Source organism: Tolypothrix sp. VBCCA 56010 (genome assembly GCF_050875635.1).
In the GTDB taxonomy this organism is placed as follows: Bacteria; Cyanobacteriota; Cyanobacteriia; order Cyanobacteriales; family Nostocaceae; genus Hassallia.
Window position 1 is genome coordinate 1 of sequence record NZ_JBPAOH010000037.1, and the last position, 55,980, is coordinate 55,980.

General features: G+C 42.7%; 49 protein-coding genes and 1 tRNA gene. 30 read left to right on the plus strand and 20 right to left on the minus strand.

Annotated elements, in window-relative coordinates:
- Nucleotides 1–110 precede the first annotated feature (110 nt).
- The 3 genes from AABK37_RS14995 to AABK37_RS15005 all read right to left on the minus strand — a co-directional run bounded on the left by AABK37_RS14995 (nucleotide 111) and on the right by AABK37_RS15005 (nucleotide 3,957).
- Entirely contained in the window at nucleotides 111–1,841 is a 1,731-nt protein-coding gene (locus AABK37_RS14995) for a DUF3352 domain-containing protein (RefSeq protein WP_432552360.1), read from the minus strand.
- Nucleotides 1,842–2,730: 889 nt separating this feature from the next.
- A complete protein-coding gene (locus AABK37_RS15000; protein WP_432552361.1) occupies nucleotides 2,731–3,357 on the minus strand; it encodes a chorismate lyase in 627 nt (208 codons plus the stop codon).
- A 517-nt stretch (nucleotides 3,358–3,874) separates the two neighbouring features.
- Nucleotides 3,875–3,957 (minus strand) — tRNA-Leu (locus tag AABK37_RS15005).
- 445 nt (nucleotides 3,958–4,402) lie between these two features.
- Here AABK37_RS15005 and accC point away from each other — a divergent pair.
- Nucleotides 4,403–5,749 (plus strand): acetyl-CoA carboxylase biotin carboxylase subunit, encoded by a 1,347-nt coding sequence (gene accC, locus AABK37_RS15010; protein ID WP_432552362.1) that lies wholly within the window; start codon nucleotides 4,403–4,405, stop codon nucleotides 5,747–5,749.
- Between the two features lie 17 nt (nucleotides 5,750–5,766).
- A complete protein-coding gene (locus AABK37_RS15015; RefSeq protein WP_432552363.1) occupies nucleotides 5,767–5,955 on the plus strand; it encodes a hypothetical protein in 189 nt (62 codons plus the stop codon).
- On the opposite strand, the gene AABK37_RS15020 is transcribed toward AABK37_RS15015, so the two are convergent.
- Nucleotides 5,919–6,209, minus strand: a complete 291-nt coding sequence (locus AABK37_RS15020; protein ID WP_432552364.1) for a YggT family protein — start codon at nucleotides 6,207–6,209, stop codon at nucleotides 5,919–5,921. The two genes, AABK37_RS15015 and AABK37_RS15020, sit on opposite strands and share 37 nt — an antisense overlap.
- Before the next feature lie 368 nt (nucleotides 6,210–6,577).
- Here AABK37_RS15020 and psbX point away from each other — a divergent pair, with 368 nt between their 5' ends.
- From psbX to AABK37_RS15045, 5 genes are all read left to right on the plus strand, one after another.
- The gene (psbX, locus tag AABK37_RS15025; protein ID WP_039747898.1) at nucleotides 6,578–6,694 is read left to right on the plus strand and encodes a photosystem II reaction center X protein; all 117 of its coding nucleotides are present in this window, start codon (nucleotides 6,578–6,580) and stop codon (nucleotides 6,692–6,694) included.
- Nucleotides 6,695–7,310: 616 nt separating this feature from the next.
- A complete protein-coding gene (locus AABK37_RS15030; RefSeq protein WP_432552365.1) occupies nucleotides 7,311–8,204 on the plus strand; it encodes a Ycf66 family protein in 894 nt (297 codons plus the stop codon).
- 47 nt (nucleotides 8,205–8,251) lie between these two features.
- On the plus strand, nucleotides 8,252–8,809 hold the full coding sequence (locus tag AABK37_RS15035; RefSeq protein WP_432552366.1) for a TolB family protein: 558 nt from the start codon (nucleotides 8,252–8,254) through the stop codon (nucleotides 8,807–8,809).
- 138 nt (nucleotides 8,810–8,947) lie between these two features.
- Nucleotides 8,948–9,460: a TolB family protein gene (locus AABK37_RS15040; RefSeq protein ID WP_432552367.1), complete on the plus strand. Its 513-nt coding sequence runs from the start codon at nucleotides 8,948–8,950 to the stop codon at nucleotides 9,458–9,460.
- An 8-nt stretch (nucleotides 9,461–9,468) separates the two neighbouring features.
- The gene (locus tag AABK37_RS15045) at nucleotides 9,469–9,639 is read left to right on the plus strand and encodes a hypothetical protein (protein WP_432552368.1); all 171 of its coding nucleotides are present in this window, start codon (nucleotides 9,469–9,471) and stop codon (nucleotides 9,637–9,639) included.
- Here AABK37_RS15045 and AABK37_RS15050 read toward each other — a convergent pair.
- Nucleotides 9,622–10,632 (minus strand): succinate dehydrogenase/fumarate reductase iron-sulfur subunit, encoded by a 1,011-nt coding sequence (locus tag AABK37_RS15050; RefSeq protein WP_432552369.1) that lies wholly within the window; start codon nucleotides 10,630–10,632, stop codon nucleotides 9,622–9,624. The two genes, AABK37_RS15045 and AABK37_RS15050, sit on opposite strands and share 18 nt — an antisense overlap.
- A 1,461-nt stretch (nucleotides 10,633–12,093) precedes the next feature.
- Here AABK37_RS15050 and AABK37_RS15055 point away from each other — a divergent pair.
- The 9 genes from AABK37_RS15055 (at nucleotide 12,094) to AABK37_RS15095 (ending at nucleotide 21,720) form a co-directional block, all read left to right on the plus strand.
- Nucleotides 12,094–12,540 carry an AbrB family transcriptional regulator gene (locus tag AABK37_RS15055; RefSeq protein WP_039747906.1) on the plus strand — a complete coding sequence of 149 codons (447 nt, stop codon included), beginning with the start codon at nucleotides 12,094–12,096 and terminating at the stop codon, nucleotides 12,538–12,540.
- A gap of 183 nt (nucleotides 12,541–12,723) precedes the next feature.
- A complete protein-coding gene (locus AABK37_RS15060) occupies nucleotides 12,724–13,590 on the plus strand; it encodes a CPBP family intramembrane glutamic endopeptidase (protein WP_432552370.1) in 867 nt (288 codons plus the stop codon).
- Between the two features lie 226 nt (nucleotides 13,591–13,816).
- The gene (locus AABK37_RS15065) at nucleotides 13,817–14,638 is read left to right on the plus strand and encodes a CHAT domain-containing protein (RefSeq protein WP_432552371.1); all 822 of its coding nucleotides are present in this window, start codon (nucleotides 13,817–13,819) and stop codon (nucleotides 14,636–14,638) included.
- Nucleotides 14,639–14,671: 33 nt separating this feature from the next.
- Nucleotides 14,672–15,637, plus strand: coding sequence for a hypothetical protein (locus tag AABK37_RS15070; protein ID WP_432552372.1), 966 nt, complete (start codon nucleotides 14,672–14,674; stop codon nucleotides 15,635–15,637).
- Nucleotides 15,622–16,578, plus strand: coding sequence for an AAA family ATPase (locus AABK37_RS15075; protein WP_432552373.1), 957 nt, complete (start codon nucleotides 15,622–15,624; stop codon nucleotides 16,576–16,578). Before AABK37_RS15070 ends, AABK37_RS15075 begins: the two co-directional genes overlap by 16 nt.
- A gap of 391 nt (nucleotides 16,579–16,969) precedes the next feature.
- Nucleotides 16,970–18,112 (plus strand): hypothetical protein, encoded by a 1,143-nt coding sequence (locus tag AABK37_RS15080; RefSeq protein WP_432552374.1) that lies wholly within the window; start codon nucleotides 16,970–16,972, stop codon nucleotides 18,110–18,112.
- 32 nt (nucleotides 18,113–18,144) lie between these two features.
- Nucleotides 18,145–20,856, plus strand: a complete 2,712-nt coding sequence (locus AABK37_RS15085) for a CHAT domain-containing protein (protein ID WP_432552375.1) — start codon at nucleotides 18,145–18,147, stop codon at nucleotides 20,854–20,856.
- 46 nt (nucleotides 20,857–20,902) lie between these two features.
- Nucleotides 20,903–21,292, plus strand: coding sequence for a hypothetical protein (locus tag AABK37_RS15090; RefSeq protein ID WP_432552376.1), 390 nt, complete (start codon nucleotides 20,903–20,905; stop codon nucleotides 21,290–21,292).
- Nucleotides 21,289–21,720 (plus strand): HNH endonuclease, encoded by a 432-nt coding sequence (locus AABK37_RS15095; RefSeq protein ID WP_432552377.1) that lies wholly within the window; start codon nucleotides 21,289–21,291, stop codon nucleotides 21,718–21,720. Before AABK37_RS15090 ends, AABK37_RS15095 begins: the two co-directional genes overlap by 4 nt.
- A 98-nt stretch (nucleotides 21,721–21,818) precedes the next feature.
- On the opposite strand, the gene AABK37_RS15100 is transcribed toward AABK37_RS15095, so the two are convergent.
- The 3 genes from AABK37_RS15100 to pyrH all read right to left on the minus strand — a co-directional run bounded on the left by AABK37_RS15100 (nucleotide 21,819) and on the right by pyrH (nucleotide 24,748).
- The gene (locus AABK37_RS15100; protein WP_432552378.1) at nucleotides 21,819–22,946 is read right to left on the minus strand and encodes a geranylgeranyl reductase family protein; all 1,128 of its coding nucleotides are present in this window, start codon (nucleotides 22,944–22,946) and stop codon (nucleotides 21,819–21,821) included.
- A 538-nt stretch (nucleotides 22,947–23,484) separates the two neighbouring features.
- Nucleotides 23,485–24,033, minus strand: a complete 549-nt coding sequence (frr, locus tag AABK37_RS15105; RefSeq protein ID WP_432552379.1) for a ribosome recycling factor — start codon at nucleotides 24,031–24,033, stop codon at nucleotides 23,485–23,487.
- Nucleotides 24,020–24,748: a UMP kinase gene (gene pyrH / locus AABK37_RS15110; protein WP_432552380.1), complete on the minus strand. Its 729-nt coding sequence runs from the start codon at nucleotides 24,746–24,748 to the stop codon at nucleotides 24,020–24,022. Before pyrH ends, frr begins: the two co-directional genes overlap by 14 nt.
- A 102-nt stretch (nucleotides 24,749–24,850) precedes the next feature.
- On the opposite strand from pyrH, the gene AABK37_RS15115 reads away from it, so the two are divergent.
- Complete coding sequence (locus AABK37_RS15115; RefSeq protein ID WP_432552381.1) at nucleotides 24,851–25,024, plus strand: hypothetical protein; 174 nt, start codon at nucleotides 24,851–24,853, stop codon at nucleotides 25,022–25,024.
- Here AABK37_RS15115 and AABK37_RS15120 read toward each other — a convergent pair.
- Nucleotides 25,021–25,575, minus strand: a complete 555-nt coding sequence (locus tag AABK37_RS15120; RefSeq protein ID WP_432552382.1) for a thioredoxin family protein — start codon at nucleotides 25,573–25,575, stop codon at nucleotides 25,021–25,023. The two genes, AABK37_RS15115 and AABK37_RS15120, sit on opposite strands and share 4 nt — an antisense overlap.
- Nucleotides 25,576–25,626: 51 nt before the next feature.
- Complete coding sequence (gene speB, locus AABK37_RS15125) at nucleotides 25,627–26,547, minus strand: agmatinase (RefSeq protein WP_432552383.1); 921 nt, start codon at nucleotides 26,545–26,547, stop codon at nucleotides 25,627–25,629.
- 238 nt (nucleotides 26,548–26,785) lie between these two features.
- Here speB and AABK37_RS15130 point away from each other — a divergent pair, with 238 nt between their 5' ends.
- The gene (locus tag AABK37_RS15130; protein WP_432552384.1) at nucleotides 26,786–27,697 is read left to right on the plus strand and encodes an alpha/beta fold hydrolase; all 912 of its coding nucleotides are present in this window, start codon (nucleotides 26,786–26,788) and stop codon (nucleotides 27,695–27,697) included.
- Nucleotides 27,698–27,909: 212 nt separating this feature from the next.
- On the opposite strand, the gene AABK37_RS15135 is transcribed toward AABK37_RS15130, so the two are convergent.
- Both AABK37_RS15135 and AABK37_RS15140 read right to left on the minus strand, forming a co-directional pair.
- The gene (locus AABK37_RS15135; RefSeq protein ID WP_432552385.1) at nucleotides 27,910–29,325 is read right to left on the minus strand and encodes an LCP family protein; all 1,416 of its coding nucleotides are present in this window, start codon (nucleotides 29,323–29,325) and stop codon (nucleotides 27,910–27,912) included.
- Nucleotides 29,326–29,603: 278 nt separating this feature from the next.
- Entirely contained in the window at nucleotides 29,604–30,035 is a 432-nt protein-coding gene (locus AABK37_RS15140; protein WP_432552386.1) for a hypothetical protein, read from the minus strand.
- 109 nt (nucleotides 30,036–30,144) lie between these two features.
- On the opposite strand from AABK37_RS15140, the gene AABK37_RS15145 reads away from it, so the two are divergent.
- On the plus strand, nucleotides 30,145–31,317 hold the full coding sequence (locus tag AABK37_RS15145; protein ID WP_432552387.1) for an AI-2E family transporter: 1,173 nt from the start codon (nucleotides 30,145–30,147) through the stop codon (nucleotides 31,315–31,317).
- A gap of 153 nt (nucleotides 31,318–31,470) precedes the next feature.
- On the opposite strand, the gene AABK37_RS15150 is transcribed toward AABK37_RS15145, so the two are convergent.
- The 3 genes from AABK37_RS15150 to AABK37_RS15160 form a co-directional block, all read right to left on the minus strand.
- Nucleotides 31,471–32,787: a serpin family protein gene (locus AABK37_RS15150; protein WP_432552388.1), complete on the minus strand. Its 1,317-nt coding sequence runs from the start codon at nucleotides 32,785–32,787 to the stop codon at nucleotides 31,471–31,473.
- 408 nt (nucleotides 32,788–33,195) lie between these two features.
- Complete coding sequence (locus tag AABK37_RS15155; RefSeq protein ID WP_432552389.1) at nucleotides 33,196–34,788, minus strand: S8 family serine peptidase; 1,593 nt, start codon at nucleotides 34,786–34,788, stop codon at nucleotides 33,196–33,198.
- A 9-nt stretch (nucleotides 34,789–34,797) separates the two neighbouring features.
- The gene (locus AABK37_RS15160) at nucleotides 34,798–35,007 is read right to left on the minus strand and encodes a hypothetical protein (protein ID WP_432552390.1); all 210 of its coding nucleotides are present in this window, start codon (nucleotides 35,005–35,007) and stop codon (nucleotides 34,798–34,800) included.
- An 85-nt stretch (nucleotides 35,008–35,092) separates the two neighbouring features.
- On the opposite strand from AABK37_RS15160, the gene rpe reads away from it, so the two are divergent.
- Nucleotides 35,093–35,800 (plus strand): ribulose-phosphate 3-epimerase, encoded by a 708-nt coding sequence (rpe, locus tag AABK37_RS15165; RefSeq protein WP_432552391.1) that lies wholly within the window; start codon nucleotides 35,093–35,095, stop codon nucleotides 35,798–35,800.
- Between the two features lie 387 nt (nucleotides 35,801–36,187).
- Here the strand turns inward: rpe and AABK37_RS15170 are convergent, their stop codons facing one another.
- Complete coding sequence (locus AABK37_RS15170) at nucleotides 36,188–38,650, minus strand: response regulator (protein WP_432552392.1); 2,463 nt, start codon at nucleotides 38,648–38,650, stop codon at nucleotides 36,188–36,190.
- 55 nt (nucleotides 38,651–38,705) lie between these two features.
- Between AABK37_RS15170 and AABK37_RS15175 the strand changes: the two genes are divergently transcribed.
- The 10 genes from AABK37_RS15175 to AABK37_RS15220 all read left to right on the plus strand — a co-directional run bounded on the left by AABK37_RS15175 (nucleotide 38,706) and on the right by AABK37_RS15220 (nucleotide 48,662).
- The gene (locus AABK37_RS15175) at nucleotides 38,706–38,828 is read left to right on the plus strand and encodes a hypothetical protein (protein WP_432552393.1); all 123 of its coding nucleotides are present in this window, start codon (nucleotides 38,706–38,708) and stop codon (nucleotides 38,826–38,828) included.
- A gap of 95 nt (nucleotides 38,829–38,923) precedes the next feature.
- On the plus strand, nucleotides 38,924–39,325 hold the full coding sequence (locus tag AABK37_RS15180; protein ID WP_432552394.1) for a hypothetical protein: 402 nt from the start codon (nucleotides 38,924–38,926) through the stop codon (nucleotides 39,323–39,325).
- An 806-nt stretch (nucleotides 39,326–40,131) separates the two neighbouring features.
- Nucleotides 40,132–40,893, plus strand: coding sequence for a peptidylprolyl isomerase (locus AABK37_RS15185; protein WP_432552395.1), 762 nt, complete (start codon nucleotides 40,132–40,134; stop codon nucleotides 40,891–40,893).
- 73 nt (nucleotides 40,894–40,966) lie between these two features.
- On the plus strand, nucleotides 40,967–41,500 hold the full coding sequence (locus tag AABK37_RS15190) for a GNAT family N-acetyltransferase (RefSeq protein ID WP_432552396.1): 534 nt from the start codon (nucleotides 40,967–40,969) through the stop codon (nucleotides 41,498–41,500).
- 699 nt (nucleotides 41,501–42,199) lie between these two features.
- A complete protein-coding gene (locus tag AABK37_RS15195) occupies nucleotides 42,200–42,709 on the plus strand; it encodes a calcium-binding protein (protein ID WP_432552397.1) in 510 nt (169 codons plus the stop codon).
- Between the two features lie 350 nt (nucleotides 42,710–43,059).
- The gene (locus tag AABK37_RS15200; RefSeq protein WP_432552398.1) at nucleotides 43,060–43,347 is read left to right on the plus strand and encodes a Mo-dependent nitrogenase C-terminal domain-containing protein; all 288 of its coding nucleotides are present in this window, start codon (nucleotides 43,060–43,062) and stop codon (nucleotides 43,345–43,347) included.
- A gap of 63 nt (nucleotides 43,348–43,410) precedes the next feature.
- A complete protein-coding gene (locus tag AABK37_RS15205; protein WP_432552399.1) occupies nucleotides 43,411–46,404 on the plus strand; it encodes a peptidase domain-containing ABC transporter in 2,994 nt (997 codons plus the stop codon).
- A 105-nt stretch (nucleotides 46,405–46,509) separates the two neighbouring features.
- Nucleotides 46,510–48,150, plus strand: a complete 1,641-nt coding sequence (locus tag AABK37_RS15210) for an HlyD family efflux transporter periplasmic adaptor subunit (protein WP_432552400.1) — start codon at nucleotides 46,510–46,512, stop codon at nucleotides 48,148–48,150.
- A gap of 60 nt (nucleotides 48,151–48,210) precedes the next feature.
- Nucleotides 48,211–48,411 (plus strand): hypothetical protein, encoded by a 201-nt coding sequence (locus AABK37_RS15215; protein ID WP_432552401.1) that lies wholly within the window; start codon nucleotides 48,211–48,213, stop codon nucleotides 48,409–48,411.
- Nucleotides 48,408–48,662 carry a ParE family toxin-like protein gene (locus AABK37_RS15220; RefSeq protein ID WP_432552402.1) on the plus strand — a complete coding sequence of 85 codons (255 nt, stop codon included), beginning with the start codon at nucleotides 48,408–48,410 and terminating at the stop codon, nucleotides 48,660–48,662. The genes AABK37_RS15215 and AABK37_RS15220 overlap by 4 nt, the downstream gene beginning before the upstream one ends.
- A 28-nt stretch (nucleotides 48,663–48,690) precedes the next feature.
- On the opposite strand, the gene AABK37_RS15225 is transcribed toward AABK37_RS15220, so the two are convergent.
- From AABK37_RS15225 to AABK37_RS15240, 4 genes are read right to left on the minus strand one after another with little or no spacing between them, the layout of a single operon-like run.
- A complete protein-coding gene (locus AABK37_RS15225; RefSeq protein ID WP_432552403.1) occupies nucleotides 48,691–49,056 on the minus strand; it encodes a response regulator in 366 nt (121 codons plus the stop codon).
- Complete coding sequence (locus AABK37_RS15230; protein WP_432552404.1) at nucleotides 49,049–50,545, minus strand: hybrid sensor histidine kinase/response regulator; 1,497 nt, start codon at nucleotides 50,543–50,545, stop codon at nucleotides 49,049–49,051. The genes AABK37_RS15225 and AABK37_RS15230 overlap by 8 nt, the downstream gene beginning before the upstream one ends.
- Nucleotides 50,538–55,358: a PAS domain S-box protein gene (locus AABK37_RS15235; RefSeq protein WP_432552405.1), complete on the minus strand. Its 4,821-nt coding sequence runs from the start codon at nucleotides 55,356–55,358 to the stop codon at nucleotides 50,538–50,540. Before AABK37_RS15235 ends, AABK37_RS15230 begins: the two co-directional genes overlap by 8 nt.
- Nucleotides 55,325–55,672: a PAS domain S-box protein gene (locus AABK37_RS15240; RefSeq protein ID WP_432552406.1), complete on the minus strand. Its 348-nt coding sequence runs from the start codon at nucleotides 55,670–55,672 to the stop codon at nucleotides 55,325–55,327. The genes AABK37_RS15235 and AABK37_RS15240 overlap by 34 nt, the downstream gene beginning before the upstream one ends.
- Between the last annotated feature and the right edge of the window lie 308 nt (nucleotides 55,673–55,980).

Below are 55,980 nucleotides of genomic sequence, written 5' to 3' on the forward strand. Positions count from 1 at the left end.
TACCCTCAAATATTCTCTTCTCTCAAAAACTATACCTATCAATGCTTTTGGCATATTTTAAGTAAGTTGTATTTTTGTTGAGAAAGATGCGGGTAATGCATAGTCTTCCCTTACGGAGTGGGTGTAATTGTCGGAGTCGGAAGAGGTGCTGGTTTATCACCTTTTTTTAATTCGAGAAAAATGTCGTAGCGGTTACTACGACTGTCGCTGACGGCAGATGTTATGCCAATTGAGCGCGTTGCTTCGAGTACAGTTTCTTGATTGGGGAACAACGTCGGTAAAGGAAAATTTTTCACGGTGCGTTCCACATCTAAGAAAAACTGACCGTTTGTCGGATTAGGATCTGAGGGAACTGTTTTTTGGAATGGGAAAGTACTAGCTAATGTATTGTTGGGTTTAGGAACAATTTTATTGGTAACAGGAGCACCCATAATTAAAAAAGCGACATCATTATCTAACCAGCCGTGGGTAGCAGTTAAGGTTCCATAAGGTGCAATCCAGTTTACAGCAGGTTTACCTGCGATTGTGTTTTGTTGAATTTGGAATTGATATTGATTTTTTATGATGTCATCCAGACGTTTTATTGATGCTTCAGCATAAGCGCGATCGCTTGCTTGTACCATGAATACAAATGCCGCACGAAAATCTTCTTTATAACCTTCTTTGGCAATCGATGGCATCACCGAAACCGAAAACTCACCACCCATCCAACTTAATAAATCTCGATCTAAATCAAGTTCATTATTGGTGAGTGATTTCACTCCACTTCTAAGTGCTTCTGGTGGTATCGGCGAAACTGGATTAGAGTGAGATGTTAAAACATAATCTGCCCACAACCGTTTCAAATTACCCCCAGAAAGCATCATTAAGGTTTCTGCTGGTAAGCGGTTTTGCATATTCCCAGCGTTGTTTTCTACCGCTAGGGTACGTTGACTATTTGGGTTAAGCCAAGAAACGCCTTTTAAGCGTATTCCTTCTGACTCTAAAGTAATTGTCCCCGCTAAACCTTGGTTATTCTGAAGTTGAGCCAAAACTTGAGCGGGCAAAGGGCGGTTTGGAGAGGCGGCTGCTATTTTAGCAGCTATTGGCACATTTACATAAAACTGGGCGAAAGGTTGGTAGTTGGCGATTTTCGGGAAATTATCTGCAAAACCACCTGTTGTAGCGAGTGTTGTTTTATTTTTATAAGCATCAATCGCTCGTTCTGTGGCTTTAGGATTATCAGTAATGACTAAGAAACGTTGATCTAGTACGGCAGCGGAAAAGTTTTCTTTACTTTGCCCTTCAGTTTGTTTGATGGTAATTCCTTGATAAGTCCGTTCGACTAATTTGCCACCTTTGAGCATTTTGGGTTGTGCCAAGATGGTTTTAGCACTTTGTGGGTTTTTTATTGGCAAAACCATCACCATCGACTGTTCTTTGGTAGCACCACTTCCATCAGTAGGTGCATTTTTTTTCATGTCTGGGGCAAGAATGGCAATTGTTACTTCATTGCCAACCCAAGGACTGATATCTTTTTGGAAATCGTAGCCGTTATTAGTGAGAAAGCGTGAGCGCAACTCCACTAAATACTTATCTAGTTCTGCTTGGGTTTCTTTTGTACCAAAAGAGCGCAATTTTTGCCATTGACTGGCATCGGTGGTTAAAGAAACCGTAAATAAGGCATCTTGAGGGATAATATTTGCACCTACTGGCAATCTGGAAAATAATTTTCCCTGAGTTAAAAGCCAGAATGCTGCACTCCCCACACCAATCAACAACCCGGCAGATGAAAGCGTCAGCACTAAAGACGGTTTCTTTTTTTTCTGCGTTGATAAGACAGATACAACAGGTAGTGCCATTGAAACCTAACACCTCATAATTGCGAACTCATTATTTGCTTGATTGGTATAGTAAACTCAAAGGTTTACTCTTCTTCAGGACACTTAATTACATTGGTTTCTCTTTACTGAGAGTTATTAATACTTTGGTAATCGACATAAAGTATTGTTTTCTCAAATTACTACTGTTTCATTAGTGGTGCTTTTGTAGCGAGTTACCCTTTTTTACAGTATGCGCTTTTGACCCCGACGATGCCCGCACAAAGCGTGAAAGCAGCACATCACCCCGACAACGGGTAGATTCTCGTAGATTGGACGGTGAGAACCATTAGAAAGTGTCCGAAAAGATAAATTCGTCACGTCAAGCACTGTGAAGATATACCTAACTTGACAAAGCTGCAAGTGTTTAGCTGCCTCACGCCCTATTTTGACATAACTTTTCGTTGGTTGTATTGGAACTTATCTGATGCTACCGGGAACTTTTACTTATAGGTCAGTTTATTGGTATTACAAAATATAAGCTACAGAACGAATATTTACCACTGACGTTTTCAAGCGAAGGCTAGTTGTTGCGAATTATTGAAATTTATATTGAGTGATCGCATATCCCAAACCAGCCTGATTTTTTTGATGATAACTAGCAATTATTTTTAAATCATCAAAAATTAAATATTCATGACTTGTAGAATAATTTTACCAGAAATAATCCTTAAATTGCTTTGATGAGTTCGTAGTGAGGACTGAAGTCCTCATCTTCTAAGATAAGGACTTCAGTCCTTACTACAAAAATCTTTTATTATCACTAATTCAAGGCGTGTATTATATTATATATTGCCAATATTCGCGCCCAAAAGAAGAAATTAGCGACACCAAAATAATTTTTAATTATTAATTCTCCACCTGCGTAGCGCTAAACCTTACCATTAGCAGTCACCTGCATCGATCCCAAATATTTTGTTAAGTAAGGCGAAAAAACTTCATAAATTAAAGTCAGAGGCTGTCCGTGATGCCAAAACAAATAGTGGCGACCCCAAAAAGGTCCATTGACACCAAAACCTGACTGTAGCGCATCTGAGTAACCGTAATAAACTCCTTGGACATCGCGATATAACTCAGTGCGCAGACGAGCCAAACTAGCCCAAATAGGTAATGAACGGTTTTGCAAATACTCATCTACATGAGAAGCTTCCCACCATGAGGTAGCATACGCCAATCTTTGACCAGAAGCAGTACGCAACCAAACTTGTCGTCGCAGTCTAGGTCCTGGGACAGCTTCAATTAAGTCAGGAGCATTATCCAAGTCCATGCCAACTAATGACATGTCGATTACATCCACTTCCGTTGGCTCACCTGTAAGCAATTCTAAGTGCCGTGTGGGGGAACCGTCACCCAAAAGTAGCATTTGCCAAGTTGGTGCTAGCTGAGTGTGAGGCAGACCTTTTTGAATGGCTTGTGCGTCACCTTGCCAAATGGGGGAGAGGCGATGCCATCCGGCGGGTAGTGTTAAGTTGTTTGTCGATTTAAAAGTAGCAGTCAACGTTTTTACAAAACTTCACCTATCTATATAAAAGCATAAAAAACACAAAAGCATAAAAAAACCACCGCCCTGGTGGGGAGGTGGGGGGAGTGGGGGACAAGGGGAGGACGAGCGCGAGTGCGTATTTTCCACTCGCCACTGCGTTGCGGAGCCAGTGCCGTGGGCGGGTTTCCCGACTTGAGGCATCTGGCGTTGAGGTTCCCTCCGTTGAAGCATGTGGCGTCCCCGTTAAGGAACGTGTCCGTGGACAAGGGGAGGACACTTCTGTGCGTATTTTCCACTCGCCACTGCGTTGCGGTAAGTCAAGGCAGCGCGGTGTCGGTTTGGGTCCATTCGTAGTGGCTCTCCCGTTGGGAGGTCACGAACGTTGAAGCATGTGGCATCCCTGCCCGTGGAACGTGTCCACTGGACTTGGAGGACAAGGGGGAGTAATAACTCCTAACTCCGCGCCTCCTAACTTTTGTACAGACGTGGGAGTGTGGAACGTCTCTACAACTCCTAACTTCATATGAAAAAATGCGGATGGTGAGACTCGAACTCGCAAGGGCATTGCCCACACGCACCTCAAGCGTGCGCGTATACCAATTCCGCCACATCCGCATAAGTTGTCTGAAGATAGAATATAGCATAAAAAAACAAATATAGTAAAGTAAGAGCTAATTTCCGAAAAATTTAATTTATTTAAGTGTACGAATTCAGAAATTTTCCGAATGCGGATATCAGACTGACAGAAATTTAGCAGTTGCACAAGAGATATTAAATGGGGTGTGACCAGAAGTGCTGCCAATCTACTTCCACCGAAAAGCAAAACCGGACAAAAAGCGCTTTTACTGCCTTGATTCGGCGAACTGACATAGATTAATAGCATTCGTGTTGCTAATCTAGTTAAGACCCTAAGAGGTAGTCAGCCTCATCGTTCAAAGCAACGCTGACTATGAATGAGGCTTGGGAATCTCTTGTCATAATTTGCAATAACACGAAAGCGTTGTTTCAAATTGAATAGGAGAGAATGTCAATCTAGTGGTACTGATATTAAAGCTAGAAGATGAAGTTTGATAAAATATTAATTGCCAATCGAGGAGAAATTGCGCTTCGCATTCTCCGTGCCTGTGAGGAAATGGGGATTGCTACTGTTGCAGTTCACTCTACAGTTGATCGTAATGCTCTCCACGTCCAACTTGCCGATGAAGCGGTTTGCATTGGCGAACCTGCCAGCGGTAAAAGTTATTTGAATATTCCCAATATTATTGCTGCGGCACTGACGCGCAATGCTACTGCGATTCATCCCGGTTATGGCTTTTTGTCAGAAAATGCCAGGTTTGCAGAAATTTGTGCAGATCATCATATTGCATTTATTGGTCCGTCTCCGGAAGCGATTCGCTTAATGGGGGATAAATCAACGGCAAAAGAAACCATGCAAAAAGCCGGGGTTCCGACTGTACCGGGAAGTGATGGGTTGGTAGAGTCTGAGGAAGAAGGATTGGCGATCGCCAAAGATATCGGCTATCCAGTAATGATTAAAGCCACGGCAGGTGGTGGTGGACGCGGTATGCGTTTGGTACAAGATGAAAGCGAATTTGTCAAGCTTTTTCTAGCAGCACAAGGCGAAGCCGGAGCCGCTTTTGGTAATTCTGGCGTTTATATAGAAAAATTTATCGAACGTCCGCGCCACATTGAATTTCAAATTATGGCGGATAATTACGGTAATGTCATCCACCTAGGCGAACGGGATTGCTCAATTCAGCGTCGCAATCAAAAGCTACTAGAAGAAGCTCCCAGCCCTGCTTTAGACCCAGATTTGCGAGATAAAATGGGACAAGCTGCCGTCAAAGCTGCCCAGTTTATTAATTTCACTGGAGCAGGTACAATCGAGTTTCTCTTTGATAAATCCGGTAAATTCTACTTTATGGAAATGAACACCCGGATTCAAGTTGAACATCCGGTTACAGAGATGATTACCGGCATGGACTTGGTTTGCGAACAAATTCGCATAGCTCAAGGAGAAAGACTTAAGATTAATCAAGAGCAAGTAGTTCTGCGAGGTCATGCGATCGAATGTCGCATCAACGCCGAAGATCCCGACCATGACTTTCGCCCAGCCCCCGGACGTATCAGCGGCTATCTCCCCCCTGGAGGTCCCGGTGTTCGCATTGATTCCCACGTTTACACCGATTACCAAATTCCTCCCTACTACGATTCGCTCATCGGCAAATTAATTGTTTGGGGACCAGACCGCCAAACAGCTATTAACCGCATGAAACGCGCATTACGCGAATGTGCAATTACCGGATTACCTACAACTATCGGTTTTCATCAAAAAATTATGGAAACTCCCCAGTTTTTGTCAGGTAATGTTTATACCAATTTTATCCAGGAGATGAATAATAGTTAGGGAATGGGGAATGGGGAATGGGGCATGGGGCATCGTCCAAGTGGTCTATGTGTGGCTGTGAAATACGTCTAGCTTCTTTTTATTGCCAATTCCCAATGCCCAATGCCCGACTTTGCCCAATTACCAATTACCTATTCCCAATGCCCCATGCCCCATGCCCAATTTTCGACTATACACGAAACATCATGGTCAGCAACCCTTGCTGACCTAGAAGAATTTCTCGCAACAAACTGAGAATTCCTACCCAAATAATGGGGGTAATGTCTACTCCGCCGATAGGTTGTACAATCTTTCGCAAGGGCACTAAGAACGGTTCGGTGGGCCAAGCAACCAGATTAAAGGGCAAACGATTTAAATCTACTTGGGGATACCAGGTAAGAATTATCCGGAAAATAAACAACAATATCATCAGTCCCAATAGTAGACTGAGAATCAAATCAATAAGGTTAACACCAGTCATCGCTTTGAACTACTCTCCGTGCAGAAAGAAAAAATTTTAAGCTTTGTAAAGCACTGTTTATAATTTTATTTCAATCACTGAGAGGGATTTATACTAAATTACTCGTAGTTTGTAATGGTAAAGCCCTAATGGATACTCAGTTGATTGCGTGCTGCTAGTCGTGTTTATGATATTTTATCTAAATGCAAAGCGCCATAACCACAAGCTTTGACTCGTCCGCTTGGTTAGATAACCGAACATCGAAGCGCAGTTGATTTAATTATTGGTTAACTTCGTCACTAAGTTTAGGAGTTAATGCTTGGAGGCTTTTCAAGGAACTGATACAACATTAGAATTATGATGAAGAGTGTAAATTCATGTTGAAATCTATGACGCCTTCTTTAGCAAATTTCCTTTGGAGTCTTGTCTTGGGTACAGTAATTGTCGTTGTTCCGGCGACTGTTGGTCTGATTTTTATTAGCCAAAAAGATAAAATCCAACGTTAAGAACACTTGCAAGAGTCGGTTTGACTCTCACAAGCGATTATTTGTTAGCGAAATACCTGGTTGCAATCGGAACATTGATTCCTTAAATGCTAGTCAAAGGTATACTTAGCTAGCAGATACATATTCTGAATGTAGAGACGTGACCGAATCGCGTCTCTACATTAATATTTTGTCCCTGATTAGAGTAGTGATTTTAATCGCTAACATAGATGTCATATTAGGAAAATAGCAGTCAACACCCTGCACTGAAGTGATAAAGCTTTCATGCCCAAGTTTCAGTTAGTTGACCCGCCTAAGTCTTAACTGACTACGTTATCGGCAAGAGTTAAAGACCTACTCCGAGATGCGATCTAGCCAGTCTCGGACTCTAGAACCGAATGGTTAAACAGTTTTACGAAGGGTAAGACAGTGCTGCGAGCGATAGTACCGACCGATAACTTTGGCAAGGCTCACTTTACTGATGTAGCAAGGCAATTCCCAGCATTAGAGGGAAAGAAAAGGATACTACATCCCTGTCCTTTTCACCCCGAAAGGGGAACAGCAGTTTTAACTGCTTGAGTCGTAATTTCATCTGCGCTTTAAAAAGACGCGGTTTCCACACATCCCACGAGGTTCTATGATAAATTTTGGGCTGAACTCAGCCAGTTTCCTGGCTCAGGTAAATGTGGGAGCAACTCCAGCCACTTTCCTAGGAATTTTCCTGGCTGTGGCTGGGGCGGCTCTGTATTTTCTCCGCTCTGTGCGTCCAGAACTGTCAAGAGACCAAGATATCTTTTTTGCAGCGGTGGGCTTGCTGTGCGGCTTTATTCTTATCTTCCAAGGATGGCGTCTAGACCCGATTTTGCAATTTGGTCAGCTACTTTTAGTTGGTACAACTGTGTTTTTTGCAGTTGAAAGTATTCGCTTGCGGGGTATTGCGACTGAGCAAGCCAAGCGGAATACGAAAATTGTCGATGATGGTCGAGATGTCAGCGATAACTATTCTTATAATCGGCGTTATAAGGCTGAGGTAGATGCAGAGTTAGAACCACTGCCTTATGATGACTATGAGCCGGAACGCCCACGCGCTCGGATTCGGGGTAGTAGGGACGATCGCTCTAGAAACGATGATTATTACAGTGATGAAGCACCACGTCGTTCGGAACGCCGTAATACTCGCGAAAGACCAGAAACCACAGACAAACCGCGTCGTCCTAGTTCGCGGCGTCCTGTAAATCGTACCCCAGAAAGAACTGATGATGAATGGGGTTCTTCTTCTCGGCAACAAGTTGATGATTGGGACAATTCTGGTGAGGTGAGAAAACCTGCGCGTCGTGGTGGTAATAGTAATTCCCGCCCGGAAAGCACTGAAGATGTAACTCCCAGAGCAAGAAGAAGGCGATCGCCTAATGACTCTCCTGTGCGTAGAGAACGCGAAGATGATGCAACGCCAACTGAATACGTAGATTACAAACCGCTGGAACAGCCAGATGAAGAGTCCGATAATTCGACTAAATTTGATGATATTTAATAAAGCTTAGGTGAATGTCGCAAAAATTGCGATGAAAAACATTTGAGGTGACAAAATTTACACCTAAAAATTGGCTCCAAAGACTGTTTTCTTTGAGTTTTATCTTTAGCTTCACAAGCTTACTTGTATCCTGTGATTCCGGCATTATCCCCGTTGCTTCCAATTCCCTCAACAGTCGCTACACTGAAGAGCAACCGACTTTGAGTGGAAATGGTCGCTTTTTAGCGTTTGTCTCAAATCGCAACGGTATTCACCAGCTATTGGTGTATGACTTGCAACAGCAACAGTTTATTCCCACACCGCGTTTAAATCGAGCAGATACCATTGCTGAAAGTCCAAGTCTGAGCTACACAGGGCGTTATATTGCTTACATTACTAGCGACCAAGGTAGACCAGTTGTGGCACTTTACGATCGCGCTACCCAACAATCACAAATCCTCACCCCAATCTATCGCGGCTGGATCAGAAATCCTCATCTCAGCCCAGACGGACGTTATGTTGTATTTGAAACTGCCAGTCGCGGTCAGTGGGATATTGAAGTACTAGACCGGGGACCAAATATTGAGTTAGATATTCCTAATGGTGCAACTGTACCTGCACCTTGAAGAGGAGGGAAAGAGGGGGCATTGGGCATCGGGCATGGGGCATGGTCTTGCGTAGGCAAAATTCGGAAACTTCTTTTTATTCCCATTGCCCATTGCCCATTGCCCGTTGCCCATTGCCCATTGCCCAATGACTAATATATGAAACGCTCTATTTTTATACCTGTGTTGGCATTAACGAGCTTGTTGAGTGGCTGTGTTGGCTATCCTCGCCTGTTAAGTTACCCTTTTGATCCGGGGGGTAGAAGTTTTAACAGTTCAGCTTCAGAATTAAATCCGCAAATTTCGGGTAGGTATATTGTTTTTACTAGCGATCGCCGGGGCAGCCAGGATGTGTATATGTTTGATATGGTGACTGGCAATTTAATTGATTTGCCTGGTTTAAATTCTTTGGATGCGATCGCTTCTCATCCTAGTGTTGACGATGATGGTCGTTTTATTGTCTTTGCGGCTTCTCGTCAAGGGCGATCGGCTATTTTTCTCTATGACCGGGAAACGCGACAATCACGCAATTTAACTGCTAATCTTCAAGCGGAAGTCCGCAACCCGACAATCAGCGCTGATGCAAGTAGAATCTCCTTTGAGTCTAGTCTCAACGGACAGTGGGATATTTTTGTCTATGACCGTTCTGGACAGCGTTTGAATATACCTTAAGAATGGAAGTGGGGAGTGGGGAGTGGGGAGTGGGGAGACTAGGAGGGGGGGAGGGGGAGAGTGGGAGACAGGGAGAGGGGAGACTAGGAGATGGGGAGAAAGAATTGTCCCCTTGTCCCCTTGTCCCCTTGTCTCCCTTGTCTCCCTTGTCTCCCCAGTCCCTAGTCCCCAGTCGCTAGTCCCTCTTCTTGAACAGCTTCGATAAGCGATCGCACTTGTTGAGTTCCTTCTGAAGACTCAAATGATAGTGGGAATTTACCTTTAGCGATCATTCGCATCCCCAAGGGTACAATACTGAGCAACCCTGTTAAGTCTTTAAAGTAATTGCCGACTACATGTAAGCCAAATTTACGTTCATCAATCCAGCCACCTTCTTTCACCAAATCTACTAATACCTTGCGGTGGCGAATTGAACGGCTGTCGGCTACTTGTTTGTGTTCGAGAATTTCTTGTTTAATTTTAGTAATTTGTTCGAGTGGCTCTACATCCATCGGACAAACACTATTGCAGTAAAAACAACGAGTGCAACCCCAAACACCTTTAGTATCTTCGTTGTAATTTTCTAATCGATTTTCAATGTCGCGATCGCGGGAGTCTGCGACCATGCGGTAAGCTTTGGCAAGAGCATGGGGACCGACAAAATCTGAGTTTACTTCACGGGCATTGCATTCAGAGTAACAAGCTCCACACATAATACAATTGCCAGTTTGATCGAGAAGCGATCGCTCTTGTGGTGTTTGCAAAAATTCTTTTTCTGGAACTTGTCGCCCTGCCGTGCTGACATAAGGAGCAACTGCCTCTAGGTTATCCCAAAAACTGCTCATATCCACAACTAAATCTTTAATCACCGGCATATTACCCAACGGGGCGATCGTGATTTCGGGAATAGAAGATGCCTTATTTCCCGGTGCTGGGATATTTTCTAATCGGGCAATTTCACTTCTGAGATTTTCCTTACATGCTAAAGCCGAACGTCCATTGATTCGCATGGCACAGCTACCACAAATAGTATTGCGACAATTTTTGCGATACGCTAAAGTTCCATCTTGCTCCCACTTAATTTGATTGAGACAATCCAGGATTGTATTGCCCGGTTCTGCCTCTAAGCGGTAAGTTTGTACCACAGGGGATGAATTTTCTGTTTGCCGAATGACCTTAAAAAGAACTTCCATTTCCACCAACCAAAGTCTTAAAATTATCTCGCCTGACTAGTAAATCATGAGTACATGCATATTCCTTGCACTCATCGACCCATAATCATATTGCCCTTAATTCAAAGCCAGCTGTTAATTGACTGATGATAAAAGAGCTACTGATTCTAGTTCAAGGATAACCAGAAAAATCTTAGTTCTCTAAATGCCGAATCGGTTGGGCGATCGCCTCAACCTCTATCCTCAAAGAGCACTCATTGAGATATAAATATATGTTAATGTCCACCAAAGACAATCCATTCATAGAAAAATCCCTCTTAGGATGGCTAAACAATATTTTTTTGGTTATATAGAATTGTTAAAGTTTGTAAGAAACATCTCCATTTGGGGATAAATTTTTTTCCAGACTGCGGCGCACAAGAAGGACAACTGCGGTGAAGCCGAGTCCCAAATCAAGAAAATGCGCTCAAGTACGTCAGTTGTCAAAAAGCCTGTAAATTAAATTAATTTTTCTAAAAGCTGTGCGGTAATAACGAATGATTGGTAATCAAGCACCATTAACCGGAGTTTTGCTCATAGCGAAAATCCGAAATGCAAACTTCCTCAAAATCCTACCATTTTTACCCGACGGTAATAAAGCGCTCCTGAAAATCCTCACCATTTTTTGCTTCCCTAGGGGAGGGATTTAAATAAAAGTAACTTCGCAACTTTAATTCAAAAATAAACAACAATTTTGCTATTATTAGTCCATGCTAGTATTTAATATAAAATTACGAGGCAACAAAACCAGTATAAATAGCCGTCTCTTCTGCGGCTATTATTATAGTTTTGTTTCTTTGTAATGTAGAGAGGTGAAATTTATCGTCTCTACTGGCAGGATAAAAGGGTGTATGCACAAAAACCGTATGCAAATACTATGCTGTTCTAAAAAACGCTCAGATGAGGAAGAGGAAACCCTTACGACTCAAGAGCAACAAAGGCTAACGCTGAAACTGAAAAGCCTGCATTTTCGATTGGTCTACGACTTCTTTCTAGTAGTAGAACCGACACAATTTGTAAAGGTGGCTTAAGATTACACCGCCATATTAGCGTCAAAAGAGAAAATTATTTCACCTCTCAATGGCAAAGAATGCTTAACAATGCCGTACACTCACCGAAATTAATGCCTGTGACAACCATAACCTCTAATCTATTGTGTGCCTTCAAAATAGAACGGCAATAAAGAAATAACTCCCAACGGCAGATGCAAGCTGTTCGTCTGTTGATGGTGAAAACAAGAGTTGAGTGTGAAGAACATCTACACCGCAAACTCTTGGGCGAATCTACACTACTTTTTCCCTCGGATCTTATGGCTTTTATAAGCAGGAATTCACCTCTTATGCTAGGGTCTTGAGTAGGTTTGGGCAGGTGTCAAAAAGCCAAATACTGGCATGAGACAATATCGTTTATCAGTTTGGAGAGACTAAGGATAATTTGAGCGTAATGACTGAAACCGCAACCGCGCCATTAACTGGAAAAGCACTGCTTGCTAAGGTAAAAGAACTTTCTACTTTACCACGACGAGAAAGAGCCAAGCAATGTGGCTATTACACAACTACTAAAGGTGGTCAGGTACGAGTAAACCTGACCGATTTCTACGATGCTTTGCTATCAGCTAGGGGAATTCCTCTCAGTCCAGAAGCACCAAAAGATGGACGTGGGCGTGAACCAACCTATCGTGTTAGCGTACATCAAAATGGTCAGATTGTGATTGGAGCCACCTACACCAAAGCAATGGGCTTAAAGTCAGGTGATGAGTTTGAAATTAAACTGGGATATAAGCATATTCACCTGATTCAAGTTGGTGAAGGTGATAAAAAATTGACCGAGGCAGATGAAGATTTAGAATTAGACGAAGATGAAGAAGACGAAGACGAAGACGAAGAGTAAATTTTTCGATCTGGAGGCATTTCAAGCTAAATGCTTGATAACTTGTTCTCTATGTAAGAAAAATTAACATCTTTTGTTTAATAACTGTGTCGAGTCAAAAAAATACGATTAGACATCTTGTAGAGATTGCCAATTTTGGTAGAAGCTTGATTAAAAAACAAGAAATCTATGTTTGCAAGAAGTATGTCGTATTTGTTTTTGTCTGTTTCGATAGCATCATTTGAGCCATCAATCAACACCTTAGTGTCATTTCTTGAAAATGCACCAGCGGTAGTGGTAGTGATGGCTTTTTTCATTGGCTGGATAGTATGCTGGTTCCCAGTAGCAATAGTATCGGCACTAGTACTGAATTTGCAACTCGGCAAAGCTTTGCAGCCAGAACAAAAATTACCTTTATTAGTTTCGCTTTATTTATTAGCACCTTTTATTCTCTGGGGTATAAATTGGCTGACTAATACATCTTTTTCAGATTATGGCTTAAGAGTGAATATTTCCCTTCTCGGTTCTTTGGGACTGGGTTTTGTGTTGGGAGTCTTGAGTTTAGCTGTTGTATTTGGTGGGCAATTTTGGCTTTCGTGGTGCAGCTGGCAAGAGTCCCAGACAAAGCAACTACAATCTATCTTGCTACCTATTTTTTTGGTAGCTTTGTTTGTCGGTGGTGTAGAGGAGTTGATTTTTCGCGGTTTTTTGTTTACTCAACTGACGCGGGATTATTCAGTTTGGGTAGCAGCAGTAATTTCTAGCTTGATTTTTGCTTTACTACATTTAGTTTGGGAACGACGGGAAACTATACCGCAATTACCGGGACTGTGGTTAATGGGAATGGTGCTGGTATTGGCACGGTTTAGCGATCGCAATAATTTAGGTTTAGCGATTGGATTGCACGCGGGATGGGTATGGGCGATCGCTTGCCTAGATACAGCAGAGTTAATTACTTACACTGGTAAAGTCCCTGAGTGGTTGACTGGTAAAAACAAAAAACCCCTAGCCGGTGCTGCGGGAATTGTTTGTTTACTATTAACAGGGTTGATTCTCTACTTTTTCTCGTAGTGAGCGGTTTACCGCTCATCCCCAGTCGGGAAAGAGGCTTTTTCCGTTTGTAGAAAAGAGGTAAATAGAACTTACGCACTCTTCAGGGAATAACGAACCACGTTCGCGAAGCGTCTCCGAAGGAGAAGACACGAAGGACACGTTCGCGCAGCGTCTCCGAAGGAGAAGGAATAAGAGTTTGAGAGAGTTTTTGCATGAGTTACATATCAATTAAGTTGCTAATCCAATGAATGATAGCCAAGTTAAAATTCTATTTCTCACAGCCGATCCTAGTGACGAATCTCGGTTACGCTTAGGACAAGAGTTGCGCGATATTAAGGCAAGGCTGGGTAAACCAGGAAGGTTTCAACTAGAACAGCGAGAGTCGGTGCGCGTTGGGGATATCACAGACGCAATATTCGATGTTGAACCACAGATTGTGCATTTTTCCGGACATGGTAAAAGTACGGGTGAATTGTGCTTTGAGAATGAAGTCGGCAAAGTTCAGCCTGTTAAACCTGATGATTTAGCAGCAATGTTTAAGTTATTTGCACAAAGCATTAATTGTGTGGTGATAAATGCCTGCTATTCTGAGATTCAGGCTAAAGCGATCGCTCAATATATTCCGTTTGTAATTGGGATGAATGACGCTATTGGAGATAAAGCAGCGATCGCTTTTGCAGTTGGTTTTTATAAGGCTTTAGCAGCAAATCGTTATATTGAAGACGCTTATGAGTTTGGTTGTGTAGAAATTCAACTATATAGTCTTCCAGAACATCTTAAACCAGTTATTTATAAAAAAAATATTTCTGTGCAACACATGATATCTAAGGACGAAGTACCGACTAACTTGACCAAAGGAAAACGACGGCGAATTTTACAGGAACTTGAGAGCCTTCAAGAACAGTACGATCAGTTCAGCGAGAAACTCAAGCGCCTAAGGAAAGATTCAGCAATTCAAGCTGGTACTAGTGTAAAGTATCAGTTGGAAAAAGAGATTGAACAAGCTGAAGCTGAAATAGAACAACTTGCTCAAAAGATTGAGAAGCTAGAAAACAAACTTCAATAATCGCAATTTCTGAATGGAAAAAGAAGCTTAGAGATGTCCTCAGTTCAACACTTACAGCACAAACGCGAAGAACTTCAACAACAGTACGATCTACTTAGCGAGAAGATAAAACGCTTGCGGAATGATTCGGCAATTGAGGCAGGTAGTTTAGTAGCTTTTCAGCTAAATAAGGAAATTGAGCGTTTTGAAGCAGAACGCGATCGCCTCGCCAACCAAATTGATAATCTAGAAAGTGAGCGAATACACATTGAACTGTTTCGCCTCAACTATATCAAGCAGGTACGCTTATTCCGAGAATTTATTGAACAAAACCGTATCGGGGCTTTTTTGGTTCATGGCTTGCCAGAACACGGGCAAATATTTCTCTTGAGACGCTTGTTAAACGCAATACCTGATGGTTCCGTAACTCCGCCAATTCAATTTCACCTCTCCCGCAAAGCATTTAGGACTGACATTAAAGCATTATGGCGTGAATTAGGGCGTCAGATAGGAGTACAAGACTTTTCATTGTCTGAAATTGCTAGAAATGTGATGTCTCAGTTGAAAAATCAGCACGTCATCTTGGTTTTTCACGATATGGATTGCATTGAGGAAGACTATTTGGACGAATTGATCCGCGAATTTTGGCTTCCCCTGGTAAACTCAACTCAACAGACGATTTATTCAAGCAACGAGTTTTTTTTATTGATGTTTTTAGTTGACCAGGATGGTTGTGTTAACAGCTGGAATATCGCGTTTGCAGATGAATTTGAAACGCTTTGGCAACCTTGTACTCCTATAAGACTGCCGATTATTGACCGTCTATCTGACCAAGTGTTAGTTAACTGGATGGAAAATGCAATTGATGCACTACCCACAAAAGTGACTAAAAAAATTGACTGCACAGTTCAGGTAATTTTAGAGAACAGTGAAGGCATTCCGGAACGGGTGTTTGCGGAAATTTTTGGTTTGTGTGGTTATAGTTGGGAACAAGGAGAGGATAGGTGGTTAAAGCTGTAGACGAGCGACTGAGATACACTGGTGACAAGGATAAACAGCCGAAACCAAAAGAACAAGATAAGCTAACAGGGCAACTTTTGTATCCATATTTGCCCGGTGAGAAATTAGTAGAAGCAGTGAATTTAGCGATCGCTCTGGAACGTCCTTTATTATTAAAAGGTGAACCCGGTTGTGGCAAAACAAAGTTAGCGCGTGCTGTCGCTTACGAGCTAAATTTACCTTATGAAGCTTGGTACGTCAAATCTACCAGTCGAGCGCGGGATGGACTGTATACTTATGATGCCGTTGGCAGATTGCGAGATGCACAACTTGCTGCTTCCGGGATAGATAAAGATGCCGTAGAAAAAGCGAAAAATGCTGATGCTTACGTCGAATGGGGACCGCTAGGACGTGCTTTTCGCAACGAACGCCGCACAGTTGTACTGATTGATGAAATTGATAAAGCTGATATCGACTTTCCCAATGATTTGCTGTTAGAGCTTGATGAGAAACGGTTTGAGGTAATAGAGGTTAAACAAACCAGCCCCATCAAGAAAGTTCAAGCGAAAGCGACACCGATAGTTTTTATTACAAGTAACGATGAAAAAGACTTGCCCGATGCCTTTTTGCGTCGCTGTTTGTTTCACTACGTCAAATTTCCGCAGCGGCAGGATTTGATTGAGATAATTAAAGCTCGCTTTTCTTTCCCCGATCCGCGTTTAGTATTACTCGATGCAATTATCGATCGCTTTATCAATCTTCGCAACCAGATGCAACAAGACAAAGGAGACGCAGGCAAAAAGGTGAGTACCAGCGAGTTGATGGATTGGATTGACATGCTACTCAAGCACAATTCCGACGAGGAAATTCTCAGCAAGTTGAAAACAGAACTTTTGTATCCTGGAGTGTTGCTGAAGAGTTGGGATGATTATCGACGTTATAGTGAAGAGCGATCGCAATGAATATTAGACAAATGCTTTGTACCGTGTTTGAAGAGCGATCGTAATGAATATTAGACAAATGCGCGTGCCGTGTTTCAAGAGCGATCGCAATGAATATTATACAAATGCGCGTGCCGTGTTTCAAGAGCGATCGCAATGAATATTAGACAAATGCGCGTGCCGTGTTTCAAGAGCGATCGCAATGAATATTAGACAAATGCGCGTGCCGTGTTTCAAGAGCGATCGCAATGAATATTATATTAATCTATTGTGCCCTCAGGCTGGAAGCCTGGGGCTACACAAACAAAGCCTGCCTCCGCAGGCTTCAAATGCAAGTTATTCTTAGTCCGCCTTCGCGGACTTCGTTTGTACAGCCGCGACTTCAGTCGTCAGGAACATCGCCAAGCATTCTATGAAAACTCCCCAAGTACAATTAGCGACTACTACCCCAGAAGAATTACCGCTACTTGACCTCTTCACGCGGCTGCGAGAGGCAGGTTTACCACTGGGCATTGATGAGTATCGCCTGATTCTAGAAGCTTTACAGAAAGGCTTTGGCACAACTAACCAAGAGGCATTAGCGGAACTTTGCCGTACTTTGTGGGTGAAATCGAAGGACGAGGAACACCTGTTTAATTATCACTTTCAACAAGTAATCAGTGCTTCATCCACCAACAGCGCTTTTACTCCCACCTCACCGGAAAAACCGGACAGTTCGGACACAAAAACTACTAAGTCCAGTTCTCAACCCAAACCCGAACAAGTCGAAAATACACCAGCTTCCGTACCGGTTTCATCAGAATTGATAGAAGTTGAAGATGAAATGCAAGTAGCTGAAGCCGTACAAATTACTACTAACAGCTATGATGAAATTCCAGAGAATCGCTTTACCCAAACCGATGAGTATTTTCCAGTAACGCGACGCCAGATGAAGCAAAGCTGGCGACATTTGCGGCGTTTCGTGCGGCAAGGTTTGCCCACATTAGATGTAGAAGCAACAATTGACCGGATTGGACAACAGGGAATTTTGCTAGAACCTGTAATGGTTCCCAGTCGAGTAAATCGTACAGAATTACAGTTACTGATTGACCAAAAAGGCTCAATGGTACCGTTTCACGCTTTATCGCAGCGGTTAGCAGATACAGCCTTGCGGGGAGGGCGCTTAGGAAAAGCTGGTATTTATTACTTTCATAACTGCCCAACCAAGTATATTTACAGAGATACTGTCCGCCAGAAAGCTGAACCTGTATTAGATTTTCTGGCTAAACTGCGTCCAGAATGTTCGACTGTGTTGATTTTTAGTGATGCGGGGGCAGCGCGGGGTGGTTATAGCTTAGAAAGGCTAGAGTTGACAGAAAAATTTTTATACCAATTAAAGCAACGAATTCGTTATATAGCATGGGTCAATCCAATGGCGACAGAGCGCTGGTTTGGGACGACTGCGGGTGAAATTGCGCGTTTAGTACCGATGTTTGAATTGAGCCGTCAGGGGTTGGATAGTGCGATCGATGTTTTGCGTGGGCGATCAATTAACGTTGGAGGACAGATAAAATAAGTGAACTGGAATCAAAATTATCGCTGTATAAAATGAAGCCAGAAGTCGTTACTCGTAGAATAGAAGCTTTTCACCAACGCTTTGGTGAAGCGCATCTTGATTTCGCTTATCATGCTGCTTTTCCGTTAGCGCTGACACCCGATTTGCTTTATCGCTTGTGGGCGAACTTTCAACGCGATCGTAACGGTGAAGCACTGAAAATTCCCTGGCTAGCTGTGGCAGATTTGTTACTTTCCAGCCTTTGTGATGAAGTGGGACATGAACTCTATGAAATGGAAACAGAGGTGCGAAATGCACTGCTGAGAAAATTGAAAGCAAATCCCCGTTTTGGCGAAAAGCGAATTCATGAATTGTCTGATTTTTTGCTTGTCTATGTAAAACAACAGCTTGAGAGTCACGATCCGGATATGCGTGATTTTGCTCAAGTTCAGAGGTGGACGGCTTTAGCTTATACAAAACCTAGTGAAGCTGCACGCGAAATTGCATCTGCTCTTAGAGATTTGAAATTAGAGGAAAAAGCAGAGTGGGTTCGCATGGCATCTATAGTGGAAACGTTTGCAGAACCGTTAGCTGGGTTTGAGCCACTGTTGATTTATTCTCGTGGGATGGCAAGTTTTGTTCGTGGCAAGATGACAAAAGCGGTAACTGAGTTAAGTCAACTTGCAAAAGCAGGAGACAAGCAACAAGTTCCGGGACTAAACTTATCAATTCCGGAATTGCTAATTAGACAAATAGAGGAAAATTCCGAATCAACTCAACATTTTGGCGATCGCTTGGGATTTGACTCAGTACCTGAAGAACCAGTCCAAGTTCAAAGTCCTTTCCAAAAAATTCTAATTCTAGCAGCGAACCCCAGACAAACATCACGCCTGCGTTTGGATGAGGAAGTGCGCGACATTAAGGAAGGTTTGCGGCTTTCACAACAACGAGATAAATTTATTCTGCAACAGGAATGGGCAGTACGTCCAAGAGATGTCCTTCGTGCGGTGTTAGATTTTCGACCAAACATTATCCATTTTTCTGGACATGGTTCGGGAACTACAGGACTATCATTTGAAGATGAAATCGGCAAAGAAAAGTTAGTCACATCAGTTGCACTCGCTGGACTTTTCGGGCAGTTCGCCAAGCAAGTAGAGTGTGTGGTGCTGAATGCTTGCTATGATGAGCAGCAAGCTGATGCTATTGCTCATCATATTGATTATGTCATTGGCATGAACGCAGCGATCGGCGATAAAGCAGCGCTAGAATTTGCCGTTGGCTTTTACAATGCTTTAGTAGCTTACGATCCGCGATACGATACTTACTCGCGCATAGAGTTTGCTTTTAACATTGCTTGCAATGTGATTCAATTTGCTGGGGTTTCCGGTGAATCTATTCCAACTATGAAAAAGAGAGAACTGGCAACGAAAAATTCTCTGGAGACAATACAATCCAAAAAAATAGACCAGGCGATCCCGATTCCCCAAGCGACAGTTCAAAGTCCTCCCCAAAAAATTCTAATTCTAGCAGCGAACCCCAAACAAACATCACGACTGCGTTTGGATGAGGAAGTGCGCGACATTAAGGAAGGTTTGCGGCTTTCGCAACAACGTGACAAATTTATTCTGCAACAGGAATGGGCAGTACGTCCAAGAGATGTTCGTCGTGCGGTGTTAGATTTTCGACCAAACATTATCCATTTTTCTGGACATGGTTCGGGAACTACAGGACTATCATTTGAAGATGAAACCGGAAAAGAAAAGTTAGTCACACCAGAAGGACTCGCTGGACTTTTCGGGCAGTTCGCCAAGCAAGTAGAGTGTGTGGTGCTGAATGCTTGCTATGATGAGCAGCAAGCTGATGCTATTGCTCATCATATTGATTATGTCATTGGCATGAACGCAGCGATCGGCGATAAAGCAGCGCTAGAATTTGCCGTTGGCTTTTACAATGCTTTAGTAGCTTACGATCCGCGATACGATACTTACTCGCGCATAGAGTTTGCTTTTAACATTGCTTGCAATGTGATTCAATTTGCTGGGGTTTCCGGTGAATCTATTCCAACTATGAAAAAGAGAGAACTGGCAACGAAAAATTCTCTGGAGACAATACAATCCAAAAAAATAGACCAGGCGATCCCGATTCCCCAAGCGACAGTTCAAAGTCCTCCCCAAAAAATTCTAATTCTAGCAGCGAACCCCAAACAAACATCACGACTGCGTTTGGATGAGGAAGTGCGCGACATTAAGGAAGGTTTGCGGCTTTCGCAACAACGTGACAAATTTATTCTGCAACAGGAATGGGCAGTACGTCCAAGAGATGTTCGTCGTGCGGTGTTAGATTTTCGACCAAACATTATCCATTTTTCTGGACATGGTTCGGGAACTACAGGACTATCATTTGAAGATGAAACCGGAAAAGAAAAGTTAGTCACATCAGTTGCACTCGCTGGACTTTTCGGGTTGTTCGGCAAGCAAGTAGAGTGTGTGGTGCTGAATGCTTGCTATGATGAGCAGCAAGCTGATGCTATTGCTCAACATATTGATTATGTCATTGGCATGAACGCAGCGATTGGCGATCAAGCTGCCCTAGAATTTGCAGTTGGCTTTTATGATGCTTTGGTAGCTTACGATGCGCGATATGATACGTATTCACAGATAGAGTTTGCCTTCAACATTGCTTGCAATGCGATTCAATTTGCTGGGGTTTCCGGTGAATCTATTCCAATTATGAAAAAGAGAAACCCACAAAATAAAGCAAATTAAATTAATACTTTAGAGTAAACACAGAAGTGCAGAGTGAGAATTAGCTATGACTACCCAGGTCACGATTACTTTGTCAGATGAGGTTTACCGGCGAGCAGAACGCTTCGCACGGCTAGCTAACCGTGATTTGGCTAGTGTTCTAGCTGATACCATTAAACTTTCTCTACCACCAATTAGCTCGCATATTGAAACCCTAGAACCCATATCAGAAGTATCTGATGAGCAAGTTATGGCTCTTACAGAACTGCAAATGGAGCCAGACCAAGATAAGCGTTTGAGTAACTTGCTAGATAAGCAACAGTCAGGGATTCTAACTGAGGACGAGCGGCAAGAATTACAAGACCTAATGCAAGTCTATCAAGAAAAATTATTGCGGAAAGCGACTGCATTCAGCGAAGCAGTAAGACGTGGATTAATGGAGCCACTGAGTTCGTGAGTTCGAGCTACATTTCAGAGGAAGTTCGGGCACGAGTCAAGGCACAGGCAAAAAACCAATGTGGTTACTGTCGCAGCCTCCAAAAGTATGTGTTGGGAATTTTGGAGATTGAGCATATTATCCCAAAAGCCTTGGGTGGAACTGATGATGAAGAAAACCTTTGGCTTTCCTGTAGGCTATGCAACGCTTTCAAAGGAGTTCAAACCCACGGACAAGACCCAGTTACAAATCGTCAGGTCAAGCTGTTCAATCCCAGACGTCAAAAATGGTTACGACATTTTACCTGGACTGAAGATGGCACATACATCGTGGGTCTTACAGCCTGCGGTCGAGCAAGCGTTACCGCTCTTCAACTCAACAATGCCTACGCGGTAACTGTCAGACAAGCCTGGGTTTCTGCTGGCTGGCATCCACCAGAGGAAATTTAATGTAGTGAGTGCCAAGAATATAAAGCGATCGCCAGTCATGCTTGATTTAGAAGTTAGGAGCCTTTTGTAGAGACGCGATTAATCGCGTCTCTACTCAATTACCCACCAAAACCAGGAATGGGAACCAAACGCTTCAGCGCACGATTCACGACATCGCCATAACGCAATTCCCCACACAAAATCCTACCCATAATTTGGCTACCAGAAGGGCGCTTAACACCCACTTTGTAACCAACACCCGGAAAGCGATAAAATGCGCCGGCTAACTTTTGCGCCCAAGCCATATCAGCACCCCATTGTTCGCTAATCGCTTCCGAATAATTTTCTAAAGCGATCGCATCACCAGAAAGCGCTTGATGAATCGCCCCAGCTGCCAACAAACCGCTAAAAATAGAGGGGCGAATACCTTCTGCTGTCATCGGATCGACGACACAAGCAGCTTCCCCTGCTAAAACCGCATTTTGGGTATGTAGCTTTTGATTGCCATCCCACAAACAAATAGGATGACCGTATTGCTTGCTAGTTTTAACATCTAGACCAAAACTTTTTCCGTACTCATCCAAAATTTTCTTAAAGTCTTGAGGTTCCCCACCGATAAAAGTACCGACACCAATCGAGTAACCATCAGCTTTGGGAAAGTTCCAGATATAGCCGTTTTTGACCATACCAAACTCAAAGTGAATTGTGGATTTATTCTCCACAGTTGCCGGAACTTCAGCCTCTAAAGCGCCTGCTAAACGGCGTTTGCGTTCTTTGAAACCTAACCATTTTGCCATCGGTCCCTTGGCACCGTCAGCAGCGATTAAAAAGCGACCTGTAACCGGACCGTTAGCTGTATTAACTTGCCAATGGTCGCTCTTAAATTCAATTCCAGTTACTTCCGTAGAATCTTTTAATTCAGCACCTTGCTTTTGCGCTTGCTGAATTAAGAAATGGTCAAAAACGTCGCGTCGCACCATCCAGACTGGCTCGATAGTGGCTATTTTAGTTTCTACAGGGTCGCCCAATTTCCAGGTAAAGCGCAACTCGTCCACTTTCAGAGAAATTGCTGGACTAAAATCAAAGTCAAACCATTGGGCGATCGCAGGCGATACTCCTCCGCCACAGGGTTTGTATCTTGGCAAAGATTCTTTTTCTAAAACTAATACTGAACGTCCCTGCTTGGCTAAATGGTAAGCGGCTGTTCCACCAGCAGGTCCCGCGCCGACGATGATGCAATCATACATATGGCTGAATTTTTGCTCCTGAAGAACGTTGATTTTTGCGTTTTTATTTGTAATTTACCAGTAGATATGACCAGACTTTAACTGATTTTCAGATTAGCTGCTCAATATTTAACAGCCTTCAGTGTAACCGATCTAAATCTTTCTTCTAGAGCTACCATGCTTATCCGTAAATATTTGGTTATAAATCTTCTATCTTGATTAATTCAGGTTGCTTGTGACTGCTATACCATACTTTTTTCTGATAATTCCACTGATAAATTTAAACAATTTAAATGTCTTTTTTGATGTCATCTAAATTATTTAATAAGTGTAACCGCTACTAAATTACAATTCATTAGTTCTACTGATTACAAATTTTTAGCCAAGGCTCTACGATATTTCATAAAGTTTTAGTAAACATCCTTAAAAGAGTTAGGAGTTAAAAATCAGGAGTTAAGAGTAAAAAAATTTACTTTTAACTTTCTGTACAGACGTTCCGGACTGAACGTCTCTACCGCAACTCCTAACTCCTAACTCCTAACTTTTACTCCTAACTTTTTTAGACAGTGGTGATGTCTTTTTCTTTTTCTGCCAACAAGTCGCCGATTTTGGCGGTGTACTTGTCGGTTAGTTTTTGCAATTTGTCTTGCTGGTTTTTGGCTTCATCCTCAGAGATTTCTGAGGCTTTCTCCTGCTTGCGAATTGAGTCTAGGGCATCGCGGCGGATGTTGCGAATGGCAACGCGCCCTTCTTCAGCATATTTGGCGGCGAGTTTGACAAATTCTTTACGCCGATCGCTTGTCAAAGGCGGAATATTCAGCCTAATCACAGAACCGTCGTTACTGGGGGTTAAACCGACATCCGACATCGAAATTGCCTTTTCGATCAAGTTCAAGGTGCCGCGATCGTAGGGCTGAATCGCGATCGTTGTTGAATCCGGCGTGCTAATGTTTGCCAGTGATTTCATCGATGTGGGAGAACCGTAGTAATCCACCATCACCTTATCTAGTAGACTCGCATTGGCGCGACCAGTGCGAATCGTGTTAAAAGCTCGTTGAGTTGACTCAACGGTCTTTTGCATCGTACTCTCAGCTTCATCTAATTTCACAAGAACCTCCCACAAGGGTGCCGATAGATTCTCCCATAATTGCTCGTTGAATGTTACCTCGCACCGATAAATCAAATACAAGTATGGGAATGTTGTTTTCTTTACACATAGCAATCGCGGTACTATCCATTACCCGCAAATCTTGAGCCAAAACGTGCGCGTAAGTAAGGCTTTGATAGCGTCTGGCATCAGGATAGATATGGGGGTCAGCATCGTACACTCCGTCTACCTTGGTGGCTTTAAAAATCACTTCAGCATCAATTTCTGCGGCTCTTAATGCGGCAGTCGTGTCGGTAGTAAAGAAAGGATTTCCAGAACCAGCGCCAAAAATTACCACCCGTCCTTTTTCAAGATGACGGATGGCACGACGACGAATATACGGTTCGGCTACTTCTTGCATAGCGATCGCAGTTTGTACCCGCGTCTGTACCCCTATTCGTTCCAGCGAGTCTTGCAGTGTCATGGCATTCATTACCGTGGCAATCATGCCGATGTAGTCAGCGTTTGCCCGGTCCATACCCGCCGATGCCGCTTTCACACCACGAAAAATATTACCGCCGCCCACAACAATGGCGATTTGCACGCCTGTGGCTATCACCTCTGCTACCTCTTGTGCTATTTCTTTCACCACTTCTGGATCAATTCCATAGCCCATGTTGCCCATCAAGGCTTCACCGCTCAGTTTAAGTAAAACCCGTCGGTAATTCGTTCCCATGAAGTTACGCTTTATCAAAAAGTTGCAATTGCCTCCAATTTAAGATAGCAGTGGGCGTGACTTTCTGTCTCTATTAGTCGGTTAAAGTTATCAAGGTGGGCATTGGGCATCGGGCATGGGGCATTGGGCATCGGGCATCGGGTATGGAAAAAATCTCTCATTCCCAGCCCGTCCATTAAACAAAAGCCCAATGCCCATTGCCCCATGCCCAATGCCCATTGCCCCATGCCCAATGCCCCATGCCCAATGCCCAATGCTCGATGCCCAAATTACTAGTTGCGCCAGATTAACGAAGTACCAACAGGCTTAGTTTGGGGGATGTGTATTTCTTGACCTTGAAATAAAGAGGCGATCGCCTTTTTCAGATATTGCTCTTTTACAAACTGTGGATCTTGCGGGTTATTATCAATTTGCCCTTTGTAGCGGACTATACCATCTTTATCTATTAAAAAAGCCATTGGTGTAACCAGCGCTCCAAAGCTGCGGCTTGTATCTTGGGTAGGGTCCCATAGATAGGGAAAGTTCAACTCATGCATGAGCGCAAAAGCTTGCATATTGTCAAAGCTTTCCGTCGGATTTTCATTGCCATCACTGCCATTCATGCCAATCAGCGAAAAACCTTGTTGAGCAAATTCCGCTTGAATTTCTTTTAGCCTATCTATATACAACCTGACATAAGGACATTGGTTGCACATGGAAATGACGCCGACAGCACGGAACTTTTCAAGATAACGCCGAAGATGGTGTACTTGTTTGTCAATTCCTGGCAATTCAAAATCTGGTGCGTAGCTTCCTACAGGAGTGTCAATTGTTTCTAGTATATTCATCTTCTTTTAGCGCCAAGAAACTAAAAACAAAAAATATAGTCATATTCAGCGTTATGTTCCAGCTTCAAACCAACCCTTAGCTAATGCTTGATACCCAATAATTTTATAGACCAGTTTGGCTGCCGTAAATTGTGAAACTACTGAATCTACAAGGGGTGCTAATTCCATAACATCACAGCCGATGACATTATGTTTTTCACAAACGCGCCGCAAGAATGTCATCAAAGCATACCAATTTAAACCGCCCGGTTCTGGAGTACCAACGCCGGGAATTAAGGTAGGATCGATGCCATCTAAATCAATGGTGAGAAAAACTTTATCTGTTTGAATCGCCGAAATTGCTCGTTCCATCCAATTTGGCTCGTTAGCAATTTCTCGCGCTCGAAACACAGTTAGTTGTTTTTCTTTAATTAAGTCGGCTTCTTCTTTACAAATCGCCCGAATGCCAATTTGGACGGTGGGTAAATCCATATCGACAATTCGCCGCATTACACAAGCATGATTGTGAATTGAGCCTTCATAACTGTGGCGTAAGTCACCGTGAGCATCAATTTGCACTACCGTAAATGGTTCTGTATAAACTTTACGATATGCTTCGACAATTGCCGCAGTAATACTGTGTTCGCCACCCAAAGCAATCACGAATTTGCGATCGCCAATTAACTTAGAAACCGTTTCTTCGGTGACTTTTAACATTTCCTCGGCGCTAATACCACCAGAGCGCGTGTCCGCAATTGTTTCATGAGTGTAAATCCCGACTTCGCAACCAGTTTCTCTATCCAGTTCTTCATCGTAATATTCCACCTGATGAGAAGCTTCCAGTATGAAATCTGGACCATTTTCACAGCCCCGGCGATAAGTGGTTGTTGCTTCGTAAGCAATGGGCAATATTACTAATTTTGATGTATCATAATTAGCAGCTACGTCACTGCCAAGAAATGGCATTACAGAAGTAGAAGTTTGTGCCAACATGACAAAAAGTTTCCTCAGTTTAGATAAGATGCGACTCCTAATACTGACATAATCTAACTATGAATGCACTATTTCTATCAAAAAGATGAGAGCTACTCTATGCTGAATTAAACTGTGAGCTTGGCAAGTAACGCGAATCGCTATTTATTTTAAGGTTTTATATTTTGTTAAAAAATAAAAAACAATGACGCTTGCAGCTTTTCGTTTTGCGTCCATATGTTATGCTTTTAAATTTTCTATGATCCAATCGACAACCAAACTGCCAGCAACAAAAACCTGGACTTGGCAAGGTTTTCCCATTTGCTATCAAACCCAAGGAACCGCTGGACCTGCTGTGGTCTTGGTACATGGTTTTGGCGCTTCTTGGTGGCATTGGCGGAAAAATATTCCTGTACTGGCGGAAAATTGCCGTGTCTATGCTATTGATTTGATTGGCTTTGGCGCTTCGGCTAAACCCAAGCCAGGTGAAGAGATTGCCTACACATTTGAAACCTGGGGACAGCAAATCGCTGATTTTTGCCGGGAAGTAGTGGGAGAACCCGCTTTTTTTGTGGGAAATTCTGTAGGCTGTATTGTGGTCATGCAAGCAGCGGTGGATAACCCGGATATGGCATTAGGAGTTGCTTTGCTGAACTGCTCCTTACGGCTGTTACACGATCGCAAACGAGCAACACTACCTTGGTATCGTAGCGCCGGAGCGCCCTTGCTGCAACGCCTGCTATCTATCAAACCTGTTGGCAAGTTCTTTTTTAATCAAATTGCCCAGCCGAAAACAGTGCGTTCAATTCTCCTCAAAGCTTATGCCAATTCTGAGACGGTCACAGACGAGTTAGTAGATATCTTGATGGCACCAGTAAGCGATCCGGGTGCTGTAGCTGTGTTTCTTGCCTTTACAGCTTATTCTACAGGTCCCCTACCTGAAGACCTTTTACCTCTGCTACCTTGTCCGGCGATTATTTTGTGGGGAACGGCAGACCCTTGGGAACCGTTTGAGTTAGGTAAAGAGTTGGCTAATTTCCCAAAAGTGCTAAAGTTTATACCTTTAGAAGGTGTGGGGCATTGTCCCCAAGATGAAGCACCGGAGGTAGTGAATTTGATTATACACGATTGGATTGGGAAAATGTCAAGCGATTTGAGATTTCCAATTTAGGATTTTGCGAAAAGTTTGAGCGGAGGTTTCCTCCCTTCCCCGTTCGCGGAGCGTCTGGTGAAGGAGAAGGGGTTGCCGCAGGCATCAAAGCTTTTAAAGACGGATTTTGGATTAACATCTTGCACCAAGCTGTAAGGCGAAGTGAATTTTATCGCCTGGTACAAGATGTTAATATACGGTTGTGAATTCAGTTTTTCTTTTTTCTGACTTCTTTAACGTTGGGGAGACACTTCTTGTGGAGCAGTTTGTTGCAACCAATCCTTACCTAGCTGTATAGTGACATCAGAGCCAAGATTACCAGTACTTTCTACTCGCACTTCCCCAAATCCTAAAGAGTTGCGAATCGATTCGGCGCTGTTACCGTCTCCTTGTTGGGCGACGATGTGTGTCACTTCTAGAGGTTCTGCCCACGGCTTAGACACATAAACATTGCGATAGCCGGCTTTTTCGAGGCTTCTAATTAAAGGTCGTAGGTTTGAGCGATCGCCACCTGTACTATCCTGAATTGCGATTCGCAATGAACCTGGGTCAGTCGATTGTTGCTGATGTGGCGCATCCATATCAAAATTTTCAGCCATCATAGCCGCAATGCGATCGCGGTTTGGCAACCAATAGCTAGCCTCGTATTCATTCTTATCGCTAAAGCGACCGGGTACCATCAGCATTTGCATATTCGAGCGATTTGTTCGCGCTCCATAACCTACTAATGCTAACAACTCTTCAACGCTTAAGTTGGTGTCAATATGCTCTTTAACTACGTCGAGAACTTGCGGCAATTGAGCTAGTGTAGTTGGGTTGAGGCTTTGATCCATCAATGCCCGCATCACCATTTGCTGGCGCTGAATCCGACCAATATCGCCATTTTCATCATGGCGATAGCGCAACAGTTGCAAAGCTTGATCGCCATTTAAATGCTGCTTCCCAGCTTTCAAGTTGATGTACAAATGCTGAGAATCATCTTGGTACTTCATATCTTTGGGAACGTAAACCGTCACCCCTCCCAAGGCATCGATTAGCTTACCAACTCCCAAAACGTTAATTCGGATATAGCGATCGATTCCCACGCCGTCCAAGAGATTACTAACGGTTTTCGCAGTTAAAGCTGGACCGCCATGAGTGTTTGCCGAATTAATTTTTTTAATACCATGCCCCTCTATCTCTGTACGGGTATCTCTAGGAACAGAAAGCATAACTAATTTTTTTTTCTCCGGATCGAATTTGATCAAGAGCATCACATCCGCAAGACCATCAAAGGAATTTACCTGAGGCAAGTACCTGAGATTTTTAGTTTCAGCGGGAGCGTTTTGAGTATCTGGCGGGAGTACGCTCATTCCCATAACTAATATATTGACAGGGCGAGTTAATTGAGAGAATCGCAGTCCTTGTCCGGAGATGCGATCGCTATCAAAAACTGCCGCTTCTTGGGGACTTAAAGAAGCTTGCATCAATGGCGTACTCGTTAAAGAAACAGCCAATAGCGCCCCGGCAGTGGCTGACACCATCGCAATACCGCTCATCCCCACCCAAAACCACAGCCAGCGTCCTGATTTGGAATTTTTAGAATTATTGTTACTTGAATTCGGGGGGTTTGTATGGTCTTCTTGCGCCGAAGTTGTTTGAATGGTCACGGACTTCCTCACACTTACTGATAAAACTCGGTAAATTTGTTACTTAAAAGCCGACAAATCAACCCATAATAGCTAACCCTTAATTATCAGTGCTAACTTTTCGATCTTTAGTGTTAACCAAAACACTTATAGCAGTATTTCTCCTTCTTTTCGGCAAATCCGGAGACGTTTTCTTGAAGTATGCTTGATTAAACCAGATTTGACTAGACCTGTTGGTAAATAATGTGTAGTTGGGAAAAAGATACGTGTAAATACGGGGTACCGCCTTTCATCCTAAATTAAGACAAATATTTATTAGTAACTCGGTTGGCAAAACGACTAAACCCTGCTAGACGATTAGATTTGCCTTGAACTGTACGAACAATTAACCAGGCGCTAACCAAAAAGTAACCAGAGGTGAGAAAGCTATTGAGGAGCAGTAGACGCAAGCTGAAAAATTCTCCGGTAGCCGCTCCAGTTCCTAATAAGATATACCCCAAAAGCCAGGTAAGCGCCAGAGTAATTGACAGACGACTAACATTAAGTTGTTCCCGACTGCCTCGACGACGATAAAGAGTCCACAAGGAGGGGAAAAACCCGATGACCGGAACTAAATATAAAATTAACGGCAAAGAAGAAATGTTGGCATCCTCACTGGGGATGAAAAATAAGGCTGATTTTTCTTGGCTTTCTGGCACAGATGATGAGTCATTTGGTAGTAAATTATTCATTTGGGTGAGTGCAATCCTAAACTAGAGAGATGTATGTCGGTCGTGCAGTCAGAGATAATAAGCTTTAAAGAATGATTTAATTTAGTTTTATCCCGCAATCGGCTGTTATATGCAGACACGCAAGCTTCTTAACTGGTGGCAAACACTAACACCAATAGCGCGAATCGGTGCGATCGCGCTATTCGCTCCGCTACTCGTGCTTAATGGTTGGGCGATTTCGGCAATTTTTGATTACTTTCACTCGTTGATAGTTATTTTAGTCGGAGCCTCAGTTTTAGCCTTTCTGCTTAACTATCCCGTGAGTTGGATAGAGCGTCAAGGTGGCAGACGCGAGCAAGTTGCTATTTTAGTCTTTTTACTTGCTTTATCGATTTTGTTGGCGTTGGGTGTGACGCTGATACCTTTAGCTTTAACGCAAGCGCAGCAACTAGTTGCGCGTTTACCGGAGTTAATTGACTCTGGCCGCTCTCAGTTAATGCTATTGAATGAGAAAGCAGATTCTCTTGGTTTCCCAATTAATCTGGAAGCTTTGGTAGCACAAATCAACGATCGCGTCAAAGGACAATTACAGGCGATCGCTTCACAAGTTTTGAATCTAGCTGTAGTTACCCTCACTAGCCTGCTAGACTTTCTCTTAACAATGGTTTTAACTTTCTATCTGTTGCAGCATGGCGATGAACTCTGGCAAAGTTTGGTAGATTGGTTGCCTACCAAATTCCGAGAGCCTTTTTCTAACACAGTACGTCTCAGCTTTCAAAATTTCTTTATCACTCAGTTGATTATCTCAACTTGTATGGCTTCAGCCCTCATACCGACTTTTTTGTGGCTGAAAGTTCCATTTGGGCTGCTTTTCGGCTTAACTATTGGCATTATGGCTCTCATCCCCTATGGCGGTTCTGTGGGTATCGCCTTAACTACCTTACTTGTAGCTTTACAAGATTTCTCGATGGGGGTAAGAGTATTGATTGCAGCATTAATTGTACAACAAATTCTCGAAAACTTGATTGCTCCGCGAATTTTGGGGAGTTTTACTGGTTTAAATCCGGTTTGGCTGCTAGTTTCGGTTTTGACCGGCGCGAGAGTTGGCGGATTGCTAGGTGTAATTTTAGCAGTCCCAAGTGCAGTTGTAATCAAAACGGCTTTAAGCGCTCTGCGTCCTGGTGTTGGTAGCGATAGTGAAACGGTTGCTTCTACAGAAGAGGTAAATGCACTTGCTGGTACTGAAGAAAGCTCAAAAACTGAATCAAAAAATCTAAGCGCTTCTAAAGCCACATTGCCTTAAGGTAGTCAGCGTCATTCAAAATTCTTTTCTTACTTCCTTCCCGCGACAAGATTACCTATATTCTTCTTTCTTTTCTTCCTTTGTGTACTTCGTGTCTTTGCGGTTCGTTAATAGGTAATCTTCAAGCATGACAGGAGTAATGCGTGAATCGTTTTACCGTGGCTCCACAATTGAACCCATAAATAAAACGCTACCTGTTTGATTATCCCTTACCACACAGAAAAACGGACGGTCAACAATCATCCGAAATGGCTTTGTCTCGACCGCTGAAGTTGCTACTATCCCCACAGAAGTTGCTGCTGCCGCTTCTGTACCTTCTTCATTTACCTCAACAAAAGTTTTATGTTTAACTTGGCTGATGGCAAGATTTTTACCCATAGCGGAAAAATTCGCTTTCGCGCTGAAAGCTTCTCCCATACCTAAATCGGTAAGGGCATCGTTGAGAGTAATATCATAATTGATTTTAAAGCGGGGCAAGCGAACAAATCCTTCTTGTTTGCTGAATTGAGCCATCCATTTTTCCCAGTTGTCAGAATTTAAGTTTTCATAAAAGGCTTTTGAGTTATTCTCTTTCGGCAAGAAAACATATAAGCTAATTTTACCATCTTTGCCGTAAGGTAAACTCACTGCTTGAAATTGTTCATTTTCTAAATATCTGTAGTCACCCGTTCGCGACATCATCGGGTGTTGTTTTTGTTTGTCAGATGCTATGTAAAAAGGATATTCAGCGGTTTGGTTTTTATCAAATTCGTTACTCCAGTTGCCTTTGAAGTAGATGGCGTTAATTAGAAATAATACTTGCTCTGGTTCAATTGTTTCGACTATTTTGTTGATTTTGCCGCGTGTATTTTCATTTACCCAAGTGTTGATTACACCTGATGAACGGGAGTCTTTAAAGTCCAAATTTGTGACTTTAGCTTTGTAGAAATCTTTGTTTCTCTGGATAAATTCCGATTTAAAGCTAGTATCTTTGTTTGCCCAAAGCGAGTTAGCAATTGTTAGCTGCACTTTCGGGTCAGGATTTTCTAAAAGGATTTTTAAAGCGGCGTTAGAGGAGTTTATTTCTTCTAAACTTATGCCTTGTAACTCTAACGCTTTCGCCATTGCTTGCTGGGTAGAACCACTCGCACCATTGTAAGTCATGGCGAGAGCGATCGCTACACTAGAAGGAGAAATAAAAATGTTATCTTTGCTATCCTTTTTCAAAACTTCTGAAAACAGTTTGAAACTAAATTTTGTATTAGCTGCAACGACTTTTGTATCAGGTGTGACTGTTTTTTTAGTTGATGGTGATTCTGTCGGTAAGGGAGATTTCGCCAGCGCACTTGTACTGTCATTGACCTGAGAGCATCCTAATACACCCATAAGCATAACTCCTGCTGCTGCCAGAACATAACGCCTACCCAAGCGCACACCATAGCGTCTTTGGAGGAAATTTTCCTTCACACTATTAAATTTTTGCCGATGCATTTTTCTACCTCACTTGCCAAATATTTTTTGTAAGCTGTCTGTCAAGATTGACCATTATTTATGTGTCAATTGTTAACTATCGCATTAAAAACAATAAAAATATAGAGCGGTTACAGTTTTTGCAACAGCTAAGTAAGTAATAGGAATTAAATACAACTTGTAAGTTATGCTAATTGTTAATTGCTGATGAAAGCGACAATGCAGATTTATGCGGAATCAGCTTTATTTTTCTCGATTTTCTGCTTTTTTCTAAATTGTATTTTAAAATACGAAATGGCAAAACAAAACTAGTTTTTTTGTTAGTGGTAATAAATAAATCTGAAAATGGGCAATGGGCAATGGGCAATGGGCAATGGGAGATTTTTTCCATGCCCCATGCCCCATGCCCAATGCCCGATGCCCGATGCCCTATTTACTAGATACACCCCACCAAGCTAAAGCGAAAGGCTGAACAGATTGGTTTACCTTTTGGCGAAACTGGACGCGGATTTTGTAATTGCCGGTAGCCGGAACAGGGCAGAAGATGTGTTCTACGCTATCAACTGGGCTGATGGAGGAGCAAACTGCACCTGCGATATTGTTTGACGCATCGGCTTTAACTAGATACAAGTCGAGATTGTTCAAACCGCGATCGCGAAAATCCTCACCGACATCAAATAACTTGTTTTGATTTTTATCCTCTAGCTCTACCAACCGATCCCAGGCAAGAGTGACAGCAACAAAACTTCCTTGCACTAACGGCTTTGCTATGGTATAATCCACAGATGCCCCAGCATCCAATGTCCGATAATCCCAACCAATTGCAGGTACGGCAGCGGATGGACTTGATTGACCGGGACTAAATTGCTGGTAGGCACGAAATGCATTTAAATGACCGGCTCCCATTTGCGGATCTAGGGGAATTTTTGGATCGCTGTAAGCTAATGATGTCAGCCAGTCGCGATTTTGTTTATCAATAAGCGTCCGGCTCATTCCCAACCGCAAGCCATTACCAGTATCTTGAATTTTGTCTGCGGAATTTAGCAATACGGCTTTCATCACTTCATGACGGCGAGAGGCTATGCTCCAATTGGGTTGTTTTGTCCGCAGTTGTTTGTCGCCAAATTCCTGCAACAACGCAACAGTACCGACTACGTGAGGTGCTGCAAAACTTGTACCCGTAACTTTGTTGACTTTGCCATCTGGATTCACCAAAGGAATGTTACTCCCAGGAGCAACTAAACTAATAGAAGGACGCCCATCAATATTAAACTCCTTTCCTGCTAGCCTAGTTGCCACTCCTTCGTTAGCAGCAGCCAAATTGGAAACATCAACTTTATTAAAAATGTTTTGTTTGCGAGAAGAAAAAGCAACGTTGATTGCATTAAAATTGTCTGTAGGGATGGGAATGCCTCCTTTACCTTGGTTGCCAGCGATCGCATACACAACATCATGAACCCGACTAGACCAGTCAATACATAATGTTAGTAAAGCGTTACCGTCTAAAGTCGCTTCCGGTCGCGGATCGCGGGTGAGAGGTTCACCAAAACTGAAGTTAATCACGCGGACATCACCACTATTTTGCATCGCGATGTGCTGCGCGGATAAACACTCTTCTGGCTGACCCATGTTTTTTGTAGAACCTACCGCAGATGAATACAGCCGCGCTCCTGGAGCTATACCCGGTAAGGCTTTGTCTCGACTGACCATCACACCAGCCACATTGTAAGCGTGGGGGTCAACACCACTATTTGATTTAGCAGGTCTATTGCGTAAAAAGACTCCTGCTAACGATATCACTGTATTTTTCGACACCGCTTTATCCCAGCCAAACTTTCCCGGACGCCCAATTTCGACTTGACCAATCGCAATCTTGCGACCGCTTAAGTTATATGGAGCTTTCTGTAATCTAAGAGCATCAATACCGTTAGTGCCGATAGAAGTAACTATAGCAGCGAGTGCCGGCGCGCCGAAGCAAGAAGCACTCAATCCCCAAATTATCCAGGTAAATTTTTTGACCATTGTCAATTGTTAGTTGTTATTTGTTAGTTGATGGGAATGGGTAATTGGGCATTGGGCATTGGGCATTGGGCATTGGGCATTGGGCATTGGGCATTGGGCATTGGGCATTGGGCATTGGTAATAATTCTTTCCCTTTCCCCTTTCCCCTTTCCCCCTCTTCAAAAACCCTTGTCCCCCACTCCCCCACTCCCCCACTCCCCCACTCCCCCACTCCCCCATCAGCACTGCATCAAATCGATGAGCGCTGGGTCAAGATTTTGTTACAATGCTCACAAGACGAGGACGCTTAAATTTGCCACTAGCCATGACCCAAAACCTATCTAAAAAGCCGATTGTAATTGCCCCATCTATCTTATCAGCCGATTTTAGTCGTCTCGGAGACGAAATTCGCGCCGTAGACGCGGCTGGAGCAGATTGGATTCATGTTGATGTAATGGACGGTCGTTTTGTACCTAATATTACGATAGGTCCTCTGGTTGTGGAGGCGATTCGTCCGATAACGACAAAACCTCTGGATGTCCACTTGATGATTGTGGAACCAGAAAAGTATGTTGAAGACTTTGCCAAAGCAGGGGCAGATCACATCTACGTTCATGCAGAACACAATGCTTCGCCTCACCTGCACCGTACTTTAGGACAAATCAAAGAGGTTGGTAAGAAAGCTGGTGTTGTACTCAACCCTGGTAGCCCTTTAGAGTTAATTGAATATTGCTTGGAATTGTGCGATTTAGTGCTAATTATGAGTGTTAACCCAGGCTTTGGCGGTCAAAGCTTCATTCCTGGAGTCGTACCAAAAATCCGCAAGCTGCGCTCGATGTGCGATGAACGCGGTTTAGACCCGTGGATTGAAGTTGATGGGGGACTGAAAGCTAATAATACTTGGCAAGTTTTGGAAGCTGGTGCAAATGCGATCGTCGCTGGTTCAGCGGTGTTTAACGCTCCTGATTATGCTGAAGCTATTAAAGCTATTCGCAACAGTAAGCGTCCTTCGCCAGAACTAGCAAAAGTTTAACACTAGGTTCTTCTAAAGGCGTGTTCAAATTTCAGCACGCCTTTTTGATTTAATGTTAAATGTGTCGGGAGTATCTCAATTTTGTCACCAACACCCTAGAAGGGTGTGGCTACACGTACAAAGCCTGCCTCCGCAGGCTATGAAGATTTGAGCCTGCGGAGGCAGGCTTTGTTTTTATAGCCACAGGCTTCTAGCCTGTGGGGTATTTTGCACATTTTGGATGCTCATGTGAATATAATTCATAATTAATAATTTATAATTATTACGCCACACATTCAGGCGGGGGCTTGATTACGTCAGTAAATTTATTTGTTACCATCAATAAATTGTTGTCGTCGTACCTGAAATTATGAATTATGAATTATGAATTAATAATTATTCGGTCAATTAGAGCGTTTGATTTTTCTTCACCTGATTGGCAACTTGATATAGAGATTGTAGAGTTACTCCGTCAGTCGGATACTCAGCTAAACCAAAATCAAAGTTAACTTGAAAACGGCTGCTATCTGGTGCGGTGAAGACTTGTTGTCGTAAAGTAGTCATAAATTCCCAAAAGCGATGTTTGACAGCAAGCTTTTCTGCGTCGATGTCTGCTGGTTGTTTGGTGAAAATCGGCATCGCTACCACAAACTCCCCGTTACCCCAGTATCCCAACACTTCTGCTTGGCGAAAAGCTGTCTGGAACAGATGACCCCACCGCTGTAAAATATTATTGCCAGTAATGTGACCGTATTGGAGATTAATTTGTGGCAATTCTGTTAAAGCAAATATTGCCAAACAGAAAGAATAAGGAACATTTGCAGCTTTATCCTTTATACTTTTGATGAGAAGTTCCAAGTCACGGCTGGATTGAGCTTGATTCGCCAGTTTGGTTAAAGGGTCTTTGGTAGAGAGGTTTCGCAGTAAGCGAGAACGTTCTAGACGATTGGTGATTCGGGTTAGTAGTTCTGCTGGTACAACTGGCTTGTTGAGGTAGTCGTCTGCACCAATGGTAAATATCTGCTGGATGTAAGAGCGATCGCTCTTAGCAGTCAAAAACAAAATCGGCAATCCCTGCCATTGAGGGTCAGCACGAACTGCTTGACAAAGTTCAATCCCACTAACTTGCGGCATATCTATATCTAAAATCAGCAAATCCGGAACAGTAGACCGCAGCACTTCCCAAAAACGTAAGGGGTCATCCAATCCCGTCATCCGTATACCCCAAGGTGACAACATCGAACGCAATGCTGCCAGAAATACCGGATCGTCATCTACTGCTAATATATTTACAGCTAAGGACTGAGTACGCTGTAATAATTGCGTTGCCATATCCCAAATTTGAGCAGCAGTCACAGGTCTAACTAAAAATCCCTGTCCACCAAGACGAGCTATTGTAACTCGATTCAACAGCTTATCAGCAGAAGCTAGCACTATTGTTGGTATAAATGGTGTCCTAACTGCTAATTGCGAGAGCAGCGCCAAACTATCTTCTTGCTTTTCCTCTGCATCGACTGCCAGCACTACTAAATCTGGTGAATGAGACTGAAGCCAGGTTTTTGCTAACTCTAAGTTTGCTATTTGTTTCCAAGTTAAATCGAGGGAATGCGCTAATTCCTGTAAATCTCGGTATAAATTTGCGTCAGAATCAATCAACAACAGTCGAGATGTTTCTGCATCGGTAGAAGATTCTGACTCACCCAAACAGAGCAAATCAGCCAATTCCGACACTAGAGACACCAGCTTTCGTTCGCGCACAGAAAGTTCCTTTTTCCCCTCATCTTTTTGTCCTAAATTTTCATCTTCCAGCAAAATCTGTTCAATTTCTCGTGCCAACACAGTCCCCGCTTCCCGGTCAAACATCCCCAATACACCCGCTAGCTTGTGCGCTGCTTGCCTTGCATCCTGGCGTAACTCTGGGGTCAGCGTTTTGGTCTGTATCGCCGTTGCTGCTGTTTGCAGAGCCTTTAAGCGTTGAATCATCAACCCTTGATATTGCTGCCACAGCTTACTCATTCCTTGGTTGAACTGCTGTTCAAGCGATTGGGATGGAGGAGTGGGGAGAGGGGGAGGGGGAGAGGGGGAGAGGGGGGGATGGGGAGAGGGGGAGAAAGAATTGTCCCCTTGTCCCCTTGTCCCCTTGTCCCCTTGCCCCCTGCAAAGTGCCCCCTGCAAAGTGCCCCCTGCCTCGTTGTCTCCTACTCCTTCCTTCAGCCGATATCCTAAACCGTAGACGTTCTCAATCCAATCTACGGCGCCGGCTTTTTTCAACTTCTGCCGCAATCCTTTAATATGTGCTTTAACGCTTTCTTCTAAAGGTGGATCGTCAAATGTCCACAGATGCTCAACTAATTGTCCGCGACTAAATACCCGTGAGGGGTTTCGCAGAAATATTTCTAACAGAGTATATTCTTTCGGGGTTAATGCTACAGGTTTTTCTTTGTAGCTTACATCGCAACTACGAGGATCTAAACGTAAATCGCCTACTTGTAGCACGGTTGTAGGGGAAACTTCGCCACGTCGCAGCAATACTCGTAAGCGTGCGTGAAGTTCTGCCAAATCTAAAGGTTTGATTAGATAGTCGTCTGCACCTGCATCTAGTCCACGAATGCGATCGCTACTGGCATCTTTGGCAGTAATCAATAAAATCGGAATCGAGGAACCCTCAGCGCGTAACCGCTGGCATAACTTAATCCCATCGAGTATGGGGAGTCCCACATCCGTGAGAATTAAGTCATAGTTTGCACTTTGGGCATATTCCCAACCGCTTTGACCATCCTGAACTGCATCGACGATATAGTGCTGACTGGTAAGAGATTGCAACAGCACGTCAAGCAAAACTTCGTCATCTTCAATCAGCAAAATTCGCATGGCATTTATGCGTACTTACCTTTGACAATCTTCTCATAAGAGAGCGATCGCTCCCGTGTTTCAAAAAAAATATTCGCTCTTCCCTAGTTCTTCTCGATCGCTTTCTAAAGTTAAAAACATCGAAGTCAGAGACGGCATCAAACAAGAGCCAGATTACCACACAGCACACCGCGATTGAGCAGCCAGTGCTTGTGATTAATCTACTTTCGACGATGAAATTCATTTCACACAAATAAACCAATCACAAATTCTCTAACATCAAAGGAGCAATTCATGTCTTACGCAGTATACAATGTCAAACTTGAACAAGTCGGTCAAAACATGAGCGACGGAGACACAATTCGATTTAGTGACACTGGCAAAGCTTGCCCACCTGACCAAATTCAAATCGGTCTTCAGTTGGTTGGTGATGTCAATTGGTGGAAGGGGATTATTTTATTCAACGAAGAAGGTTATCGAACTGTAATCGACCTCGCTGGTACAAATCGAGAAGCCAGATTTGGAGTAATGAACGCATCTGATTTAACTGATGATAATCAAGAAGGAGGAGTGAAACATCTTGTTCTCAGCAAGGCGAAAGCCTTTGGTGTTCATACTAACGAATATTGCATTATTAATGCTAATCAAAAGTTGCTCCCTGGTCATCAGTACCTTTTTAAATGGGAGAAAGACTAATTTAGCATCCCGCTAAAGAAAGAGTCTGTGTTTAAAAGTCCGGAATACAAATTTTCACAAGCTTCTAAAAGCCTATACCTGAACAGCAGGTATGGGCTTTTTAGTTTATCGGCAAGATGCGTAAAAAATATGCGATCGCTCTTTCCTAGTTCTTCTCAATTGCTCTCTAAAGTTAAAAGTATCGAAGCAAGAAACCGTATCAAACAAGGAAGTATTCAACTATGCTACTCAACAAACAAAAATTATTCTTAAAATCCAATTCTTTATCCACAAAAGAGATTAAATCCTCAACTTTGGTTGAGCAGATATCAAAAAACTATCTCAACTCGTCCACAGATAATTTCAAAAATAGTCGCTTAAGTGCTAAATGGGAAATAGAAAATGGTAAGTTAGTTTGTAAATGGTTAATAGATTGAATTATTTTACCATATTTAAGCGAATAATTTCTCTAAAATCCCGATTTTAGAACCCCGGTTTCTGTGATAAACCGGGGTTATTCTTTTTTCAAAAATGAAAAAAATATTTTCACAACTTCTTTTTTACTCCCTAGTTCTTCTCGATTGCTATCTAAAGTTAAAAGTATTGAAGGCAGAGAGAGCATCGTTCAGGTGTATCAATTTAGTGGTAATGTCCATCCGACACTGCAACTGTCAGTTTCCTAATAAAAAACTGAAAGTTCCTGCTTGAGTGAATTATCGTTGTTGAGTTACGTTTATCTCCCTCAAGAGCGAATGGTTTTTGAGGGAGCTTTCTTGTGCTAATTAAGAGCTTTTTATCGTTAATACTGAAAAAGAGTAATTTAAAAAATGACTACAGTTTTACAAATTGGCGATCGCACTATTAAATCTGAGGAAATTATCCCTTTAATGGCTGGTTACAAAATTTTACCGCAGTTGTTGTGTGAAAGTATTATTGACCAAGCCATTGTAGATATTGACTGCACACCTGAAGAAACTGAAAGTGCTTGCCAGCAATTTTATCAAAATTGGCATTTAACCGATAACGCTCAGAAGGAGACTTGGCTAAAGCGTTATGGTATGAGTCAGCAACAATTAGAAAGCTTGGCAACTCGTAGCTTGAGAATTGAAAAATTTAAACAACAAACTTGGGGACACAAATTAGAGTCTTATTTTCTCCAGCGCAAAGGGCAATTAGACCAAGCGAGTTATTCTTTACTTCGGGTGAAAGACCAAGGACTTGCTAACGAGCTTTATTTTCGCATTAAAGAAGGTGAGCAATCTTTTGCAGAACTAGCATTTAAATATTCCCAAGGAGCAGAAGCGCAAACCGGGGGACTTATGAGGGCAGTAGAACTCGGTACTCTTCACCCCCATCTAGCTGAGTTGTTGCGGATAAGTCAAGTTGGTGAAGTTTGGACACCTCTGGCTTTTGGTGAATGGTATGCGATCGTGCGTTTGGAAAAATTAATTCCTGCCCAACTTGATGAAGCGATGCGTCAGCGATTGCTGCAAGAAAACTTTCAAGCTTGGTTTCAAGAGAAACTCAGGCAACTTTCCCCTCAAGACCAAATCTGGATGGGAGTTAAACCAAATCAACAAGCAGCGTAGAAAGTTGAGGGTAATTTATAAAGTTAATTAGAGTTTTGTCAGAAAATTTTCAGTTGTAATGTAGAAAATTGATATGGATACTTCAATCAGATTTGTACTGCAAAGTGCTGACTACATAGCAAAAAAACTAGACTCAAGGGATGAAAATATTCTTCAGTGCCTTTACGAGAAGTGTACTGACTACGCTATCCTGACAGATGGACATCCGCCTTTATCTTCTGCTGCTGCTGATGAATTTTTAGCTGTACCTGAAGGTAAAACTACACAAGATAAATTTATATTTGGTTTGTTCGATCAACATGACACTCTTGTGGGAATGCTGGAAACCATTCGGCATTATCCTAATGACAAAAGCTGGTGGATAGGGTTAATGATGTTGGCTCCAGAACATCGAGGCAAAGGATTAGGCTCTCAATTTTACCAAGCTTACGAAAGTTGGGTAGCACAGCAAGAAGCGCAATCTTTATTTTTGGCTGTTCTCGAAGAAAATCAGCCAGGATTCACTTTTTGGCAGAAGCTGGGCTTTGAAGTGATACGTATAGCACCACCCCAGCAGTTTGGCAACAAAGTTCATCGGCGCTATGTCATGCGGCGAGAATTATCGTGAAAGCAAGGCAAACTGCTTGTGTCCAGGTATCAGCAAGACAGCAAAAAATATAGAAGCTTATTGAGAATGAACTTCAGTTTATACAGCCTAATACGAATTCTATGTGAGGTCGCGCTTTATTCTGTGTAGGGGCAATTCATGAATTGCCCCTACTGAGTGCGTTTATAGTGCGTGCGTAACTCCGCACTTACGCATTTTTAAATCATAATTAGTATAATTTATAGCAATTAAAATTCAAAATTGCGTGAAATGGGGGTTCCTTTGCATTTAAAATTCAACCCTCAATTCGCCACAGTTTTATGCAAGCTTATAGTTGATTAGATGTGTAACGAAAGTCACGATGTTGGTAACAAAAGTCACGATGTTGCTAACGAAAGTCGCCATGTTGGTAACAAAAGTCACGATGTTGGTAACGAAAGTCGCCATGTTGGTAACGACAGCTTCTGCATTTGTAGTGACAAAAGATATGGGCTTTTGAAGTTGCCAAAAATATGATTGAAAAATAGCGATCGCGCTTCTCTAGTTCTTCCCGATTGTTCTCTACAGTTAAAAGTATCGAAGGCAGAGAGGACATTAAACCTGAGAGATTACCAGACAGCAATCCGCAAAGCGCGAAAAAGCTGCTTCTAACTAATATCTCAAAGATGCAACACTCTCTTCGATGAAGAAATCAAATCTTTTTCTTAAGGAGAAATTACAATGTCCATTTTAGGTTCTCGAAACTCCGATACTATTGTTGGTACAGCTGGTGACGACACTATTTTTGGCTTCGCTGGCAATGACAAACTAACTGGTGGTGCTGGGAGCGACTTGCTGATTGGTGACGAAGGCAATGACATTCTCGATGGCACTGACCCTAAATCTGCTAATCCTGGTCGAGGTGAAACAGATTCTCTATTAGGTGGTTTAGGGGCAGATACCTTTATACTTGGTTCCGCCGGAAAAGTATACTACAACGATGGAAATAATACTTCCGATGGTAGAAATGACTATGCTCTGATCAAGGACTTCAATAAATCTGAAGGAGATAAAATCCAGCTTGTGGGGAATGCAAATCAATACGTCCTGGGTGACTCACCCGTTCAGATTAACAATCCAGCTCCTGAGATTGGGATTTATTTTAAAACTGGCAGTTCCCTTGAGCTAATTGGTGTTGTCGGAGATGGTGTTGGATCTCTAGATTTCAATAAAGATTTTAAGTTTGTTTAACTAGACCTAATAAGCGAACCATCAACGATAGGGTGCATTATGCTGCGAACTCAGGTCAATACGAGGAGTCTTCAAGCAAAAGCATCTAATACCGTTTCTTTGTGAAGCTGCGCCAAATTATCTCTATACCTCCTCTCTTCGCGTTCTTCGCGTCTTCGTGGTTCGTTTTTATTTCTTGCGCGTCAGCGCATCTTCATACAGAATTGGTATAACACTCAGCCCATACCTGAACAACTCAAGGTATGGGCTTTTTAAATTACCAAAATATGATTGAAAAATAGCGATCGCTCTTCTCTAGTTCTTCCCGATTGTTCTCTACAGTTAAAAGTATCGAGCGAGGAACCACTTCAATGATTAGCTTTAATTCGAGAAGTTTTAAACTTAACCTACTGAATCTTATCCGGCAACGACTGGAATCTATTGAAATTCGCAATCCTAATCTAGCTCATTCGCTTTGCAAAATTATTCCTGCCCGCTGTCCTTTTGAGCGAGAAGTAAAACTCTTCCAACGCACTATCTTTCGTATTCCACCTTTATGCAAGTTGAATCCTTTGTACGAGCAAGTAGTTAGTTTGCGCTTTAAATGTCTCTGCTATCTAGCGGATGAATGCGGTGAAAATATCACAGTTTATTGCTAAAAGCTGAATAAAAAAGCAAATTAAATAAATTAATTATCTAAGTTCTGTGGGAGATTTCGCAGTATGACTTACTCAGTTGCAAGCAATCAAGTTCATGAATTTTTAGAGCAAACTTTTCCGTTTAATCAACTCAAATCTCAGCAGTTACATGCAGTAACAACTAAATGCCAACTTGTACGCTATCGTACTGGACAACCGTTATTTGTCCGAGAATCCATGCCGACGCAGATAGCGATTATTTATGAAGGCAAAGTTCGGTTATTGGGCTATGACCAGCGTACAGAAAAACCTGCAAGTTTGCAAGTAGTGGGTGCAGGAGAAATTCTCGGTTGGGTGGGATTAGTGCGGGGAGTACCTTGTGAAATAGCGATCGCTTCCACCGAAGTTATTTGCATTACCTTAGCTGCGGCAGATTTTCTCGATTTAATACAATCTGAGCCGTTATTTGCTGAAGCTTTAAGTAACAAATGTGTCTTGAGTGAACTATTTGAATTATTAAGTGTTGAACTTCACCGACAAGCAGACGCAAACACAAATCTCAAAGAATTAGCTTTGAAAATTTGGCAAGATGTAACTGTTCTCAATTTGTCTAAAGGTAAAGTTAATATTTCTCAGTTAGATTCGCAGCGAATTTGGCTTGTTAGTAGTGGTGCAATTGAGAATTTTGCTGCCGGTAGTCGTATAAATTTCGATAGTGTAGGACAATTCTTGAGAGTTTCTGGAATACGAGGTGCGCGATTACTAAGTTTACCAAAAGAGGAGGGGGAGAGAAGGAGAGAGGGAGAGGGGGGGAAAAAGTACGCAAACATCCCCCACTCCTCCACTCCTCCACTCCCCCACTCCTCCATTCCTTATGCTCCCGATGAACCTCCAATTTCACCATCAGAAATTACTGCACAACAAACTAAATTTCCCTATGTGCGTGGAAGCGGTGCGATTAATGCACCTTTAGCTTGCTTGCAAATGTTAAGTCAGTATTTTGGCATTTCTTTTCGTCGAGATTTGATTAAAAAAGTCTTGCAAAATCAATTGAAAGCAGCAGATAATATCTCTTTGCAAGTTGCAGGTGCTGTAGTTGAAATGATAGGTTTGCGTACACAATTAGTACAAGTCCCTGTCACCGCTATTCACCGCGTTAAAGCACCAGCACTAATTCGTTATAATGATAGCTTCGCTATTCTCTACAGCATTACAGATAAAGAAATAGTGTTAGGAATTCCGGAATCAGGAATTACCCGCAGAAAAATACATGAATTTAGCAATGTTTGGGGAAATGAATCTCAAGTACTTCTGCTACAAGCACCTCTAAATAAACCAAAAGAAAAATTTAGCCTCAAATGGTTTCTCCCATCAATTTATAAATATCGCCGCGTTTTAACAGAAGTTTTAATTGCTTCGGCTTTTGTTCAGCTATTTGGTTTAGCAAACCCGATAATCACCCAAGTGATTATTGATAAAGTGCTTGTGCAAAAAAGCCTAGATACTTTGGATGTTTTAGGTATATTTTTATTGGGTGTAGGTGTATTTGAAGCTTTGCTCACCACCCTTCGCACTTATTTATTTGTTGATACTACTAACCGCATTGATTTAAGTCTTGGTTCAGAAGTAATCGACCATTTACTCAAACTTCCTTTATCATTCTTTGAAAAACGCCGCATTGGTGAACTTGCCGGTCGGATGAATGAACTGGAAAATATTCGCTCTTTTCTCACAGGAACTGCTTTAACAGTTGTTTTAGATGCAATTTTCTCGGTTATTTATATAGTCGTCATGCTGTTTTACAGTTGGATTTTAACACTTGTGGCTTTAGCAACAGTTCCTTTATTTGGTTTGTTAACTATGAGTGTTTCTCCGATTGTGCGACAACAATTAAAACACAAAGCGGAACGTTACGCTGATACTCAATCTTATTTTGTAGAAGTTCTTTCGGGAATTCAAACAGTCAAAGCCCAAAATATTGAACTAAAATCTCGCTGGCAATGGCAACAAAAACATGTCAAATATATTAGCGCTGGCTTTAAAAATGTTATTACATCTAGTACAGCTAGTTCTATCAGCGGCTTTTTAAATAAATTCTCTGGCTTTCTGTTGCTGTGGGTTGGCGCACATTTAGTTTTAGCCAATCAGTTGACTTTAGGACAATTAATTGCTTTCCGGATGATTGCTGGTTATGTAACTAGTCCGCTGCTGCGTTTAATTCAACTTTGGCAGAATTTTCAAGAAACAGCTTTATCGATTGAACGTCTTGGTGATGTTCTCGATGCTCCTCAAGAAATTGATGAAGCTAATAGTAAGAATATCACGCTACCAGAAATTAAGGGTACTGTTAGTTATGAAGGAATTTCTTTTGGATTTAATCCGAATGTAGCTTTGCAATTAAAGAATATTAACTTAGAAATTCCTGCGGGTTCATTTGTGGGAATTGTTGGTCAAAGTGGTTCGGGTAAAAGTACTTTAACCAAGTTACTACAACGCCTTTATGAACCAACATCAGGTAAAGTAAAAATTGATGGCTATGATGTTAGCAAAGTCGAACTTTATTCGCTGCGTCGTCAAATTGGTACTGTGCTGCAAGATACGCTGTTATTTAGCGGGACGATTCAGGAAAATATTGCTTTAACTAATCCCGAAGCAAGTGATGAGGAAATAATTGCAGCAGCAAAAATTGCTGATGCTCATGATTTTATTATGTCACTGCCCAATGGGTATAACACAATCGTGGGAGAAAAAGGTTCTGCATTATCTGGAGGACAGAGACAACGGATTGCGATCGCTCGTACTGTCATGCAAAATCCCAACTTATTAATTCTCGATGAAGCAACCAGCGCCCTTGATTATAATTCCGAACGCCAAGTATGTCAAAACTTAGCTGAAGCTTTTCGCAGTCGCACAGTCTTCTTTATCACCCATCGTCTTAGCACCGTCAAAAATGCCGATGTGATTTTAGTCATGGATCAAGGTGCGATCGTTGAACGAGGTACTCACACCGAATTAATGTCACTAAAAGGACGTTATTTTTGCCTTTATCAGCAACAAGAGGGAATGGGTAATGGGTAATGGGTAATGGGTAATGGGTAGTGGAAAAAGCTTTTTATTCCTTTACCGTTTTCCCAATTCCCAATTCCCAATTCCCAATTCCCAATTCCCAATTCCCAATTAACCATGAATATCCCATTTGACCAATCTGTAATCTTAGAACGTCCCAAACTCTCATCCAGAATATTTATTTGGCTGATAATTACTCTTGCGACATCCGCAGTCAGTTGGGCATCTCTGGCGAAAATTGAAGAAGCTATTCCGGCAACTGGTAAATTAGAACCTCAGGGTTTTGTACAAGAAGTTAAAGCACCAACGGGAGGAGTAGTAAAGAAGATTTATATTGAAGATGGACAACAAGTAAAAAAAGGGCAACTATTACTAAGTTTTGACACTACTGCCCCAAAAGCTGAACTAGAATCTTTAAATAAAGTCAAGGAATCGCTGCTGAAAGAAAATCAATTCTACACTACAGAAGTAACTCACAGTGGTATCTTAGTTCAAACGTCAGATTTGCAAGCTTTGACGCAATTAAAGGCTAAACTTATATCAGAAAACAAAGCTTTTAAAGCTTTAGTTTCGGGTGTTAATTTGCCGAATATAAACGGTGAATTAAATGCAAATGAACAACTTGTAATGGCAAATCGTGCAGAATTGCAATCTCGGCAAACAGCTGCGCGATCGCAAGTTACTGAGTTACAAACACAACTGGCTCAAACACGAGAACAACTAACATCTGCCGAGAAGCAATTACCAATCGCTCAAGCGCAATTGCAAACTGCAAAAATACAATTAGCAACTGCCGAAGCGCAACTACCAAAAGCACAAGAACGTGTAACAACAGCTAAACAAATTCTTTCTACAGATAAAGATATTCTTGAGAGAATGAATCCTTTAGCATCGCAGGGAGCTATCTCAATTGTACAAGCACAGCAGCAGCGACAAAAAGTATTGACAAGATATCAAGAAATATCATCAAGTGAAGCGGAAATTTTGACACGTCGTAAGGAAGTTGCTGCTAGCCAAAGTGAAATAACTAATCGTAAAAGTGAAATTGTCCACAGTCTAGCAGAAATTGCACGGATAAAGAAAGAAGAACAACGCATCAGTGCAACAATTACTAAAGCACAAGCAGAATTACAAAATACTCTTGATTTAACTACCAAAGAAGTCTTAACCAGAATTACCGAAAATGACAAAAAAATTGCCGAAATTGACAGCCAACTCAGCCGAGCTAGATTAGATAACCAAAAAAAGATTGATGAAATTGACGCTCAAATTAGCAAAGCCAAATTATCTCTTGAATATCAAGAGCTTCACGCTCCTGCGGATGGGGTAATATTTAATTTACAACCACACTCAGCCGGATTTGTCGCCAATTCAACTCAGCCGATTTTAAGTGTTGTCCCCAATGAAAATTTAGTAGCTCATGTGTTTTTGACTAATAAAGATATTGGATTTGTCAGAGATGGCATGGAAGCTAGTATTAATATAGAATCTTTTCCGGAAAGCGAATTTGGCAGCGTTACAGGTAAATTGATTTGGGTAGGTTCTGATGCTTTACCTCCAACTCAAGAAAGACCTTTCTATAACTTTCCCGCGAAAATTAAGCTAGATAGTAAGTTATTATCAGCTAATGGGAAGAAACTACCTTTGCAATCTGGTATGGCGGTTAATTGCAGTATCAAAGTCAGAAAACGCACTGTTTTAAGCATTTTTCTGGATATGTTTGATAAAAAAGTGAAGAGTTTAGAAACTGTTAGATAAATATGAGGAGTTCATATGTATAGTTGAATTAGAGAGTAAGAAGCTTATTAACCGTAAGTTATGAGTACCCTGAACGAGATTGAACGTGCGATAAGTCAACTTTCACCCCAAGAGCTTGCTGCTTTCCGTGCTTGGTTTGCAGAGTTCGATGCCGCAGTTTGGGATCAACAGTTTGAGGCAGATGTAGCAGCGGGTCGGCTGGATGCGCTAGCCCAAAAAGCTCTGCAACATCTACGAGAAGGACGCTGTACCGATTTGTGAGACATAAAGCGACTCCGGATTTTTGGTATTACTATCGACAGTTACCACCTGATGTTCAAGGACTCGCGGATCGGTGTTATGATTTGCTCAAGCTTGATCCTAGTTATCCCTCGCTGCATTTTAAGAAAGTGGGTCAATTTTGGTCAGTACGAGTCGGTTTGCACTATCGTGCGTTGGCTGTGGAGCAAGATGGGGATTTCGCTTGGTTTTGGATCGGATCGCACGCAGAATATGACAAATTATTGGGTTAACGGTCTGACACCGCGTAAATATAGCAAGCTATTTTAATACGGCATCGATTTGTTCAGCTAGTTTCAGAGGACGAAAAGGTTTAGCAAATACAGCCGCAACATCCAACTCACTCAAGCTATCTTGTGATGATTGCGCCTTTGCTGTTACCAAAATAACAGGGATATGCTTTGTTGCTGGATTCGCTTTGAGTTGTTGCAGTGTAGCGCGTCCATCCATGTCAGGCATCATCATATCGAGCAAAATAACATCAGGTTGATTGGTTTGGGCGATCGCTAAACCTTCTTCACCAGAACTAGCGCACAGTACGTTCCAATCAGTTGCCATTTCTAATCCCATTTGGGCGATCGCTCGCACATCTTCTTCATCATCAACAATCAATACACACTTACTCACAACCAAACCCCGCTAATGGTAAAATTACATAAAAAGTGCTGCCTTCACCGAGAACGCTCTCAACCCAAATCTTGCCCTGATGTTGTTCAATAATTTTCCGGCAAATCGCCAGCCCTAAACCTGTACCTCCTTTTTTACGAGAATCAGATACATCAACCTGCTGAAAACGCTCAAAGATTGTTTGTAGTTTATTTGCTGGGATTCCCCGTCCGCAATCTTGCACTTCTATTTGCACCTTTTCTGACTCTCGACGCACGCGCAACCATACAGTACCACCCGCTTCTGAGAACTTAATCGCGTTGCTCAGAAGGTTAGTAAGCGTTTGCAGTATCCGATCTGGATCTGCTATCAATTCCGCAGGGACAACTTCCGTAACTAAGGTAATTTGAGCGCGTTCTGCCATTGCTTGCATCGCTGCTACTGCCTGGTCGATCAAGTCTGCGACGTTACACTTGACGGGTTGCATAGGTATTTTGCCTGATTTCATCCGCTCTAAATCAAGGATGTCGTTTATTAGGCGAATCAAGCGTTCGGTGTTGGTAGTGGCAATATTCAGGACTTTTTGCCCTTTAGCGGAAAGCGTTCCTAATTGTCCGGTGCTTAAAAGGTCTAACGAACCCATCAACGAAGTCAGCGGAGTACGCAGTTCATGGCTAACTAGAGAAATGAATTCATTTTCTAGACGCTTGCGCTCGGTGATATCGTTAATAATATTTAAGATACACTGGACACCAAACAAGTCAATTAATTCCGCAGATAGCAAAACAACTCTCACCTCACCGGACTTAGTATGAAATTCCATTTCATAGTTTTGCAATAAACCAGTTTCTAGTAATTTGTCAATAGTAATCGTATACTTTTCTGAACTAATTCCATTAAGTTCTGTGACATTTTGCCCGATGATTTCTTCTAAAGAATAACCGCTCATGTTGAGATAACTGCTGTTAACATCGATAAAGCATTTTTCTACCAGAGTAGTGATAGCGATCGGGCTTGGGCTGGAACGAAAAGCTTTACTAAACTTCTCCTCAGCTTGTTTGCGTTCGTGGATTTCTTGCTGTAACTTGGCATTTTGCTCTTGCAGTGATAAGCGTAAATTGCGAATAGTCAGATGATTTTCGACTCGTGCCAGCACCTCTTCCACTTGAAACGGTTTTGTGATAAAATCAACACCGCCGACAGAAAAAGCCTTGACTTTATCTAGTACATCATTCATTGCACTGATAAAAATCACCGGGATGTCGGATGTGCGATCGCCTGCTTTCAGATGTTGACAAACTTCATAGCCATTCATCTCTGGCATATTAATATCAAGTAAAATCAAATCGGGTGGTGCTGCCTGCGCTCCTCGCAAACCAGCCGCACCTTTAGTAACGCTGCGAACTTTGTAACCTTGTTTTGTGAGCATAGCAGCTAAAAGGTGTAAGTTCTCAGGCGTATCGTCAATCACTAAAATATTCCCTTTAGTCTCTAGGCTTTGGCTATGCATCGTCTGTATTTCCTTGAATTAGCTCGATAATTTCGTCGAAACAAAAACCATCCACCAAATTGGTCAATGCCTCGGCTAAAGTCAAATAAGTATCGGGTATCTGTGCAATTAAATCTAAAATTAACTCCGCATCTACCTGAAAAGCTGCTTGGTGCAATGCGCTAACCCATTCAAATGGCATAACAAGTAAATCTTTTGGTTGTAATTCTCTTGCAGATGCAATTAATTTCGTCTGTGCAAGATTGTCTTTTTCTGCATAGATATACTTTACTCCCAGATACTCAGCCATCTTGTGAAAAAGTACCTCTTCCCGAAAAGGCTTGCGAATCAAATCATCACAACCTGCCGCTATAATATTCGGTCTTTGTTCCTCAAAAGCGCTAGCTGTCAAAGCGATGATTACCGTGTGGGGAGTGGAGGAGGGGGGGAGGGGGGGAGATGAGGGAGAGGGGGGAGATGAGGGAGAGGGGGGAGATGAGGGAGAAATTCCCCCTTGTTCCCCTTGTCCCCCTTGTCGCCCTACTCCCCCTTGTCCCCCTACTCCCCCTGTCCCCCTGTCCCCCTGTCCCCCTGTTCCCCTTTCCATAGCGCGAATTTGCCGAGTAGCCTCATATCCGTCCATTACGGGCATTCGCATATCCATCCAAATAAGATGAGGATGCCATGTTTGCCAAAGAGCGATCGCTTCACAACCATTTTCTGCCGCACGAGTTTCAAAGCCAACTGTGGCAAATAACTGCGTTAATAAATCGCAATTTTCTTTCCGGTCATCTACCACTAAAATACGATATACAGGTTGACCATCAACTAAAGCGATCGCCTTTTCTTGTAACGCTGGCGATGCAACTTCAGATGACTGTGCAAGTTCAATTTTGACATCAAAATAGAAAGTTGAACCGCGACCTACAGCACTTTCTAAGTGAATATCACCTCCCATTAACTGCACAAATTGACGGCTAATAGTCAATCCCAGTCCCGTACCTTCTCTAATTTTGGCAGCACTTGCAGTCTGAACAAACGGCTGAAACAGCTTGTCTAATTCTTCTTTGGCAATTCCCTTACCAGTATCTTCAATTGCAAATACTAGGGAGTGGGGAGTGGGGGAGTGGGGGAGTGGGGGAGTGGGGAGTAGGGAGTGGGGAGTGGGGGAGTGGGGGAGTGGGGGAGTGGGGGAGTGGGGAGTCACCAGTGCGTTGGACGGGTTCCCCGGCTTGAAGCACCTGGCGTTGGGGAGTAGGGAGTGGGGAGTGGGGAAAGAATTATTACCCATTCCCAATTCCCCATTACCGATTCCCACACGTAGCGTCACCCCTCCTGTATCGGTGAATTTGATGGCATTTCCTAACAGATTTATCAAAACTTGTCGCAGCTTGCCTTCGTCTGCAAGAATATACTGAGGTAAATTGGGTGCAAGTTCCATTTGTAGTGACAGCTTTTTTGCCTCGGCTCGTACTTGGAACATCTCCTGAATCGTTTGTAACAAGCGATGCAGGTCAAAGGATACTGGATTGAGAACGATGCGTCCGGCTTCGATTTTGGACATTTCCAGCACATCGTTAATTAAGTTGAGCAGATGTTCTCCACTACGATTGATGGTAGAAAGCCAGTCTCGCAGTTTATCGCTCAGGGTAGTGTCTCGTTCCATCAACTGAGCAAAACCCAGAATAGCATTTAGTGGCGTTCGCAGTTCGTGGCTCATGTTTGCTAAAAACACGCTTTTAGAACGATTGGCAGTTTCCGCAGCTTCTTTTGCGACTCTCAAAGCTTCTTCTGCTTGATGACGCGATCGCCCAATTGCAATTAGTTCGCTGACTCGTTGTAATAAGTTAATTTCCTCTTGGTTCCAGGATTTAGAAGTGTTGATAACATCCAATTCTAAAAATCCAACTACTTTGCCAGAGTGAATTGTCGGTACAGCGACTACAGAATGAATAATTTCTGCTTCTGGAAGTGATTTTTCCTCCACAGTTTCTGGTATAATCTCTGCAATACCAGAAACTTGTAAGCCTTGTACGAAGTTGCCGTTGAGAATCTGGTTGTAGAACCAGGGAAACATCTCAAAAGGTGATTCTTGATCGGTGCTGGCTACAGCTTCCAGATTAGCAGCACGCCACTCATGAACTTTGTGAAATTGCTTGTTTGACTCTAAATATTCAAAGATACGACTTTGTTCAGCGCCCATAAACTCAGCGATCGCTTGCAAGGTAAAATTGATCGCCGTGTCTGCGTCTTGGTCGATAAACTGCCGAGAAATTTTGTTGAGCAAACGGTCTACTTGAGCGCGGTGTCGTATTACCTCTTCAGCTTGCTTGCGTTTAGTCAAATCTTGAATTACTGATTGCATCAGGTGGCGATCGCCTACTTTAACTACAGTTAACCAGACTTCAGCCGGAAAGTCAGTTCCATCAGAGCGTCGGTGAACCCATTCAAAGCAATGGCTACCTTGCTCGTTAGCCAGAGTCAGGTGTTGAGTGGCAAGACTAAAAGAGTTTTCACCATTTGGTTGAAGTGGTGGTGAAACTTCACCAGGGTGTCTGCTCAAAAGCTCTTGACAAGAATAGCCGAATAACTCTTCTGCTGCGCGGTTACAATCAAACGGTATTCCATCTTCCGCTAGAACCACAGCAGCGCTAGTTGATTGGTAAAGCGAGCGAAATCTCTCTTCTGATTGTCGCAATGATTGCTCTACCTGCTTGCGCTCAGTGATATCACGGAAGTACCAAATCCTGCCGTAACTATCTTTTGTTGGCGATCGCACAGATGCCGAATAGCGATCTAAAGTCTTTCCATCCTTCATGATAATTTCATCCCGACTGACTTCATCGGGATGAGCGTATAAATACTCAACTTTTGTCAAAAACTCTTGCGGTTGTTCGAGTTTGTCAAGAACCGATTCACGCAATTTTCGAGCGCTACGGCTTTGGATGATTGTTTCTGGTATTTGCCATAACTGACAAAATCGCTGATTGTAGGATACAACTTGATTGTTTTCATCAACAATTAAAATTCCGTCGATAGAAGCTTCTTGTTGAGCCTTGAGGATAGCATTGCTACGGTGCAAATCAGCTTCTGTTTGCTTGCGATCAGTAATGTCGGTGACAACTGCCTCAATGCAGGATTCTTCCATATTCAGATGTAAGGAAAATAATCCCCAGCGGATTGAACCATCATATCGGCGAAAGTGAATCTCGATGTTATTAATTACGCCTTTTTGATGCAGTTGAGTTAATATTGCAGCGCGATCGCTTGGGTTCACATAAATATCAGGGGAAAATTTTTTCCCAATCACTTCTGATGCACAACTGTAACCAAATAGTTCGGCACAGCGTTGATTGGCATCGAGAAACAGCCCATCCTCGATTCTAGTGCGGAAAATACCTACCTGAGAATTCTCAAAAATATGCCGGAACTTTTCTTCGCTTCGTAGCAAAGCTAACTCTGCTTGTTTGCGCTCTTCGATCACACGCGCTACACTAATTATTAGTAAGTTACCATTGGCATCTTGTAATGTAGCTAAGTTGGTGGCTTGCCACTGCCAACTATTATCCTTAAGTCTGGCTCGATACTCAATTCCTGACTGCTTTTCACCGGTTGTGACCACCTTTTGGAATGCCTCTAAACATCTTGGCAGGTCATCAGGATGAAGGAAATTACTAAAAACTACACCCTCCAACTCGCTGGTATCGTATCCTGTGAGGTTAAATAAATTGGGGGAAATATAGCAAATTTTACCTTCTAAGTCAATCAGAGAAATTACGTCATTTGCATTTTCCACGATGCGGCGGAACTTAGTTTCACTTTCGCTTAAAGCTGCCTCCGCTTGTGAACGTGCGGTAATATCTCGAAAACTCCAAACACGCCCAATAATTTCTCCGTCATGCCATTGGGGTTGAGAATAGCGATCAAAAACACGTCCATCTTTCATCTCTACCAAATCAAAGGCTGCTTGTTCTGGATACTCAAAGAAAAGTTCTTTTACCCTGGCAATAAAAGCTTCTGGATCTCGCGTTTGTTGAGACATAAACATAAATCGTTCATTGCTATGTTGAGGTTGCAACAACGATTCAGGCAATGCCCACATCTGAAGGAACTTTTGATTAAAGACCGACACGTTAAAGTTCTGATTTACAACTATAATTCCATCAGCTGTAGACTCCAACGTTGCTTGCAAAAGAGATAGAGTTTGAGCTTGTTCCTGTTCTGCTGTTAAATGTTCTGCTTGTAAGCGTTTTGCAGCGGTGACATCGCGAATCACCATTACCGCCGATTTGTCGCCTCCTGGCAGTTCGGCAGAGTTACCAGATATTTCTAAAATTGAAGAGCGATCGCCGATTTGAAACTCGTATTCTCCTGCTTCATATTCTCCCTTTAGCACCTTGACATCAGGATAAAACTCTGGTAAAAGTGTCATCCCTGCTTGCTTCAAAGGTAACAAGTCACTTAGTTTGACATTTAGCACCAAAATGTGAGGTTTGTTTACCAGTTTGTCAAAAGCTGCATTGCACCATTGCACCTTTCCATCTCGACCTGTCCAGACAATAGCATCAGCGATCGCCCCGAATGCTAGTTCCATTTTGCCCAGAGTCGCCCGTAACTGATTAACCAAACCTGTTAAATCAATATCCATTGGCAGAATCCTTTTAGCAATTGGGAATTGGGAATTGGGCATGGGGAGTGGGGAGTGGGGAGTGGGGAGTGGGGAATGGGTAATGGGTAATGGGTAATTGGTACTCCCCCAGTTCCCCCTGCCCCCTGCCCCCCCCTCCCCCCTCCCCCACCCTAAAGCGGACGCACCATCGCCATAAATATCCACTCTCCTTGATGTTTTTCTGCCATAATTAGATGTTCAGCTTCAATTTCTCTACCATCTTTGGTGATACCGACAAGACGAAGCGGGTGATTGAGGATAGTTGACTTTTCGGTAGTTAGAAAGCGGGAAAAACCGAGATGGTGGGGGGCATGAAAACCATCTGGAATGATTACCGTAATCATCTGACCGTGAATTTCAGTTATACTCCAGCCAAAAACTGAGGTAAAGCAATCATTCACATAGATGACGAACCCTTGGCGATCGGCGATCACAATCGGCACGTCTATTTCCAGCTTCATTTCACTAAAGGTTTTCATACTAACATACACATTTTTTTGTTAACTTGGGATTGATACAATTGACACACGAATAGAGTTTGTAGTAAGCGAGAAGAGCGCTTTTTAAGCACTGAAGTGCTTACTACAAAAATATAAAGACGCTGCAATTGCAACGTCTTTGAGAATGTTTATGCCTGCGATTGTTAAGATAAATTATCCGGCAATTATGTAACGCCGAAATAATATTTACAGAAAGCCGGCGGGAAAGCCCACTCCACGCGCGGGGTGGGATGAACCGTCGCCCGCCGACTTGGGGCCCTATCGCATTGGGCATTGGCATTCTTTCC

Bases quoted from the DNA above. Each gene is read 5' to 3' on its own strand.
- AABK37_RS14995 (WP_432552360.1), bottom strand. From the start codon at position 1,841: ATGGCACTACCTGTTGTATCTGTCTTATCAACGCAGAAAAAAAAGAAA.
- accC (WP_432552362.1), top strand. From the start codon at position 4,403: ATGAAGTTTGATAAAATATTAATTGCCAATCGAGGAGAAATTGCGCTT.
- AABK37_RS15015 (WP_432552363.1), top strand. From the start codon at position 5,767: ATGGGGCATGGGGCATCGTCCAAGTGGTCTATGTGTGGCTGTGAAATA.
- AABK37_RS15020 (WP_432552364.1), bottom strand. From the start codon at position 6,209: ATGACTGGTGTTAACCTTATTGATTTGATTCTCAGTCTACTATTGGGA.
- psbX (WP_039747898.1), top strand. From the start codon at position 6,578: ATGACGCCTTCTTTAGCAAATTTCCTTTGGAGTCTTGTCTTGGGTACA.
- AABK37_RS15030 (WP_432552365.1), top strand. From the start codon at position 7,311: ATGATAAATTTTGGGCTGAACTCAGCCAGTTTCCTGGCTCAGGTAAAT.
- AABK37_RS15040 (WP_432552367.1), top strand. From the start codon at position 8,948: ATGAAACGCTCTATTTTTATACCTGTGTTGGCATTAACGAGCTTGTTG.
- AABK37_RS15050 (WP_432552369.1), bottom strand. From the start codon at position 10,632: ATGGAAGTTCTTTTTAAGGTCATTCGGCAAACAGAAAATTCATCCCCT.
- AABK37_RS15055 (WP_039747906.1), top strand. From the start codon at position 12,094: ATGACTGAAACCGCAACCGCGCCATTAACTGGAAAAGCACTGCTTGCT.
- AABK37_RS15060 (WP_432552370.1), top strand. From the start codon at position 12,724: ATGTCGTATTTGTTTTTGTCTGTTTCGATAGCATCATTTGAGCCATCA.
- AABK37_RS15065 (WP_432552371.1), top strand. From the start codon at position 13,817: ATGAATGATAGCCAAGTTAAAATTCTATTTCTCACAGCCGATCCTAGT.
- AABK37_RS15070 (WP_432552372.1), top strand. From the start codon at position 14,672: ATGTCCTCAGTTCAACACTTACAGCACAAACGCGAAGAACTTCAACAA.
- AABK37_RS15080 (WP_432552374.1), top strand. From the start codon at position 16,970: ATGAAAACTCCCCAAGTACAATTAGCGACTACTACCCCAGAAGAATTA.
- AABK37_RS15085 (WP_432552375.1), top strand. From the start codon at position 18,145: ATGAAGCCAGAAGTCGTTACTCGTAGAATAGAAGCTTTTCACCAACGC.
- AABK37_RS15090 (WP_432552376.1), top strand. From the start codon at position 20,903: ATGACTACCCAGGTCACGATTACTTTGTCAGATGAGGTTTACCGGCGA.
- AABK37_RS15100 (WP_432552378.1), bottom strand. From the start codon at position 22,946: ATGTATGATTGCATCATCGTCGGCGCGGGACCTGCTGGTGGAACAGCC.
- pyrH (WP_432552380.1), bottom strand. From the start codon at position 24,748: ATGGGAACGAATTACCGACGGGTTTTACTTAAACTGAGCGGTGAAGCC.
- AABK37_RS15120 (WP_432552382.1), bottom strand. From the start codon at position 25,575: ATGAATATACTAGAAACAATTGACACTCCTGTAGGAAGCTACGCACCA.
- speB (WP_432552383.1), bottom strand. From the start codon at position 26,547: ATGTTGGCACAAACTTCTACTTCTGTAATGCCATTTCTTGGCAGTGAC.
- AABK37_RS15130 (WP_432552384.1), top strand. From the start codon at position 26,786: ATGATCCAATCGACAACCAAACTGCCAGCAACAAAAACCTGGACTTGG.
- AABK37_RS15140 (WP_432552386.1), bottom strand. From the start codon at position 30,035: ATGAATAATTTACTACCAAATGACTCATCATCTGTGCCAGAAAGCCAA.
- AABK37_RS15145 (WP_432552387.1), top strand. From the start codon at position 30,145: ATGCAGACACGCAAGCTTCTTAACTGGTGGCAAACACTAACACCAATA.
- AABK37_RS15150 (WP_432552388.1), bottom strand. From the start codon at position 32,787: ATGCATCGGCAAAAATTTAATAGTGTGAAGGAAAATTTCCTCCAAAGA.
- AABK37_RS15155 (WP_432552389.1), bottom strand. From the start codon at position 34,788: ATGGTCAAAAAATTTACCTGGATAATTTGGGGATTGAGTGCTTCTTGC.
- AABK37_RS15160 (WP_432552390.1), bottom strand. From the start codon at position 35,007: ATGGGGGAGTGGGGGAGTGGGGGAGTGGGGGAGTGGGGGAGTGGGGGA.
- rpe (WP_432552391.1), top strand. From the start codon at position 35,093: ATGACCCAAAACCTATCTAAAAAGCCGATTGTAATTGCCCCATCTATC.
- AABK37_RS15170 (WP_432552392.1), bottom strand. From the start codon at position 38,650: ATGCGAATTTTGCTGATTGAAGATGACGAAGTTTTGCTTGACGTGCTG.
- AABK37_RS15180 (WP_432552394.1), top strand. From the start codon at position 38,924: ATGTCTTACGCAGTATACAATGTCAAACTTGAACAAGTCGGTCAAAAC.
- AABK37_RS15185 (WP_432552395.1), top strand. From the start codon at position 40,132: ATGACTACAGTTTTACAAATTGGCGATCGCACTATTAAATCTGAGGAA.
- AABK37_RS15190 (WP_432552396.1), top strand. From the start codon at position 40,967: ATGGATACTTCAATCAGATTTGTACTGCAAAGTGCTGACTACATAGCA.
- AABK37_RS15195 (WP_432552397.1), top strand. From the start codon at position 42,200: ATGTCCATTTTAGGTTCTCGAAACTCCGATACTATTGTTGGTACAGCT.
- AABK37_RS15200 (WP_432552398.1), top strand. From the start codon at position 43,060: ATGATTAGCTTTAATTCGAGAAGTTTTAAACTTAACCTACTGAATCTT.
- AABK37_RS15205 (WP_432552399.1), top strand. From the start codon at position 43,411: ATGACTTACTCAGTTGCAAGCAATCAAGTTCATGAATTTTTAGAGCAA.
- AABK37_RS15210 (WP_432552400.1), top strand. From the start codon at position 46,510: ATGAATATCCCATTTGACCAATCTGTAATCTTAGAACGTCCCAAACTC.
- AABK37_RS15215 (WP_432552401.1), top strand. From the start codon at position 48,211: ATGAGTACCCTGAACGAGATTGAACGTGCGATAAGTCAACTTTCACCC.
- AABK37_RS15230 (WP_432552404.1), bottom strand. From the start codon at position 50,545: ATGCATAGCCAAAGCCTAGAGACTAAAGGGAATATTTTAGTGATTGAC.
- AABK37_RS15240 (WP_432552406.1), bottom strand. From the start codon at position 55,672: ATGAAAACCTTTAGTGAAATGAAGCTGGAAATAGACGTGCCGATTGTG.